The sequence below is a fragment of the Micrococcus sp. Mcc28 genome, from assembly GCF_024519775.1.
GTDB classification, from domain to species: domain Bacteria; phylum Actinomycetota; class Actinomycetes; order Actinomycetales; family Micrococcaceae; genus Micrococcus; species Micrococcus luteus.
Window position 1 is genome coordinate 1 of sequence record NZ_JALJRH010000007.1, and the last position, 55,660, is coordinate 55,660.

56 protein-coding genes, 4 tRNA genes and 1 pseudogene (1 of these 61 cut by a window edge) are annotated in these 55,660 nt (G+C 72.3%); 45 read left to right on the plus strand and 16 right to left on the minus strand.

Annotation, left to right across the window (positions count from 1 at the left end; genetic code table 11):
• Together NR073_RS04925 and NR073_RS04930 are read left to right on the plus strand one after the other, a co-directional pair.
• A pseudogene (locus NR073_RS04925) lies at positions 1-760 on the plus strand (pyridine nucleotide-disulfide oxidoreductase); the annotation flags it as partial.
• A gap of 41 nt (positions 761-801) precedes the next feature.
• Entirely contained in the window at positions 802-2,097 is a 1,296-nt protein-coding gene (locus tag NR073_RS04930; RefSeq protein ID WP_044659541.1) for an MFS transporter, read from the plus strand.
• 187 nt (positions 2,098-2,284) lie between these two features.
• Here NR073_RS04930 and NR073_RS04935 read toward each other — a convergent pair whose 3' ends face one another.
• Together NR073_RS04935 and NR073_RS04940 are read right to left on the minus strand one after the other, a co-directional pair.
• Positions 2,285-2,788, minus strand: a complete 504-nt coding sequence (locus tag NR073_RS04935) for a hypothetical protein (RefSeq protein WP_036317679.1) — start codon at positions 2,786-2,788, stop codon at positions 2,285-2,287.
• Positions 2,789-2,828: 40 nt separating this feature from the next.
• Positions 2,829-3,317, minus strand: coding sequence for a YajQ family cyclic di-GMP-binding protein (locus NR073_RS04940; RefSeq protein WP_002856881.1), 489 nt, complete (start codon positions 3,315-3,317; stop codon positions 2,829-2,831).
• Between the two features lie 209 nt (positions 3,318-3,526).
• Between NR073_RS04940 and NR073_RS04945 the strand changes: the two genes are divergently transcribed.
• Positions 3,527-3,608, plus strand: a tRNA-Tyr gene (locus NR073_RS04945).
• A gap of 220 nt (positions 3,609-3,828) precedes the next feature.
• Positions 3,829-5,583 (plus strand): AMP-binding protein, encoded by a 1,755-nt coding sequence (locus NR073_RS04950; protein WP_044659542.1) that lies wholly within the window; start codon positions 3,829-3,831, stop codon positions 5,581-5,583.
• Between the two features lie 15 nt (positions 5,584-5,598).
• On the opposite strand, the gene NR073_RS04955 is transcribed toward NR073_RS04950, so the two are convergent.
• Positions 5,599-6,063, minus strand: coding sequence for a hypothetical protein (locus tag NR073_RS04955; RefSeq protein ID WP_041103583.1), 465 nt, complete (start codon positions 6,061-6,063; stop codon positions 5,599-5,601).
• 205 nt (positions 6,064-6,268) lie between these two features.
• Positions 6,269-7,297: a DNA-3-methyladenine glycosylase gene (locus tag NR073_RS04960; RefSeq protein ID WP_044659543.1), complete on the minus strand. Its 1,029-nt coding sequence runs from the start codon at positions 7,295-7,297 to the stop codon at positions 6,269-6,271.
• 162 nt (positions 7,298-7,459) lie between these two features.
• Between NR073_RS04960 and NR073_RS04965 the strand changes: the two genes are divergently transcribed.
• From NR073_RS04965 to NR073_RS04975, 3 genes are all read left to right on the plus strand, one after another.
• Positions 7,460-9,025, plus strand: a complete 1,566-nt coding sequence (locus tag NR073_RS04965) for a pyridoxal-phosphate dependent enzyme (protein ID WP_036317690.1) — start codon at positions 7,460-7,462, stop codon at positions 9,023-9,025.
• A 61-nt stretch (positions 9,026-9,086) separates the two neighbouring features.
• Positions 9,087-10,346, plus strand: coding sequence for a cystathionine gamma-synthase (locus tag NR073_RS04970; protein WP_082067610.1), 1,260 nt, complete (start codon positions 9,087-9,089; stop codon positions 10,344-10,346).
• A 66-nt stretch (positions 10,347-10,412) separates the two neighbouring features.
• Positions 10,413-11,621, plus strand: a complete 1,209-nt coding sequence (locus tag NR073_RS04975) for an amidohydrolase (RefSeq protein WP_044659544.1) — start codon at positions 10,413-10,415, stop codon at positions 11,619-11,621.
• A gap of 40 nt (positions 11,622-11,661) precedes the next feature.
• On the opposite strand, the gene NR073_RS04980 is transcribed toward NR073_RS04975, so the two are convergent.
• Positions 11,662-12,291, minus strand: a complete 630-nt coding sequence (locus NR073_RS04980) for a hypothetical protein (RefSeq protein ID WP_044659545.1) — start codon at positions 12,289-12,291, stop codon at positions 11,662-11,664.
• A gap of 309 nt (positions 12,292-12,600) precedes the next feature.
• On the opposite strand from NR073_RS04980, the gene NR073_RS04985 reads away from it, so the two are divergent.
• From NR073_RS04985 to NR073_RS05015, 7 genes are all read left to right on the plus strand, one after another.
• Positions 12,601-14,718, plus strand: a complete 2,118-nt coding sequence (locus NR073_RS04985; RefSeq protein WP_044659546.1) for a DEAD/DEAH box helicase — start codon at positions 12,601-12,603, stop codon at positions 14,716-14,718.
• 87 nt (positions 14,719-14,805) lie between these two features.
• Positions 14,806-14,877: transfer RNA gene (locus NR073_RS04990), tRNA-Thr, on the plus strand.
• Positions 14,878-14,937: 60 nt separating this feature from the next.
• Positions 14,938-15,011: transfer RNA gene (locus tag NR073_RS04995), tRNA-Met, on the plus strand.
• Between the two features lie 89 nt (positions 15,012-15,100).
• Entirely contained in the window at positions 15,101-15,394 is a 294-nt protein-coding gene (locus NR073_RS05000; protein ID WP_041103577.1) for a hypothetical protein, read from the plus strand.
• Between the two features lie 40 nt (positions 15,395-15,434).
• A complete protein-coding gene (locus NR073_RS05005) occupies positions 15,435-15,884 on the plus strand; it encodes a MaoC family dehydratase N-terminal domain-containing protein (RefSeq protein WP_002854745.1) in 450 nt (149 codons plus the stop codon).
• On the plus strand, positions 15,884-16,375 hold the full coding sequence (locus NR073_RS05010) for a MaoC/PaaZ C-terminal domain-containing protein (protein WP_044659547.1): 492 nt from the start codon (positions 15,884-15,886) through the stop codon (positions 16,373-16,375). The genes NR073_RS05005 and NR073_RS05010 overlap by 1 nt, the downstream gene beginning before the upstream one ends.
• Entirely contained in the window at positions 16,372-17,571 is a 1,200-nt protein-coding gene (locus NR073_RS05015) for a UDP-N-acetylmuramate dehydrogenase (protein ID WP_044659548.1), read from the plus strand. Before NR073_RS05010 ends, NR073_RS05015 begins: the two co-directional genes overlap by 4 nt.
• Positions 17,572-17,775: 204 nt before the next feature.
• On the opposite strand, the gene asd is transcribed toward NR073_RS05015, so the two are convergent.
• The 7 genes from asd to mshD all read right to left on the minus strand — a co-directional run bounded on the left by asd (position 17,776) and on the right by mshD (position 23,221).
• Entirely contained in the window at positions 17,776-18,948 is a 1,173-nt protein-coding gene (gene asd / locus NR073_RS05020) for an aspartate-semialdehyde dehydrogenase (RefSeq protein ID WP_044659549.1), read from the minus strand.
• A gap of 10 nt (positions 18,949-18,958) precedes the next feature.
• Entirely contained in the window at positions 18,959-19,189 is a 231-nt protein-coding gene (locus NR073_RS05025) for an NF038396 family protein (RefSeq protein WP_044659550.1), read from the minus strand.
• A gap of 1 nt (position 19,190) precedes the next feature.
• Positions 19,191-19,751: a dihydrofolate reductase gene (locus NR073_RS05030; RefSeq protein ID WP_044659551.1), complete on the minus strand. Its 561-nt coding sequence runs from the start codon at positions 19,749-19,751 to the stop codon at positions 19,191-19,193.
• Between the two features lie 22 nt (positions 19,752-19,773).
• Positions 19,774-20,604: a thymidylate synthase gene (locus NR073_RS05035; protein WP_002854751.1), complete on the minus strand. Its 831-nt coding sequence runs from the start codon at positions 20,602-20,604 to the stop codon at positions 19,774-19,776.
• An 82-nt stretch (positions 20,605-20,686) separates the two neighbouring features.
• A complete protein-coding gene (locus NR073_RS05040; protein WP_041103569.1) occupies positions 20,687-21,043 on the minus strand; it encodes a GNAT family N-acetyltransferase in 357 nt (118 codons plus the stop codon).
• 75 nt (positions 21,044-21,118) lie between these two features.
• On the minus strand, positions 21,119-22,129 hold the full coding sequence (locus NR073_RS05045) for an NUDIX hydrolase (RefSeq protein WP_041103568.1): 1,011 nt from the start codon (positions 22,127-22,129) through the stop codon (positions 21,119-21,121).
• A gap of 138 nt (positions 22,130-22,267) precedes the next feature.
• On the minus strand, positions 22,268-23,221 hold the full coding sequence (gene mshD, locus NR073_RS05050; RefSeq protein ID WP_041103567.1) for a mycothiol synthase: 954 nt from the start codon (positions 23,219-23,221) through the stop codon (positions 22,268-22,270).
• A 101-nt stretch (positions 23,222-23,322) separates the two neighbouring features.
• Here mshD and NR073_RS05055 point away from each other — a divergent pair, with 101 nt between their 5' ends.
• From NR073_RS05055 to NR073_RS05065, 3 genes are all read left to right on the plus strand, one after another.
• Positions 23,323-24,129 carry a hypothetical protein gene (locus NR073_RS05055; protein ID WP_230594474.1) on the plus strand — a complete coding sequence of 269 codons (807 nt, stop codon included), beginning with the start codon at positions 23,323-23,325 and terminating at the stop codon, positions 24,127-24,129.
• Positions 24,130-24,316: 187 nt separating this feature from the next.
• On the plus strand, positions 24,317-24,985 hold the full coding sequence (locus tag NR073_RS05060; RefSeq protein ID WP_036337900.1) for an FABP family protein: 669 nt from the start codon (positions 24,317-24,319) through the stop codon (positions 24,983-24,985).
• Positions 24,982-26,178, plus strand: coding sequence for a folate-binding protein YgfZ (locus NR073_RS05065; RefSeq protein ID WP_041103565.1), 1,197 nt, complete (start codon positions 24,982-24,984; stop codon positions 26,176-26,178). Before NR073_RS05060 ends, NR073_RS05065 begins: the two co-directional genes overlap by 4 nt.
• 13 nt (positions 26,179-26,191) lie before the next feature.
• Here the strand turns inward: NR073_RS05065 and NR073_RS05070 are convergent, their stop codons facing one another.
• From NR073_RS05070 to NR073_RS05080, 3 genes are all read right to left on the minus strand, one after another.
• Positions 26,192-26,944 carry a hypothetical protein gene (locus NR073_RS05070; protein WP_041103564.1) on the minus strand — a complete coding sequence of 251 codons (753 nt, stop codon included), beginning with the start codon at positions 26,942-26,944 and terminating at the stop codon, positions 26,192-26,194.
• Positions 26,941-27,972: a 6-phosphofructokinase gene (locus NR073_RS05075; protein ID WP_036317733.1), complete on the minus strand. Its 1,032-nt coding sequence runs from the start codon at positions 27,970-27,972 to the stop codon at positions 26,941-26,943. Before NR073_RS05075 ends, NR073_RS05070 begins: the two co-directional genes overlap by 4 nt.
• 89 nt (positions 27,973-28,061) lie before the next feature.
• Positions 28,062-29,126, minus strand: coding sequence for a PspC domain-containing protein (locus NR073_RS05080; protein WP_041103563.1), 1,065 nt, complete (start codon positions 29,124-29,126; stop codon positions 28,062-28,064).
• Positions 29,127-29,222: 96 nt separating this feature from the next.
• Between NR073_RS05080 and NR073_RS05085 the strand changes: the two genes are divergently transcribed.
• Both NR073_RS05085 and NR073_RS05090 read left to right on the plus strand, forming a co-directional pair.
• Positions 29,223-30,482 (plus strand): ATP-binding protein, encoded by a 1,260-nt coding sequence (locus NR073_RS05085; RefSeq protein ID WP_036317738.1) that lies wholly within the window; start codon positions 29,223-29,225, stop codon positions 30,480-30,482.
• A complete protein-coding gene (locus NR073_RS05090) occupies positions 30,479-31,177 on the plus strand; it encodes a response regulator transcription factor (protein WP_041103562.1) in 699 nt (232 codons plus the stop codon). The genes NR073_RS05085 and NR073_RS05090 overlap by 4 nt, the downstream gene beginning before the upstream one ends.
• 47 nt (positions 31,178-31,224) lie before the next feature.
• Here the strand turns inward: NR073_RS05090 and NR073_RS05095 are convergent, their stop codons facing one another.
• Positions 31,225-32,433, minus strand: a complete 1,209-nt coding sequence (locus NR073_RS05095) for a pyridoxal phosphate-dependent aminotransferase (protein ID WP_041103561.1) — start codon at positions 32,431-32,433, stop codon at positions 31,225-31,227.
• Between the two features lie 173 nt (positions 32,434-32,606).
• Between NR073_RS05095 and NR073_RS05100 the strand changes: the two genes are divergently transcribed.
• The 26 genes from NR073_RS05100 to rpsQ form a co-directional block, all read left to right on the plus strand.
• Positions 32,607-32,679, plus strand: a tRNA-Trp gene (locus tag NR073_RS05100).
• A gap of 80 nt (positions 32,680-32,759) precedes the next feature.
• On the plus strand, positions 32,760-33,011 hold the full coding sequence (gene secE, locus NR073_RS05105) for a preprotein translocase subunit SecE (RefSeq protein ID WP_036317743.1): 252 nt from the start codon (positions 32,760-32,762) through the stop codon (positions 33,009-33,011).
• 104 nt (positions 33,012-33,115) lie between these two features.
• On the plus strand, positions 33,116-34,000 hold the full coding sequence (gene nusG / locus NR073_RS05110; RefSeq protein WP_036317744.1) for a transcription termination/antitermination protein NusG: 885 nt from the start codon (positions 33,116-33,118) through the stop codon (positions 33,998-34,000).
• 132 nt (positions 34,001-34,132) lie between these two features.
• The gene (gene rplK, locus NR073_RS05115) at positions 34,133-34,564 is read left to right on the plus strand and encodes a 50S ribosomal protein L11 (RefSeq protein WP_010080374.1); all 432 of its coding nucleotides are present in this window, start codon (positions 34,133-34,135) and stop codon (positions 34,562-34,564) included.
• 77 nt (positions 34,565-34,641) lie between these two features.
• Positions 34,642-35,349, plus strand: a complete 708-nt coding sequence (rplA, locus tag NR073_RS05120) for a 50S ribosomal protein L1 (RefSeq protein WP_036317746.1) — start codon at positions 34,642-34,644, stop codon at positions 35,347-35,349.
• Positions 35,350-35,693: 344 nt separating this feature from the next.
• Positions 35,694-36,215, plus strand: a complete 522-nt coding sequence (gene rplJ, locus NR073_RS05125; protein WP_002854782.1) for a 50S ribosomal protein L10 — start codon at positions 35,694-35,696, stop codon at positions 36,213-36,215.
• A gap of 69 nt (positions 36,216-36,284) precedes the next feature.
• On the plus strand, positions 36,285-36,674 hold the full coding sequence (rplL, locus tag NR073_RS05130; protein WP_256748655.1) for a 50S ribosomal protein L7/L12: 390 nt from the start codon (positions 36,285-36,287) through the stop codon (positions 36,672-36,674).
• Between the two features lie 285 nt (positions 36,675-36,959).
• On the plus strand, positions 36,960-40,466 hold the full coding sequence (gene rpoB, locus NR073_RS05135) for a DNA-directed RNA polymerase subunit beta (protein ID WP_036337930.1): 3,507 nt from the start codon (positions 36,960-36,962) through the stop codon (positions 40,464-40,466).
• 83 nt (positions 40,467-40,549) lie between these two features.
• The gene (locus NR073_RS05140) at positions 40,550-44,446 is read left to right on the plus strand and encodes a DNA-directed RNA polymerase subunit beta' (protein WP_036317751.1); all 3,897 of its coding nucleotides are present in this window, start codon (positions 40,550-40,552) and stop codon (positions 44,444-44,446) included.
• A 310-nt stretch (positions 44,447-44,756) separates the two neighbouring features.
• Positions 44,757-45,131 (plus strand): 30S ribosomal protein S12, encoded by a 375-nt coding sequence (gene rpsL, locus NR073_RS05145; RefSeq protein WP_002854787.1) that lies wholly within the window; start codon positions 44,757-44,759, stop codon positions 45,129-45,131.
• The gene (gene rpsG / locus NR073_RS05150) at positions 45,131-45,601 is read left to right on the plus strand and encodes a 30S ribosomal protein S7 (protein ID WP_010080379.1); all 471 of its coding nucleotides are present in this window, start codon (positions 45,131-45,133) and stop codon (positions 45,599-45,601) included. Before rpsL ends, rpsG begins: the two co-directional genes overlap by 1 nt.
• Before the next feature lie 117 nt (positions 45,602-45,718).
• Positions 45,719-47,833 carry an elongation factor G gene (gene fusA / locus NR073_RS05155; protein WP_036381535.1) on the plus strand — a complete coding sequence of 705 codons (2,115 nt, stop codon included), beginning with the start codon at positions 45,719-45,721 and terminating at the stop codon, positions 47,831-47,833.
• Between the two features lie 281 nt (positions 47,834-48,114).
• Entirely contained in the window at positions 48,115-49,305 is a 1,191-nt protein-coding gene (gene tuf, locus NR073_RS05160) for an elongation factor Tu (RefSeq protein WP_036317754.1), read from the plus strand.
• Positions 49,306-49,433: 128 nt separating this feature from the next.
• Positions 49,434-49,574, plus strand: coding sequence for a hypothetical protein (locus NR073_RS05165; protein WP_186313101.1), 141 nt, complete (start codon positions 49,434-49,436; stop codon positions 49,572-49,574).
• Positions 49,571-50,038, plus strand: coding sequence for a DUF3817 domain-containing protein (locus NR073_RS05170; protein WP_256748656.1), 468 nt, complete (start codon positions 49,571-49,573; stop codon positions 50,036-50,038). The genes NR073_RS05165 and NR073_RS05170 overlap by 4 nt, the downstream gene beginning before the upstream one ends.
• Positions 50,039-50,364: 326 nt before the next feature.
• Entirely contained in the window at positions 50,365-50,673 is a 309-nt protein-coding gene (gene rpsJ / locus NR073_RS05175) for a 30S ribosomal protein S10 (RefSeq protein ID WP_002857463.1), read from the plus strand.
• 20 nt (positions 50,674-50,693) lie between these two features.
• Positions 50,694-51,344 (plus strand): 50S ribosomal protein L3, encoded by a 651-nt coding sequence (gene rplC / locus NR073_RS05180; protein ID WP_036337944.1) that lies wholly within the window; start codon positions 50,694-50,696, stop codon positions 51,342-51,344.
• Positions 51,345-51,348: 4 nt separating this feature from the next.
• Positions 51,349-51,984: a 50S ribosomal protein L4 gene (rplD, locus tag NR073_RS05185; protein ID WP_036337947.1), complete on the plus strand. Its 636-nt coding sequence runs from the start codon at positions 51,349-51,351 to the stop codon at positions 51,982-51,984.
• Positions 51,981-52,286, plus strand: a complete 306-nt coding sequence (gene rplW, locus NR073_RS05190) for a 50S ribosomal protein L23 (RefSeq protein ID WP_002857471.1) — start codon at positions 51,981-51,983, stop codon at positions 52,284-52,286. The genes rplD and rplW overlap by 4 nt, the downstream gene beginning before the upstream one ends.
• Positions 52,287-52,323: 37 nt before the next feature.
• Positions 52,324-53,163 carry a 50S ribosomal protein L2 gene (gene rplB / locus NR073_RS05195; RefSeq protein WP_010080386.1) on the plus strand — a complete coding sequence of 280 codons (840 nt, stop codon included), beginning with the start codon at positions 52,324-52,326 and terminating at the stop codon, positions 53,161-53,163.
• 15 nt (positions 53,164-53,178) lie between these two features.
• Positions 53,179-53,460: a 30S ribosomal protein S19 gene (gene rpsS, locus NR073_RS05200; RefSeq protein WP_002857475.1), complete on the plus strand. Its 282-nt coding sequence runs from the start codon at positions 53,179-53,181 to the stop codon at positions 53,458-53,460.
• Between the two features lie 51 nt (positions 53,461-53,511).
• The gene (gene rplV / locus NR073_RS05205; protein WP_002857477.1) at positions 53,512-53,877 is read left to right on the plus strand and encodes a 50S ribosomal protein L22; all 366 of its coding nucleotides are present in this window, start codon (positions 53,512-53,514) and stop codon (positions 53,875-53,877) included.
• Between the two features lie 2 nt (positions 53,878-53,879).
• Complete coding sequence (rpsC, locus tag NR073_RS05210; protein ID WP_002857479.1) at positions 53,880-54,698, plus strand: 30S ribosomal protein S3; 819 nt, start codon at positions 53,880-53,882, stop codon at positions 54,696-54,698.
• Positions 54,698-55,114 carry a 50S ribosomal protein L16 gene (gene rplP, locus NR073_RS05215; protein ID WP_002857481.1) on the plus strand — a complete coding sequence of 139 codons (417 nt, stop codon included), beginning with the start codon at positions 54,698-54,700 and terminating at the stop codon, positions 55,112-55,114. Before rpsC ends, rplP begins: the two co-directional genes overlap by 1 nt.
• A gap of 4 nt (positions 55,115-55,118) precedes the next feature.
• A complete protein-coding gene (gene rpmC / locus NR073_RS05220) occupies positions 55,119-55,388 on the plus strand; it encodes a 50S ribosomal protein L29 (protein WP_002857484.1) in 270 nt (89 codons plus the stop codon).
• Positions 55,385-55,660, plus strand: the 5' portion of a protein-coding gene (gene rpsQ / locus NR073_RS05225; protein ID WP_002857485.1) for a 30S ribosomal protein S17. It continues 6 nt past the right edge of the window; only the first 276 of its 282 coding nucleotides appear in the window; it begins with the start codon at positions 55,385-55,387; its stop codon lies off the right edge, out of view. The genes rpmC and rpsQ overlap by 4 nt, the downstream gene beginning before the upstream one ends.

The window sequence follows — 55,660 nt, forward strand, 5'->3', positions numbered from 1 at the left end:
GGATGTGGACATCGTGTTGTACGAGGAGGACTTCGACTTCGATGAGGCCTCGGAGAAGGCGATCGAGGAGAACAACCAGGTCCGCACCATGGTGGGGACGCTGACGAACTGGCTCATGGAGCAGGAGGACCGTCAGCAGAGCGCCTCGCGTCGGCTGCACCTGCATTTCCTCCAGGCCCCCGAGGAGTTCCTGGACGAGGACGGCGACGGCCGGGTGGACGGCCTGCGGATGCGCCGAATGGAGCTGGACGGTTCCGGTGGGGTCCGCCCGACGGACGAGACCGTGGACTACCCGGTGCAGGCGATCTACCGGGCGGTGGGCTACTTCGGTTCGCCCGTGGAGGGGGTGGAGTTCGATGAGGTGCGCGGGGTGATCCCGAACGCGCAGGGCCGGGTGCTCGACGCGGACGGTGCCCCCGTGCCGGGCCTGTACGCCTCGGGGTGGATCAAGCGGGGCCCGGTGGGCCTGATCGGGCACACCAAGGGTGACTCCCTGGAGACGATCAAGCATCTGATCGAGGACGAGCCGGGGCTGTGGACGGCCCAGGAGCCCTCCGAGGAGTCGGTGATCGAGCTGCTCGAGTCCCGTGAGGTGCCGTACACCACGTGGGCCGGCTGGCATGCTCTGGATGACCACGAGAAGTCCTTGGGTGCGCAGGCGACGGAGGCCGGTCCGGTGGCGCGGGAGCGGGTGAAGGTCGTGGACCGGGAGGAGATGACCCGCATCTCCCGCGACGGGGCCTCCGTCCCGACCGCCTGATCCGGGGCGGGCCCTGGCCGCCCCGGCGCTAGGCTTCCGGGGTGGCCCGCCTCCTCGTCGACATCACCCCGCTGCGGGTCTCACCCGCCTACCGGCGGCTGTGGCTCGGCAACACGCTCGCGTACGTGGGCACGCAGCTCACGCTCGTGGCGGTGTCCCTCGAGGTGTTCGCCCTGACCGGCTCCTCGTTCGCGGTGGGCCTGCTCGGCCTCGCCGCGCTCGTGCCGCTCGTGGTCGCGGGCCTGTACGGCGGCGCGATCGCGGACCGGCACGACCGCCGCCGCGTCGCACTGACCTCGTCGGCCGTCATGTGGCTGACCACGGTCGGCATCGCCGCGCAGGCCTGGGCCGGGCTCGAGTCGGTGCCGGTGCTGTACGCCCTCGTGGCCCTGCACTCCGGCGCGTCCGGCATCAACCAGCCCACCCGCGGCGCGATCATCCCCGCGCTCGTGGGCCTGCCGCTCGTGCCGGCGGCGAACGCGCTGAACATGATGACGTTCTCCGTGGCCCTGATGGTCGGCCCCGTGCTGGGCGGCGTGCTCGTGGCGGCGGTCGGCTACGCGTGGACCTACTCGATCGACGTCGTCACCTTCCTCGCCGCCCTGTACGCCGTGTGGCGGCTGCCGTCCCTGCCGCCGCAGCGGGGCGAGGCCGCGGCCGCCTCGGGGACGCGCGGGGGCCTGGCCTCGGTGGTCGAGGGCCTGCGCTTCCTCGGCTCGCGACCGAACCTGCGGATGACCTTCCTCGCGGACATCGTGGCCATGACGACGGCGTTCCCGCGCGCCCTGCTGCCCGCCATCGGCGCCGTGGTGCTCGGCGGCGGTGAGGCCGCCGTCGGCGTGCTGCTGGCCGCGATGGCGGCGGGCGCGTTCCTCGCGGGGCTGTTCTCCGCGCCGTTCACACGCCTGCATGCGCAGGGCTGGGGCGTGTACGTCTCGATCCTCGTGTGGGGCGCGGCGGTGGCCGCGTTCGGCGGCGTGGTGTGGTGGGCGCAGTCCCTGCCCGACGGCGATCCCCGCCTCACGCTCGCGTTCGCCCTCGCCGCGCTGTGCATGGCGGTGGGCGGGGCCGCGGATTCGCTCTCCGGCGTCTTCCGCGGCTCGATCCTGCAGTCCGCGACCCCGGACCACCTGCGCGGCCGGCTGCAGGGCGTGTTCGTCGTCGTGGTGGCGGGCGGGCCGCGCCTGGGCGAGCTGCTCACCGGCGGCGCCTCCGTGGGCCTGGGGGAGGGGCCGACCCTGCTGGCCGGCGGTGTGCTGTGCATGCTCGGCGTGACCGCGCTGATGCGGTGGGAGCCCGGCTTCCTGCGCTACGACGCGCGGAACCCCACACCCTGAGCGGGCGCGGGGTTCCGTGGCGGGAGGCTGCGAGCCCGCGACCGCCGAGGAGCGCCGAGCCAGACGTTTCTGCCCGTGAGCCAGATGATTCTGCTGCAGATCGGGCCGCGAAACCGCCGAAACGTCTGGCTCGCGGCAGCCTGAGCCGCCGTCCACGGGAGCCACCACGACGACGGCGGCCGGCGGGTCAGCGGTCGCGGTCGGCCTGGAGCGTGGCCGGCACCGCGCCGCCCAGGCGCGTCCAGTGGCGGACGAGGTCCTCGTCCGGGGCCGCCTGGAGCGTCTCGCGGGCCGCCTCCTCCGCCTTCTTGATGCGGCGCTCCAGATCCTGGTCCGCGCCCTCGTAGGCGGCCGCGTGCCGGTGGGAGCGCAGCGATCCGACGTCCTCCGTGCGACGCTCCACCACCGCGAGCTGCTCGGCGATCGCGTCCTGGTTGGCGCGCTGGGCCTTCAGGTTCGCGGGGGCGAGCACCTGGGCCACGAACCCGTGGTCGAGGAGGAGGCCGCGCGGGGCGGCGATGCCGTGACGCAGCGCGAGGTCCACATGGTCCTCGAAGGTCAGGAGCATGGCGGCCTTGGTGAACTTCAGGTCGTCGACCGGGCGGCCGTCCACGCGGGCCCGGGCCCGCGCCCGGCCGATCGTGGTGTCGGCGGACCACACGGCCCCGCGAGGGTCGATCAGGTACAGCATGGGGACTCCTGGTGGGCTCGGAGGGGAGACGGCGTGCGGATCAGCGGAAGTTCACGAACTGCAGGTCCGCGTCCTCGAAGTCCTTGAGCATCGCGATGACCGACTGCAGGTCGTCGCGGGACTTGGAGGACACGCGCAGCTCGTCCCCCTGGATCTGGGCCTTGACGGACTTGGGGCCCTCGTCGCGGATCAGCTTGGTGATCTTCTTCGCGGTGGGCTGGTCGATGCCCTCCTTCATGGTCGCCTCGATGCGGTACTCCTTGCCGGAGGCGAACGGGGCGCCGGCGTCGAGGGACTTGAGGGAGATGCCGCGCTTGACGAGCTTGGACTCGAACACGTCCTTGACGGCCTTGACGCGCTCCTCGGAGGAGGCCTTCATGAGGATCTTCTCGCCGGAGAAGTCGATCTCGGCGCCGACGCCCTTGAAGTCGTAGCGCTGGGCGATCTCCTTCTGCGCCTGGTTCAGGGCGTTGGACACCTCCTGGCTGTCCACCTTGCTGACGACGTCGAACGTGGAATCGCTGGCCACGGGTGCTCTCCTTCAGGGTCTGCGGACGGGGCGCGCCCGTCGTCGACGGCCACTGCGGGGCCGCGCGGAGCGCTCTGCGGGCCAGCCTACCGGGGACGACGGACGCGGTCCCGGGCCGATTGGCGGCGTGGCGCGGAGATGCTGTACAGTGGACTCTCGCCCGACCGGTGCGGTCGTCCTCGAGACGTCCGGCAGCCGCCGGGTGGCACGGCAGATTTCCCGAGCGGCCAAAGGGGGCTGACTGTAAATCAGCTGGCACTGCCTTCACTGGTTCGAATCCAGTATCTGCCACCGGAACGAAGACCCCGGGACCGTACGGTCCCGGGGTCTTCTGCCGTCCGGGGCCGTGGCACACCCCGCGTCCCCGCCCCGGGAGGTGGCGGCCTCCCGCCAGGCGACGTAGCCTGCCTGTGGTCCGTGTCACACCCGATGCCCTCCGCGGTCCGGCGGCGGCACGGCCGTGCATCGTGACGCCGTGCGGCGTCGCCCGACCGTCCGCGAGGAGCGCCCGATGACCGAGTCCACCGCCCCCGAGTCCTTCACCCAGGGACCGACCGACGTCGAGCTGCTCGAGCAGACCCTGGCCCAGAACCTCGACGACACCGCCCGCCGGTTCGCCGACCGCGCCGCCCTCCTGGAGTGTGGACCGGACGGGGACCCTGCCACCGGACGCACCTGGACCTACGGGCAGCTGCGGGAGGAGTCCGTGACGGTGGCCAAGGCGCTCATGGCTGCGGGCTACGAGGCGGGGGACCGGATCGGGATGTGGAGCCCCAACGTCGCCGAGTGGGTCTCGCTGCTCTACGGCGCGGCACGCGCCGGCGTCATCCTCGTGAACCTCAACCCGGCGTACCGCGCCCACGAGCTGACGTACGTGGTCGAGCAGTGCGACATGCGCGGGCTGGTGGTGGCCTGCGCGGACGCACGCATGGACCCGCCCGCCACCGCGCGGGCCGTGGCCCGTGAGTCGGCGCCGCACCTGCGGCAGCTGATCATGCTGCCGGCCGGGAGCGGCGAGGACGCCTACGCCCACGTGCAGGACGGTGACGTGGCCGGCCGGCACGCCGCCGATCCCGTGGCCGAGGGCACGTGGGCCGCCTTCCTGGCCGGGGCCGCGCGGGTCTCGGACGAGGACCTGGCCGCGCGCGAGGCCGCCACCCGGCCGGCGGACCCCGTGAACCTGCAGTACACCTCGGGCACCACCGGCTTCCCCAAGGGCGTCACGCTGACGCATCGCAACGTGCTGAACAACGGCTTCCACATCGGCGAGCTGCTGGGCTACACGGAGGAGGACACCGTGGTGATCCCGGTGCCGTTCTTCCACTGCTTCGGCATGGTGATCGGCGTGATCGCCACCGTCTCCCATGGCTCGCTCGCCGTCATCCCGGCGCGCAGCTTCGAGCCGGTCTCGGCGCTGCGGGCCGTCGCCGCCACCGGCGCGACGAGCCTGTACGGCGTGCCGGCGATGTTCATCGCCATGCTCGCCCGGCCCGAGGCGGACGAGCTGGACCTGACGACGCTGCGCACCGGCGTGATGGCCGGCTCCACGTGCCCCGTCGAGGTGATGAAGAAGGTCATCGACCGGTTCCACATGTCCGAGGTCGCCATCTGCTACGGCATGACGGAGACCGCGCCCGTGTCCACCATGACCCGCCGCGACGACTCCCTGGAGGTGCGCACCCAGACCGTCGGCCGCACCATGCCCCACGTGGAGACGAAGATCGTGGACCCCGCCACCGGTGAGGTCGTCCCGCGCGGGGCCACGGGCGAGCTGTGCACCCGCGGCTACTCCGTGATGCTCGGCTACTGGGACGCCCCCGAGAAGACCGCCGAGGTGCTGGACGCCGACGGCTGGATGCACTCCGGCGACCTCGCCTCCATGGACGAGGACGGCTCCGTGCGCATCGAGGGCCGCATCAAGGACCTCGTGATCCGCGGCGGCGAGAACATCTCCCCGCGCGAGGTGGAGGAGTTCCTCTACACCCACCCGGACATCCAGGACGTCCAGGTGGTGGGCGTGCCGGACGAGAAGTACGGCGAGCAGCTCATGGCCTGCGTGATCATGAAGGACGGCGTCGAGCCGCTCACCGTGGACGCCGTCCGCGAGTTCGCCACGGGCCGGATCGCGCACTTCAAGATCCCGGCCTACGTCCGCGTGCTCGACGCCTTCCCCATGACCGTCTCCGGCAAGGTCCGCAAGGTCGAGCTGCGCGAAGAGGGCGCGAAGGTCGTCCAGGCCCAGGCCCACGCCCAGGGTGCGGGCTGACGACGACCGTCACCCTCAGGCGGCGGGCAGCGGGAACACGTCCCAGATGGTGCAGACCGCCTCGGGGGCGGCGCCCAGGATCGTGGCACGGTACGTGGTCGACCACGCCCGCGGGTCGGCGTCGCGCAGGCGCCACGTGCCGTCCGCGAGCACCGCGTCCACGAACGCGGAGGTGTCGGCGGGGCTGCCGTCCTCGTGGACCAGGGGGCCGCGACGCAGGGCTTCACCCAGGTCGCCCGCTCGGCCGACGGCGTAGAGCGCGGTCTCGTCCGTGTCCAGCACGAGGCCGCAGTCCTCCTCGAAGGCGGTGATCCAGGCCATCGCGTGCCGCATGGCCTCGTCCGGGTCGGGGTGGCGGGTCACGATGAGCACGGAGCCGCGCTCGCCCGGACGCAGGGAGCCGGGCGTGCCGGGGCCGTGCGGGTCGGGTTCGCGCGGGGCGGCGGCGGTGTGCGGGCGGGGCTCGAAGGCGGTGGTCATGGCGGTCTCCTCCCGGGTGGGGACTCATCAGGGTCCCGGCGGCGCCGCACCGGTCGGAGCGGCATCGCCCACGCTAGGAACCCGGGGCGGGCGGCCGGCCGGACCCGGCCGGGGCTGGGGAGGACACGCCGGGAGCAGCGGCCTGTGCAGGAGCGGAGGGGTCGCGCGGACGCGCCGGCACGGCCTCGGCCGGCCCGGCGTCGCGTCAGTGGGCGCGGTGGTCGGCCGGGGCGAGCTTGGGCCCGAACGCCTGCTTGCGCTCTCCGGAGAGCCCGATCATCCGCACCACCCGCTGCCGGTGCCCGGCCCATGGCGCGAGCAGGCGGAGCATCCCGGCGTCGTCGGTCCGGCGTCCCGTGAGGACCTGCCCCACGTACTGCGCCAGGTGGTAGTCGCCCACGGAGACGAGGTCCGCCGCCCCGTGGCTGCGCTGCAGCGCCTCGGCCGTGGTCCACGGCCCGATCCCGGGCACCGACTCCAGGCGCCGGGCCAGCGCGGCCACCCCGGCCGTGTCCCCGGGGGCGACCGCGTCGCCGAGCCGGTCGATGCTCGCGGCCCGCCGGGCGACCTCCAGCATGGTCCGCGACTGGGAGGGCTGCACCCAGGCCCGCGCATGCCAGTCCCACGAGGGGATCCGCAGGACGGCGGCCGGGGTCGGCGGCGGCAGCATCCCCGGCGGCACCGGGCCGGGGGCGGGCCCGTCGTCGTCGATCCGGGCGGCCAGCCGCACGAGGGTGCGCCAGCCGTGCCGCGCCTGGTCGTGGGTGACCTTCTGCTCGAGCACGGCGGTGAGCAGCTGCCGGGACAGCGCGCCCGCCGCCGGCAGCCGCAGCCCGGCCCGCATCCGCCGCGCCTCGCGCACGTGCGGCGGCAGCGCGGGCGCGCCGGAGTCCGGCCGCAGCAGGGCGTCGAAGGCGTCCCAGCCGTCGTCGTGCAGGCCGAGCAGGCGTTCCACGCCGGCGACGGCGGCGCTCGCGCCCGCGCCCCACGCGCGGGCCGTCACCGCGGTGCCGCCCCCTGCGGCCTCCCGGACGCCGGAGACCAGCAACGACGTCGGCCGGCCCGGGCCGCCCGACGCCACGTCCGGGGCGGGGGAGCGCAGAGTGAGCCAGACGCCCTGCGGTGTGGCGCGGACCGTGGGGTCGGCCGCACCGCGCTGCAGGGGGCGCAGGGTGAGCGCGACGTCCACGGGGACGGGCACGCGCACGCGGCGCTCGGCGTCCGGGGCGGTCATGCCCGCACCGTACACCCGGGCCCGGACAGGACGACGTCGGCCGTGACGGCGCGCACGCCGGGCGTTGCCCCGCGTGTCCGGAGCCCTCCTTCGGCGTCCGGCCCCTGGCGTAGCGTGGGGTGCGTGAGTGAAAAGACCCCCGCGCCCACCCCTGCGCAGCCCATGCAGTACGCCGAGAACGTCCTCGAGCTGATCGGGCACACCCCGCTCGTGAAGCTGCACTCCGTGACGGAGGGCATCGAGGCCACCGTCCTGGTGAAGGTCGAGTACCTGAACCCCGGCGGCTCCGTGAAGGACCGCATCGCGCTGAAGATGATCGAGGAGGCCGAGCGCGAGGGCCTGCTCGGCCCGGGCGGCACCGTCGTGGAGCCCACCTCGGGCAACACGGGCGTGGGGCTGGCCCTGGTCTCGCAGCTCAAGGGCTACCGCACCGTGTTCGTCACCCCGGACAAGGTGGGTCAGGAGAAGCGGGACGTGCTCAGCGCGTACGGCGCCGAGCTCGTCGTCACGCCCACCGCCGTGGACCCGACGTCCGAGGAGTCCTACTACGGGGTCGCCGACCGCCTCGTGCGGGAGATCCCCGGGGCCTATCAGCCCAACCAGTTCTTCAACCCCGCCGCCCCGGCCTCCCACTACGAGACCACCGGCCCCGAGATCTGGGAGGACACGGCCGGCCGCGTCACCCACGTCGTGATGGGCGCCGGCACGGGCGGCACCATCACGGGCACCGGCCGCTACCTCAAGGAGGTCTCGGCGGACCGCCCGTCCGGTCCGGTCCGCGTGATCGGCGCGGACCCCAGCGGCTCGGTGTACTCCGGCGGCGCCGGCCGGCCCTACTTCGTCGAGGGTGTCGGCGAGGACATGTGGGTGGACAACTACGACCCCGCGGTCCCGGACGAGGTCATCGCCGTCGAGGACGCCGAGGCCCTGGCCATGACCCGCCGCCTCGCCGCCGAGGAGGGCCTGCTCGTGGGCGGCTCCTCCGGTCTGGCCGTCGTCGCCGGCCTGCGCGCCGCCCGCGAGCTCGGCCCGGAGGACGTCATGGTGATCGTGCTGCCCGACTCGGGCCGCGGCTACCTCGCCAAGATCTTCAACGACCCGTGGATGGACGAGCGCGGCTTCGACTACGACGTCCGCGAGACCGTGCTGCCGGCGTGGGCGCGCGGGCGCACCCGCTCGGCGGTCCCGCAGATGGACGACGACGGCGCCACGGGGGCCGCCGGCGGGGCCGGCACGCCCGTCGAGGTGCTCGAGCACGCCGACGCCGAGCCGGCGACCCGCGCGGGCGCCCCCGCCGAGGCCGACCGCTGGTCCGCGACGGCGGGGGAGCTGCTGACCGAGAAGGCCGACCTGTTCCCGGGCTCCGTGCCCACCCTCGTCACCGCGGCCCCGACCACCTCGGTGGCGGACGCCGTGGCGACCATGAACCGGTACGGCGTCGACGCCCTGCCCGTGATCCTCGAGCCCCGGCACGACCTGCGGATCGGCGAGGTCCGCGGCACCGTCTCCTCCGCCGCGCTCGCGGACGCCCTCGCTGAGGGGCGGGCCACCGCGCAGACCCCCGTGGCCGACGTCATGGGCCCCGTGCTGCCCTGCCTGGGGGCGCGCACCCCGCTGCGCGCCGTGGCCCGGCGCCTCGCCCAGGACCCCGTGCTGCTGGTGCTCGAGGCCGGCCGCGTCCAGGGCGTCGTCACCCTGCACGACGTCCTCGCCCACGTCACCGCCTGAGGCCGGCCGCACCGGCCGCGCCCGCCCCACCCGACCCGATCTCTCCGAGGAGGCTCCCGAGATGACCGAGCAGAACGTCCACGAGGACCCGCACGCCACCACCCCCGACACCGGCGCCGAAGACGCCGCCGCCCACCCCCAGGGGGGAGGCTTCGGCACGCGCGCCGTGCACGCGGGCCAGCACCTGGACGAGGTGTTCGGCGCCGTCGTCCCGCCGATCCACCTCTCGAGCACCTACGCGCCCACGGCCGTCGGCGAGCTGCGGCGCGGCTACGACTACGGCCGCGGCACCAACCCCACCCGGGACGCGCTGCAGGAGCAGCTGGCCGCGCTCGAGGCCGGCGTCGACGAGTCCGGCGCCCCCCGGGCCACCGGCCTCACGTTCGCCTCCGGCCTGGCCGCGGAGACCGCGCTGATCATGGGCGCGGGCCGGCCGGGCATGACGATCGTGCTCGGCAACGACGTGTACGGCGGCTCCTACCGCCTCATCTCCCGCGTGCTCGCCCCGTGGGGCGTGGAGCACGTCGTCGTGGACATGGGGGACGCCGAGCAGGTCGCCGCCGCCGTCGAGCGCGCCGCCGCCACGGGACCGGTCATGGTGTGGCTGGAGACCCCGTCGAACCCGATGATGAAGATCTCCGACGTCGCCGCGGTCGCCGAGGCGGCCCACGCGCACGGCGCCCTGCTCGTGGTGGACAACACCTTCGCGACGCCGTACCTGCAGTCCCCGATCGCCCTCGGCGCGGACGTGGTGGTGCACTCCACCACGAAGTACATCGGCGGCCACTCGGACGTGATCGGCGGGGCGCTCGTGATCCCGGACGCCGCACTCGCCGAACAGGTGAAGTTCCAGCAGTTCGCGGCGGGGGCCGTGAACGGGCCCATGGACGCGTACCTGACCACGCGCGGCCTCAAGACGCTCGGGGTGCGCATGGACCGCCACCAGGCCAACGCCCAGGCCGTCGCCGAGTGGCTCACCGGCCGCGCCGAGGTCTCCCAGGTGCTCTACCCGGGGCTGCCGGACCACCCCGGCCATGACCTCGCGCAGCGCCAGATGCGCGGTTTCGGCGGCATGGTCTCGCTGCGCCTGTCCGGCGGCGCCGCGGCGGCCCGCCGCGTGGCCGAGTCGACCCGCCTGTTCCAGCTCGCCGAGTCCCTGGGCGGCATCGAGTCGCTGATGAACTACCCGGCGGAGATGACCCACGCCTCCGTGGCCGGCACCGAGCTGGCCGTGCCGGACGACCTGCTGCGCCTGTCGGTGGGCATCGAGGACGCCGAGGACCTCGTGGCGGACCTGGAGCGGGCTCTGGGCAGCCTCTGACCCGCCGACGTCCGCCAGAGGTCTAGCGCACGGGTGGGGAGCACCCGGCGGCGTAGTGTGACGGGCATGACCCTCACCGCCTTCGTCAACGCCCATGTCGTCCCCATCGCCGCCGAGCCGTTCGACGGCACCCTGCTCGTCGAGGACGGCCGCATCACCGCGCTCGGCCCCGACGTCGAGGCGCCCGACGGCGCCGAGGTGGTGGACTGCGAGGGGCGCTGGCTGCTGCCCGGCTTCGTGGACGCCCACGTCCACCTCGGCATGCACGCCGAGGGCGAGGTCGGTGCGACCGCGGACGTCAACGAGATGACGGACCCGGTGATGGCCGGGGTGCGGGCGATCGACGCCGTCGACCCGAACGAGCCGGGCTGGAAGGACGCCCTGGCCGGCGGGGTGACCACCGTGAACGTGAACCCCGGCTCGGGCAACCCGATCGGCGGCCAGGCGGTGGCGCTGCACACCCACGGACGCACCGTGGACGAGATGGTGCTGCGCAGTCCCTCGGGCGTGAAGTCCGCCCTCGGCGAGAACCCCAAGAACGTCTACAAGGAGAAGGGCCGCACCCCGTCCACGCGGCTGGGCACCGCCCTCGTGATCCGCGAGGCGTTCCTGCGGGCGCAGGGCTACATGGCCCGCCGCGCGGAGGCCGAGCGCGAGGACAAGCCCTTCACCCGCGACCCCCACCTCGACGCCCTCGCCCTCGTCCTGGAGCGCACGATCCCCTGGCGCCAGCACTGCCACCGCACCGACGACGTCGCCACCGCCCTGCGCCTGGCCGACGAGTTCGGCTACGACCTCGTCCTGGACCACGGCACCGAGGCGCACCCGCTGGCCGACCAGCTCGCGGCCCGCGGCGTGCCGGTGCTGATCGGCCCGCTGTTCACCACCAAGTCCAAGCCGGAGCTGCGGGGCCGCTCGATGCGCAACCCGGGCCGTCTGGCGCGGGCCGGCGTCGAGATCAGCATCATCACCGACCACCCGGTGGTGCCCATCGACTTCCTCGTCTACCAGGCGGCGCTGTCGGTGAAGGAGGGCCTGGACCGGGAGACCGCCCTGCGCGCCATCACCCTGCATCCCGCGCGCGTGCTCGGGCTGGACGACCGCATCGGCTCCCTCGAGGTGGGCAAGGATGCCGACCTGGTGCTCTGGTCCGGCGACCCGCTCGATGTCATGCAGCGGGCCCTGCGCGTGTGGATCGGCGGCCGTCAGGTCATGGAGTACGACCTCGCCACGGCCCGGCCCGTCGTCGCCTCCGCCCGTCCCGTGGAGGACTGAGCGGCGCCGCCGCCCGGCGGCGGGGGCGGGACGCGCGGGCTCAGCGCCGCACGCGCGAGCGCACGGGCGGCAGCCAGACGAGCGCGGCGCCCAGGAGCATCACGACGGCGAGGATGATCAGCAGGCCGTTGGCCCGCAGGAACGCGGGGGCGGCCAGCAGGACGGCGATGAACGTCAGGGTCCCGATCGCCGAACGACGGCGGCGCAGCAGACCGATCCAGCCCCACAGGGACGCCGCGGCCAGCAGGGCGACGGCGGTGCCCATCGTGAACTGCCCCGTCGCGCCGCCCAGCACGCCCACCGACTCCATGCCGGTGAGCGGATCGATGACGGGCTCGCCGCTGTCCTGTGCGCGGGCCCCGTTCCAGAGGAACGCGCCCGCGATGCCGACCAGCACCACGGTGACCGCGAGCCAGTAGAGGCGCGCGACCTTCAGGAGCGGGTGGACGAGGCCGGCATCGGACTCGGCCGCGTCCCGCGCGACCAGGTCGCGCTCGCGGTCCGCGCGGCGCCGTTCCAGGCGCTCCTCGTCCTCGGCGGTGAGGCGGGCGCGCTCGGCGCGCAGCCGTGCGTCGTCGGCCCGCTGATTCTCCCGGAAGGACTGGGCGGCACGGCCGGCGGCCCGGCCGAGCCCGCGGGCGAGGGGGCGGTCTTCGCTGTTCTGGGGCACCTGCCGAGCCTATCGCCCCGGCCGGTGCGCGGCCGGGGTGTCCGAGGGCACAGCCCGGCCCGGGATCCGGTGGCGTAGACTGGGCGGACCGGATCCGGTCTCTCCCCCTGTGATGAATGAGCGTGGACGCGTGTGCCACGCCGGACTGCAGATGTCTGTGCAGATGTGTGTGCGGGTCACGAACGTCGTGGCCCTCGGGGGCTGCCGGGTGGACGGAATCATCTGACCCAGCTGGCCCCTGCGCCCCACGACGTCGACCCGCGACCGACGTCCTCCGGCGTGCGCCCGCGCATCCCCACAGGAGGACCCATGTCCGACATCCTCGATCCCCAGACCACCGCCGAGGTCGCCCCCGAGCTCGCCGAGGCGGAGCAGGAGGCCACCGGGACCGTCCCGCAGGTCGACGCCGCCGAGCCCGCCGCCCCCGAGGCCCCGGCCGGGCCCGCCGGCCCCACCTTCCTGGACCTCGGCCTGGACGCCCGCGTGCTGGCCGCCGTCGAGGACCTGGGCTACACCCGCCCCTCGCCGATCCAGGAGGCGACCATCCCGCTGCTGCTGGACGGCCGCGACGTCGTGGGCCTGGCCCAGACCGGCACCGGCAAGACCGGCGCGTTCGCGCTGCCGGCCCTGTCCCGCCTCGCCGAGACCACGGACGTGACCGGGCGCGCGGACACCCCGCAGGTGCTCGCGCTCGCCCCGACCCGCGAGCTCGCCCTCCAGGTGGCCGACGCCTTCGACAGCTACGCCAAGCACCTCGACGACGTCTCCGTGCTCGCCGTCTACGGTGGCTCCCCGTACGGCCCGCAGCTGGCCGGACTGCGCCGGGGCGCGCAGGTCGTCGTCGGCACGCCGGGCCGCGTGATCGACCATCTCGAGCGCGGCTCGCTGGACCTCTCCGACCTGCAGACCCTCGTGCTGGACGAGGCGGACGAGATGCTGCGCATGGGCTTCGCGGAGGAGGTGGACCGCATCCTCGCCTCCACCCCGGACACGAAGCAGACCGCCCTGTTCTCCGCCACCATGCCCCCGGCCATCCGCCGCATCTCCGCCCAGTACCTGAACGCCCCGGAGGAGGTGGCCGTCGCCCGTCAGTCGACGACGTCCGCCACCATCCGCCAGCGCTACCTCCAGGTGGGCCACCAGTGGAAGTTCGAGGCCCTGAGCCGGATCCTCGAGACCGAGGAGCACGACGGCGTCATCGCCTTCGTGCGCACCCGTGCCGGCACCGAGGAGCTCGCCCAGAAGCTCACGCGCGCCGGGTTCAAGGCCGTGGCCATCTCCGGCGACATCGCCCAGAAGCAGCGCGAGAAGACCGTCGAGGACCTGAAGGCCGGCCGCGTGGACATCCTCGTGGCCACCGACGTCGCCGCCCGCGGCCTGGACGTCGAGCGCATCTCGCACGTGGTCAACTACGACATCCCGCAGGACGCCGAGTCCTACGTGCACCGCATCGGCCGCACCGGCCGCGCCGGCCGACAGGGCGACGCCGTGCTCTTCATGACCCCGCGTGAGCGCTTCCTGCTCAAGCAGATCGAGCGGACCACCCGCCAGCAGGTCGAGGAGATGGCCGTGCCCTCCGTCGCCGACGTCAACGCGGCCCGCAAGCGCCGCTTCGCCGACGGCATCACCCGCACCCTCGAGCGCGCCTCGGAGGAGGAGCTGGCGGTGTTCGGTGAGATCGTCGCCGCGTACGTCGACGAGCACGAGGCCGAGCCGGCGCGCGTGGCCGCCGCACTGGGCATGATGGCCCAGGGCGGCCGCCCGCTGCTGGCCCGCGAGCAGGAGATCCCGTTCGGCGGCGCCCGCGGCCGCAAGGACCGCGACGGCGGCCGCGAGGGTGGGCGCGACGGCGGCCGTGAGCGCGGCACGAGTGACGGCCGCGGCTCGCGTGGCCCGGCCCGGGAGCCCGCGGCCGGCAACGCGACGTACTGGATCGCCGTCGGCCACCAGGACCGCGTGCGGCCGGGCAACATCGTGGGCGCGCTGGCGAACGAGGTGGGCCTGCCCGCCTCCGCCATCGGCGCGATCGACCTGCGCGGCAACCACTCGCTCGTCGAGCTGCCGGCGGACCTGACCTCGGCCCAGCTCGAGGCCGCGGCCAACGCGGAGATCAACGGCCGTCGCCTCGGCCTGCGCAAGGACACCGGTCGCCCGACCCGCGCCGAGCGCGACGGCGAGGACCGCGGCGGCTTCCGCAAGGACCGCGGCGAGCGCGGCGAGCGCGGCGGCTTCCGCGGGGACCGCGACGGCGGCCAGCGCGGCGGGTACCGCAAGGACCGGGACGACCGCGGCTCCCGCGAGGATCGTGGCGGCTTCCGCAAGGACCGGGACGACCGCAGCTTCCGTGGCGACCGCAGGGGACGCCCCGGCGGCCGCAAGCCCCGCTGGGGCGCCCAGGAGCGCTCGGATCGGGGCGCCCGCCGCTGATTCCGCCGGGGTGCCGACCCCGCCGGAGGCCGTGACCGGGGCCGATTTTGCATCGGCCCCGGGGCCCTGGTAGAGTCTCACCTCGTTGCCCCGATAGCTCAGTGGTAGAGCGCCATCTTGGTAAGATGGAGGTCCCGGGATCGATTCCCGGTCGGGGCTCTGACATGAGAGCCCGCCCTCGCGGCGTGAAAACCGTGAGTGCGGGCGTTCTCGTGTCGTGGCGGCGTAGCTCAGCTGGTTAGAGCGCACGACTCATAATCGTGAGGTCGGGGGATCGAGTCCCCCCGCCGCTACGGAATCGGACGGACCCGGTCACCTCCTCGGAGGGGCCGGGTCCTTTCGCGTTCCGGGGCCCGTCCGTCGCCCCGGTAGCCTGGCGGGCATGTCCACGCGTCGCCCCGCCCACCAGCCCACCCGCGGCACCGCCGCGCCCCGCGGCTTCGTCTCCCCGTGGGAGCACGGCTCCCGGCTGTACCGGACCCTCGTGCTGACCGGCTCCGCGCTGTTCCTCGTGGGCATCGTGCTGGCGGTCGTCGGCGGCACCACCGGACGCCTCGCCGTCTCCGGGACCGCCCTGGGCGTGCTCGGCGCGGGCGTCGCCGTTCACCTGTCCGCTCAGCTCGTGCGCTTCCGCCAGGCCGCCCGCCGGCAGGGGGAGCGGCGCCCCGGCCGTTAGGCTGGACGGCAGTCGAGAACCGTCCCGCAGGAGGCCCGAGTTGAGCGTGAACCCCGACGTCGCCGGGCGGAGCTATCCGCCCGCGCCCCCCTTCCAGGTCGGTCGTGAGGCGGTCCGCGGCTTCGCCGAGGCCGTGCAGGCCCAGCATCCCGCGCACCACGACGTCGCGGCCGCCCGGGCCCTGGGACACGCCGACCTGGTCGCCCCCCCGACCTTCGCCGTCGTCATCGCCCAGCGCGCCGAGGCCGCCGTCGTCGCCGATCCCGAGCTGGGCATCGACTTCTCGCGCGTGGTCCACGCGGACGAGCGCTTCGTCCACCACCGCCCGCTGGTGGCCGGGGACGAGGTCGTGGCGACCGTGCGGGTCGAGGCCGTGAAGTCCCTCGGCGGCAACCGCATGGTCACCACCGTCACAGAGATCGCGGATCTGGACGGCGCACCCGTCTCCACCGTCACGTCCACCCTGCTGGTCCGGGGAGAGGAGTCCTGATGAGCACCGCCCCCCGCCTGTCCGACCTCGCCCGGGGCGAGGTGGTCGGCACGCGCACCGTCACGTTCACCCGCGCTGACCTCGTCGCCTACGCGGGTGCCTCCGGCGACCGCAACCCGATCCACTGGTCCCCGACGTTCGCCGAGCACGTCGGCCTGCCCGGCGTCATCGCCCACGGGATGCTCACCATGGGCGCGGCCGTGCAGCTCGTCTCGGACTGGGCGGGCGACCCGGGCGCCGTCGTCGACTACCAGACCCGCTTCACCGGCATGGTGCCCGTCGCGGACACCACGGTCCGCACGGACGACGACGGCGCGCCCGTCCCCGGTGCCACGCTCGAGGTCGTCGGCACGGTCGGCGCCGTGGACGAGGCTGCCGGGACGGTGCGGATCGACCTGAACGTCACCAACCCGGACGCGGCGAAGCCGCGCGTGCTGACCAAGGCGCAGGCCGTGGTGCGCCTGGCCGACCCCGCGGGGGAGAGCGCGTGAGCGAGCGGCTGGCGGACCACACCACCACCCGCGTCGGCGGGCCCGCGCGCGCGTGGGTCACCGCGCGCACCGAGGCTGAGGCGATCGAGGCCGTGCGCGCCGCCGACGCGGCGGGCGAGCCCCTGTTCGTCCTCGGCGGCGGTTCCAACACCCTCATGGCGGACTCCGGCTTCCCCGGCACCGTCGTGCGGCTGGCCTTCGAGGGCATCGGGGTGCTGGACGGGCCGGTGCCCGGCGAGGGTGAGGCGCCGCCCGTCGGCGACGGGGCCCGGCTCGCGGACCACGAGGGGGAGGCCGTCGTCGTGCGGGTCGCGGCGGGCCATCCGTGGGACGACGCCGTCGCATGGACCGTGGCGCACGGGCTCGGCGGGATCGAGGCGCTCTCGGGCATCCCGGGCTCGGCCGGCGCGACGCCCGTGCAGAACGTCGGCGCGTACGGCGCGGACGTCTCGCAGGTGCTCGTCGCCCTGCGCGCGTGGGACCGGGAGGCGGGCGACGTCGTCGAGCTGACGCCCGCGGACCTGCGCTTCGGCTACCGCGACTCCGTGATCAAGCGCTCCATGCTGGAGACCGGCGCGCCGAGTCCCCGGTGGATCGTGCTCTCGATCGACCTGCGGCTGCGTCGCGCCTCCTCCGACGCCGAGCCGACGGCGCCGGTCCGCTACGGGCAGCTGGCGGCCGCGCTCGACGTCGAGGAGGGCGCCCATGCCCCGCTCGCGGTGGTCCGCCGCGAGGTGCTGGCCCTGCGCGCCGCCAAGGGGATGGTGTCCGATCCGGCGGACCCGGACACGTGGTCCACGGGCAGCTACTTCACAAACCCGATCGTGCCCGCGTCCGTGCGGGCCTCCCTGCCCGACGGCGCCCCGGCGTTCGCCGCCGGCCAGGCCGAGGACGGGACGCCGCTCGTGAAGCTCTCGGCGGCCTGGCTGATCGATCGCGCGGGCTTCGCGAAGGGCTTCGGGCTGCCCGAGGTCGCCCCCCGCGAGGGCGGGCCGGACGGCCGCGGAGCCGACGGCACCGGCCTGGCCGGGGGCCGCGCGTCGGTGTCCACGAAGCACACCCTCGCCATGACCAACCGCGGCGACGCGACCACCGAGGACGTCCTGACGGTCGCGCGCACCGTGCGCGACGGCGTGCGCGAACGCTTCGGCGTCGAGCTGCACCCCGAGCCGATGATCATCGGCACCAGCCTCTGACCCCTCACTTTCGTTCGGGAAACGGCGCCCTCAGGAGTGCTTTCGTTCGGGAAACGGCGCCCCTTGGCGGGGCGGGCGCCGTTTCCCGAACGACAACGACCGAACACCCGCCGTTTCCCGAACGAAAACGGGGGCCGGGGGCGGGGGGCCGGGTACGGGGGCCGGGGCTGGGCCGGGTGCGCGCCGCCGCGCCGGCGTCGCGGCTCAGAGGTTGCCGGTGGCGATCATCAGCATGCGGCGCACGGGCTCGGCCGCACCCCACAGCAGCTGGTCGCCGACGGTGAACGCCGACAGGTACTCGGGACCCATGTTGAGCTTGCGCAGCCGGCCGACGGGGATCTGCAGGGTGCCGGTCGCGGCGATCGGGGTCAGGTCGGTGACCGTGGCCTCCTTGGTGTTCGGCACCACCTGCACCCACTCGTTGTCCGCGGCGATGATCTGCTCGACCTCGTCCAGCGGCACGTCCCGGGTGAGCTTGAGGGTGAGGGCCTGCGAGTGGGAGCGCATGGCGCCGATCCGCACGCACAGCGAGTCGAACGGGATCCGGTCCGCCCCGGTCAGTCCGAGCACCTTGTTGGTCTCGTCGTAGGCCTTGCGCTCCTCGCGGGAGACGCCGTCGCCCAGGTCGGAGTCGATCCAGGGGATCAGCGAGCCGCCCAGCGGCACGCCGAACTGCGTCGAGTCCAGGCCGTCGCGCTGCAGCTCGATCACCTTGCGGTCGATCTCGAGGATCGCCGACGCCGGATCGGCCAGCTCGGCCCGCACCGCGCCGCCCAGCTCGGCGTACTGGATGAGCAGCTCGCGCATGTGCCGGGCACCGCCGCCGGAGGCCGCCTGGTAGGTCATGGCGGTGCCCCACTCGACCAGGCCCGCCTTGAACAGGCCACCGAGGCCCATGAGCATGCAGGAGACGGTGCAGTTGCCGCCGATGAAGTCCTTCGTCCCGTTCGCCAGGGCGGCGTCGATCACGCCGCGGTTCACGGGGTCCAGTGCGATCACGGAGGTGTCCGCCATGCGCAGGGTGGAGGCGGCGTCGATCCAGATGCCGTCCCAGCCGGCGGCGCGCAGCTTCGGGTACACGGCCTGCGTGTAGTCCCCGCCCTGCGCGGTGAGGATCACGGGCAGGGCCTTGAGCGCGTCCACGTCGTACGCGTCCTGGAGCACGCCCGGGTCACCGGCCATGCCCTCGAGCACGGGCGCGGGACCGCCGGCGTTGGACGTGGAGAAGAAGACGGGATGGATACGGGCGAAGTCGCCCTCCTCGGCCATGCGCTGCAGGAGGACGGACCCCACCATGCCGCGCCAGCCGACCAGGCCCACGGTGGGCACGGCGGCCGCGTCGGGGGCGTTCACAGATGCGGGGGCAGCGGAAGTCATGCCCTCCAGGCTAGCGGCCCTGCTGCGCGCGCTTCCGCTTGTTCCACGCGATGAAACCGCCCACGGCGAACACCTGGGTCAGCACGAGCAGGAACACCAGCCCGGCGATGGTCTTGCCCTGCAGCACGAGGATCAGCCCGAACACGGCGCACACGAACGCCAGCACGGGCAGGACGACGAGCGCGAGGAACGAGACCGCCTGCGGGGAGAGCAGACGCTGGTCGGAGTCGGTCGGGGCCATGTCAGTCGCGTTCCCATCGTTCGAAGCGGTGGCGCGGGCCGGAGGCGGAGTCCAGCCACGCGTCGGGGGCGGGCTCGACGGCGGTGCGCCGCCAGCGGGCGTCGAGCAGCGGGGCGTGCGTGTCGCCGTCGACGTCGGCGTCGATCACGGTCACCTCGGCGCGCGAGGCCACGTCGAGGGCCTGCTCGTAGAGCGTCGCCCCGCCGATCACCCACACGGTGTCACAGCCGTCGGCCTCGGCCGCGGCGGCCAGGGCCGCCCCGAAGTCCGGCACGACGACGGCGCCCGCGGCCCGCAGCTCCGCGCCGGCCTCCTCGGTGGCCGTCAGGGTGCGGGAGACCACGATGTTCGTGCGCCCGGGCAGCGGGCGGAAGCGCGCCGGGAACGACTCCCACGTGCGCCGGCCCATGATCACGGGGTGGCCGTGCGTGTGGGCCCGGAAGTGCGCGAGGTCCTCCGGGACGTGCCACGGCATGGTGCCGTCGCGACCGATGACGCGCTCGGGGGTCTGGGCCCAGATCATGGCGATCACGGGCTCGGTGGGACGGGTGGCCCGGCTCATGGGGTCGCTGCGCATCCTCGGCTCAGACGGCGATCGGCGCCGTGATGGTGGGGTGGTGACGGTAGTCGAGGACCTCGAAGTCCTCGTAGTCGTAGTCGAAGATCGACGCGGGGGTGCGCCGCAGCCGCAGCCGCGGGTACGGGTACGGCTCGCGGGAGAGCTGCTCGCGCACCTGCTCCTCGTGGTTCGCGTAGATGTGCACGTCCCCGCCGGTCCACACGAACTCGCCGGGAGTCAGCCCGGTCTGCTGCGCGACCATCACCGTGAGCAGCGCGTACGAGGCGATGTTGAACGGCACGCCGAGGAACAGGTCCGCCGAGCGCTGGTAGAGCTGGCATGAGAGCCGCCCGGGGGCGCCGTCCTGACCGGGGGAGACGTAGAACTGGAACAGCGCGTGGCACGGCGGCAACGCCATCTCGTCCACCTCGGCGGGGTTCCACGCGGTGACGATGTGCCGGCGCGAGTCGGGGTTCGTCCGGATCTGCTCCACGACCTTGGCGATCTGGTCGATGTGGCCCCCGTCCGGGGTGGGCCACGAGCGCCACTGCACGCCGTAGACGGGGCCGAGCTCGCCGTCCTCGTCCGCCCACTCGTTCCAGATCCGCACGCCGCGCTCCTGGAGCCACCGCACGTTCGAGTCCCCGCGCAGGAACCACAGCAGCTCGAGCGCGACCGACTTGAAGTGCACGCGCTTGGTCGTGATCAGCGGGAAGGACTCGGCCAGGTCGAAGCGCAGCTGGCGGCCGAACACGCTGCGCGTGCCCGTGCCGGTCCGGTCCGTCTTGACGGCCCCGTGGGCCATCACGTCGGCGAGGAGGTCCTCGTAGGGGGTGGGGATGCTCACCCGGCCCACTCTAGCGATCCGAGCGGACGCGCTGAGCGTCGTCGACGGCCCGGCGGAGGCGGGTACCGGCAGGGCAGGGCCCCGCCCCCGGTCAGCCGTGGAAGACCATGTCCTGGTACTCGGGGTAGCGGCGCAGGTAGTCCTCCACGTAGGAGCACTCGGGCACGATCCGGTCACCCTCCGCGCGCAGCCGGTCCAGGACCATGGTCACGAGGGCGCGGGCATAACCGCGGCGGCCGAACTGCTCGTCGATGATGGTGTGCTGCAGGCGCAGGACCACGGTGTCCTCGCCGTCCGCGCCGCGCACGGTCTCCTGGTCGTAGCCGAGGAACCCGATGAAGGTCCCGTCCTGGCGCAGCTCGAAGCGCTGACGGTCCGGGTCCCGGGTCACCGTGAGGCGCTCGTGGACGATCTTCTCGGGCTGGCTCTGGGCGGCGGTGTTCTCCATGACCCGAGCCTAGGGCCGGGGGCGGGCCCGCTCAACGGTGGCCCGGTCGTGCGGGCCGAGGCCGGCGCGGGCGGCTCAGTCGTCCCAGGGGTCGTAGACCTCGACGGCCACCACGTCGCCGTCGAGGTCGAGCGCGCGGTGCGCCACCAGCACAGCGCCGGGCCGCAGCCACGGATCCTCGGTCGGCAGGGCCCGCAGCACGCGGTCCGCCTGGCCGGCGGCCGCGTCCTCGACCACCTCGAACAGGGTCGGCAGCACCGGCCGGTGCGTGCACACGACCAGCGGCCGGGAGCGGCCCATGAGCTCGGCCATCACCTTGCGGGTCTTCTTGGGCTTCTCCCGGGCCGTGGTCTCCGTGAACGCGCCCTTGGTCTTCAGCGGCAGCCGGCTGGACTTCACGAGCGGGGCCAGCGTCTCCACGCAGCGGCGCCACGGGGAGGAGACCAGCCGCTCCGGCCGCCAGGCCGACACGAGGCCCTCGACGGCGAGCGCCTGCCGCCGGCCCGTCGCCGCCAGCGGGCGCTCCTGCTCGGCGCGGGACCACGAGGAGCGGGGCTTGGCCTTGGCGTGGCGCAGCACCAGCAGCGGCACGGTCCGCAGGCGCCCCCGGGAGGCGGCACGCAGCAGCAGGTCGAGCGGTTCGTGATCCGAGTCGTTCGTCAGCAGCCGCCGGGCCTCGTCCGGCCCGACCCAGCGGACCTCGTCCACCTCGTCGCCGTCGGGGAGGGCGCGCTGGCCGTCGACCTCGGCGGCCCAGTACCAGACCTCCTTGCTCTGACGTGCGCCCCGCTTGCCGGGCACCTCGTACGCCGTCACGCACAGCGGGATGCCCGGCCGCAGCTCGAGGCCGACCTCCTCGCGCAGCTCGCGCACCGCGCACTCCGGCAGGGTCTCACCCGGATCGAGCTTGCCCTTGGGCCACGACCAGTCGTCGTAGCGGGGCCGGTGGATCACCATCACCTCGAGGCCGCCGGGCACGCGGCGCCACGGCAGCATGCCGGCGGCCAGCACCTCGGCGCGGGGGCCTTCCGAGACACGGTCCTCCGTGGACCAGCGGGCGACGCGGTCGGCGTGGGACGAGGGCATGGGGCGGGTTCCTCTCGGGGTGCGGCGGCCGCGACGACTGCTGGGGCAGGGCACGGGGCGTGGCCGACCCCGCGGGGGCCGGCCACACCAGGATACGAGGCCGCCGGGATGTGCCCGGCCGGCCCCCGCCCGAGGGTCTCAGGGGCGGCGGTACTGGGCGTCGGCGGCGAACAGCTCGAAGCCGAGGGACGCGTAGAGCGCGACGGCGGCCGTGTTGTCCGCGTCCACGTACAGGTCCACGACGTCGACTCCCTGTTCCGCCATCCGGTGCAGCCCCGCCAGCGTCAGGGCCCGACCGAGGCCGAGGCCCTGGGCGTCGGGGGAGACGCCCACGGCGTACACCTCCCCGACGCGCGGGCCGTCGGCTCCGGCATCCGGCTCCACCTTCGTCCAGTGGAAGCCGAGCAGCCGCCCGTCCGCCTCGCGGGCGGCGAGCAGGAGGCCGTCGGCGTCGAACCAGTCCTCCGCCATGCGGTCGTCGAGGTCGGCGCGGGTCAGGCTGCCCTGTTCGGGGTGGTCCGCGAAGGCGGCGGCGTTCACGTCCAGCCAGGCCTGCTCGTCCTGGCCGGGGACGAAGCCGCGCAGGGCCACCCCGTCGGCGAGCCGCACCTCCGGCAGGGCGGCGAGCGCCGCGTGCGACAGGCGCATCCGGCGCAGCTCGCGGACGGGCTCGAGGCCGTGCCGCCGGGCGAGCCGGACCGCCCCCGGGAGCATGCCGTGGGCCCAGACGCTCGTGGTCGCCTCCCGCGCCAGGTCCCGGACCGCGGCGGCCGCGGCGTCGGCCAGGACGGTCCCCCGTCCGGTGCGGCGTGCGGTCGGATCGACGACGAGCTCGAGCACGGCCGCCGCGCCCTCCGGCACGAGCACGGCCGCCCCGTCGATCGCCCCGTCCGTGCCCCGGGTGGCCCCCCACCAGAGCTGCCCGCCGCGGGCGAGCAGCACGCGCGTCTGGTCCGAGAGCGGGGGATGGCCGTCCGCCGCCCCGGCACGGTCGGCCAGGTCCAGGACGGCGCTCGCCTCCTCCGGGCGCGGGGTGACGACGCGCGGCATGCCGTCGGCGTCGGAGGTCGTGGGGGTGGGGTGTTCGGCCATGCCGGCCACCCTACGGAAGGAGGACGGTGGCCCGCGAGGTGCGCCCCGCCGTCGCCCGCCCAGGGCCCAGCCGGTGCGCACCTGGCAGGATGGGGCAGGTGATGCGCTTGTCCATGGCCCTGAGTGCGGCCGTCGCCGCCCTCGTCCTGGGCGGTGCCGCGTTGCTGGGCCCGGTCCCCGCCGCCCTCGCCGCCGCCGTCGTGATCCTGGTCATCGCCTGGGGCTGGCCGCGGCAGATGGGGGCGCCCGCGCGCCTCTCGCTCAGCGTCACCCTGGCCGTCGCCGGGGGCATCGCGGTGCTGCTCATGCTGCTGTGGCCGCCGCTCGAGGACGGCCACAGCGGGGCCTGGACGCTCTTCGAGCCGCTCGCCGTCGTCGTCGCCTGGAGCACCATGGCCTCGTTCGTCGTCCAGCTGGTGCGCGGGACCGGCCGGCCGCTGCGCCTCGAGTCCACCGTCGCCACGATGGGCGGGGCGTTCATGGCCGTCGTGACGGCGTGCTGGGTGGCCGTCTCACGCTGGAGCGACACCCCTGCGGTCGCCGGGCTGGTCATCACGCTGGCGGTCACGGTGGCCGCGGTCTCCCTCGTCGGCCTCACCCCGTGGATGCAGGGCCGGCCGGGAGTCCTGGCGCTCGTCGTCATCCCCCTCGGCACGGTGCTCGCCTGGCCCGTCTCGGCGCTGGCCGGCGTGGGCGCCCGGGACCGGCCGGCCGTCACGGCCGCGGCGCTCGCGGTGGCCGTGCTGGTGTCCCTGACCGCCGCCACGGCGCCGTCGTCGCGGCCGCGACCCGAGGACCGGCCGGTGGGCACCACCCTGCGCCCGCGCCGGGCGGGTTACGCCCTCGCGTTGGCGCCCGTGGGCGCGGCCGGCGTGGTGGCGCACGTCATGGTGGGCTTCCTGGCCTGACAGGTCGGGCCCGCTCGGTAGGATGTCCCGCATGGATACCCTTCTTGCGCTCGAGATCTTCTTCCTGGCCCTCGTGGTCCTGGCCGGCCTGGGCATGGCCGCCGTCGCCGCGGTCGTCATCAGCGGCCTCTTCAAGGGCCAGCGCTGAGGACGCGCGGCCCGCTGTCGGGCCGCGCCGTGATCTGCCATGGCGACTGAACTCCCGTACGACCTCACCCCCGAGCTCGCGCCCCTGTCCTGGCTCATCGGCAGCTGGGAGGGCCAGGGCCGCCTCGGCGACGGCTCCGCCGGGACCGAGATCTTCTATCAGCGGGTGGACTTCACCGAGCACGGTCTGCCGTTCGTGGAGTACCGCGCCGAGTCGTGGCTGTGCGAGGCGGACGGCACGCTGCTGCGTCCGCTGACCGTGGAGTCCGGCTTCTGGCAGGTGGACCGGGCGCGGCGCGACGGCGACGTCGGCCCCGGCATGCGCCCGGCGGACATCGTCCCCGCGTTCCGCTCCGCCGAGGACGTCGAGCGGCTGCGCGCCGGTGACGAGGGCTTCGGCCTGACCGCCACCATCACGCATCCGGGCTCGCTGTCCGAGCTGTACTACGGCCGCATCAAGGGCCCGCAGCTGCAGCTGGCCACGGACGCGGTCCTGCGTGGCTCCGCCGCCGGCCCGTACCACCGGGCCACCCGCATGGCCGGTCTCGTGAACGGGCAGCTGTTCTGGCGCTGGGACGTCGCGGACGCCGCGGGCGCCGAGCTCGAGGCGCACGCCTCCGCCATCCTGGACCGCATGCCGAGCGCGGCCGAGGGTCGGCTCGCTCCGGGGGCCGAGCGTCCTCGCGGGGCTCGCGGGGAGCAGTCGTGACGACCTCCCGCAGCCCGCTGCTGGACCTGGCCGTGGCCGAGCCGCAGGGGCCGGCCGGCGGCGCCGTCGAGGGCCGCGGCCCGGACGCCGGCGTCGCCGCGCACTACGGTCGCCCCCTGCCAGAGCAGCGCGCCCTCGCCCGGGGCCGCGCCCTGGTCGACCTCTCCCACCGGGCCGTGCTCTCCGTGTCCGGCCCGGACCGGCTGAGCTGGCTGCACACGCTCGGCACGCAGCACGTCGAGACGCTGCCCCCCGGCACGAGCACCGAGATCCTCTTCCTCGACGTGCAGGGGCGGATCGAGCACGCCGCCCACCTGCTCGAGGACGGTACCGCGGCCTGGCTCGTCACGGACCGCGAGGACGGCCCGGGCCTGGCCGCGTGGCTCACCTCGATGCGCTTCTCCCACGACGTCACGCTGCGGGACCACACCGGGGCGGTCGCCGTCGTGGGCGCCACCGCGCCCGTGCCCGGCTGGGAGGACCGCACCGTGTGGCTGGACCCGTGGCCGCGCGTCGGGGCGGGCGGCTGGGCCTACACGGCCGATCCGGATCCGGCGACCCACCCGGGTGCGGACTGGTCCTGGCGCGAGTACCTCATCACCCGGGCCGACCTCGAGGCCACCGTCCGCGCGCTCGGCACGGGCGTGCTCGCGGGCTGGTCCCTGGCGGGCACGACGGCGGCCGAGGCGCTGCGCATCGAGGCCGGCCGCCCCCGCCGGGCCCTCGACGTGGACGACCGCGCGATCCCGCACGAGCTGGACCTGCTGCGCACCGCCGTGCACCTCGAGAAGGGCTGCTACCGCGGTCAGGAGACCGTGGCGCGCGTGCACAACCTGGGCCGCCCGCCCCGCCGCCTCACCCGCCTGCTCCTGGACGGCTCCGTCCACGCGCTCCCCGAGCACGGTGCCCCCGTGATCCTCCGGCCGGCCGAGGACACGCCCGAGGCCCGCGCCGCCGCCCGTCCGGTGGGGACGGTCACCGCCGCGGCCCAGCACCATGAGGCGGGCGCCGTCGCCCTGGCGCTGCTCAAGCGCACGGTGCCCGTGGACGCCGAGCTGCTGGTCCGCGAGGACGCTCCCGGCGAGGACGGTGCCGCCGAGGGCGGCTGGATCGCCGCGAGCCAGGAGCCGCTCGTGTCCCCGGACGCCGGGCAGGTCGTCGGCCGACCGCGCGGCGTGGGCCGCCTGCGCTGACCGACTCGCCGGCTCAGTCCAGCGCGAGGACGGTCCGCGTGCCCGCCGCCTCCAGCCCGACGGCGATCGCCACGTGGTGCGCGGCTGTGTGGCCCGCCAGCACCTCGGCGAACGGCAGCAGCCCCTCCAGCGCCGCCCGGTCCATCGCCACGGCCACCGCGTAGCGGCCGAGCCCACGACCGCGCAGCCGCGGTGGGGTGAGGGTGCCCAGCGAGGCCAGCACGCCGCCCGTCACGCGATGCCCCGCCGCCGCCACCGCGGCTTCGATCGCCCGTCCCGCGCCGTCGTCGGGAACGAGCGCGACCGAGGACTCCCAGGAGGGGACACCCGCCTCGGCCATGTCGTCTGCGGGGGCCTGCGCGACCACGGCGTGGACGTGGGCGGGGTCGTCGGACACGGCGACGGTGCGCGAGGGGTCGACCGGCGGCGGTTCCTCGGTCGCGTAGAGCGTGAACTCGCCACGCGAGCGCACCGCCTCCCCGGCGGCGGCCCGCACCGCCGTCCGCAGCAGGGCCGACTCCACGCCCAGCGCCTCGGCGGGCACGCCGCGGCAGGCACGCGTGAACCACGCCGGCCCCGCCACGACGGTGGCCCAGGGCAGGGCCAGCACCTCCGCCTCGGCCCCATCCGGCCGGACCACCTCGATGCGGCGCGGCTCGGCGCCCGCCGCCGGGGCGTCGCCGGGCAGCAGCGCGGTGTCGGGCAGGCCGAGCCGACGCGCCAGCCCGAGGGCCAGCACGCCGACGGCGGGGTGGTCGGGTCTCACCGGCCGAACAGGATCTTCGCCTCGTCGTAGCGCGAGACCGGCACCTTCTTGAGGCCCTTGAGGGCGGCGCTCATGGGGATGGAGATGATCTCCGTGCCGTTGGCCGCCACCATCTGTCCCCAGCGGCGCTGCGCGACGAGGTCGACGGCGCCCATGCCGAAGCGCGTGGAGAGCACGCGGTCCGTGGCGGTGGGGGCGCCGCCGCGCTGGATGTGGCCCAGGATGGTGCTGCGCGTCTCGATGCCCGTCATCTCCTCGATCTCGCGGGTCACCCACTCGCCGATGCCGCCCAGACGCGGCCGGCCGGACGCCTCGACGCCGGCCTCGGCCAGCGGGTCGTCGTGGCCCTCGGGGACGAAGCCCTCCGCCACCACGACCAGCGGGGAGCGACCGCGGTCGTGGACCTGCTGCACCCACTCGGCGACCTGGGACATCGGGGTGCGGACCTCGGGGATGAGGATCGCGTGGGCGCCGGCGGCCATGCCCGAGTGCAGGGCGATCCAGCCGACGTGGCGGCCCATGACCTCGGCGACCATGCAGCGGTGGTGGGACTCGCCCGTGGTGCGCAGCCGGTCCATGGCGTCCGTGGCGATCTGCACGGCCGTGTCGAAGCCGAACGTGTAGTCGGTGCCCTGCAGGTCGTTGTCGATCGTCTTGGGCACGCCCACGATCGGCAGCCCGTCCGCGGCCAGGCGGTTCGCGCCGGCCAGGGTGCCCTCGCCGCCGATGGCGATGACGGCGTCGATGTCCAGCTCGCGCAGGTTGCGGAGCATGTTCTCCGGGCCGCCGCCCTCCGCGTTGTAGGGGTGCGTGCGGGAGGTGCCGAGGATGGTGCCGCCGGTGCGGGCCAGGCCGCGCACGCGGGAGCGGGGCAGGTCCTCGACGTCCTTCTCGATCAGGCCGGACCACCCGTTGCGGATGCCCACCATCTCCATGTCGTACGACTTGATGCCGTGCAGGACGGCGGAGCGGATGACGGCGTTGAGGCCGGGGCAGTCGCCTCCGGAGGTGAGCATTCCGACGCGCATGGGGGTCCTCTCGGGCGTTCTCGTGGGGGTCGGCACCACCCTAGGCGTGCCCGCCGCGTCGCGTCAGGGGACGGGCGACGGGCGGCGGGTCAGCCGAGGGCCACGAGGACGGCGACCTGGAGGGCCGTCGCACCCACGAGGATGCCGCTCGCCGGGCCGAGGGTGCCGGGACGACGGCCGCTGAGCAGAGCGCCCAGCAGGACGGGGGCGATCACCGCGAGCGCGGCGACGAGCATGGGCACCGCCAGCAGCGTGGGGGTCGGACCGACGCCGAGCAGCAGGCTGATCCCGAGGGCGGCGAGCGCGGCGAGGACGGCCCCGGCGTAGGTGGCGGCCTGCGCGATCGGCCCGAGGCGCGGCTTCGCGGCCGTGGCTGCGGACCCCGAGCCGGTCGGGGCGGTGGCCGCCCGGGGGGCCTCCTCGGCCAGGCGCGTCGCGGCTCGCCGCTCGCGGGAGTGGACGTGGTCGCGCCAGGTGCCGGTCGCGGGGTCGATCCACTCGGGGCGGAAGCCGTGCGGGTCGGTGACCTCGGCCGCCCGCTCGCGCGGACCTCCGCCGACGTACCAGGCCGGGCGCGGCACGGCGTGGGCGGGCTGGTCGGCGTCGGGGACCCGGCCCGGGGCCACGCGGGCCTGCGCCCGGCCGTCCCAGCGGGTCACGAGCCACCAGACGAGCACGGCCAGCGCGCCCAGGCCCAGGAGGGAGCCGGGGCCGCCCACGGCCGGGGCGATGAGGGTGAACCCGGCGCCGAGCAGCAGGTTGAGGGCGCCGATCGCCCCGATCACGCCGATGGCCACGGTGGCGTCCTGCCACTCCCTGCGGCGCAGGCGGCCGAACTGCACGCGTCCGTCGGCGTCGGGGAGCACGGCCCAGGCGGCCGCGTAGGCCAGCAGGCCCAGGCCCGCGGAGACCATGCACACGGCGACGAACACGCCGCGGGCGAGCAGCGGGTCGATGCGGTAGCGCTCGGCCACCCCGCCGAGCACCCCGCCGACCCACGAGGCCGGCGAGCGGCGCACGCCCCAGCTCAGGACGGCGCGGCGCAGCCAGCCCGGCAGGGCGTCCAGTCCGTCGGGGCCGGTCTCGCCCGAGGCGGCTCCGTCGGGGGCGACGTGGGGGCCGGGGCCGGTGAACGGGTCGTGTGTGCTCGTCATGTCTCCATCCTCGTCCGCCTGCGGCCCCCGCCCATCCGGGAACTCCCGGAATCCTCCCCGGATGTGCCGCCCCGTCCGACACGGCAGGATGGGGGCATGCCCACCCCGTCCGCGCCCGCGCCGGCCCCGCGTCCGCCGTTGATGCGGCACGGGGCCGACCGTCCGGTGTCCGGCGTCGCCGCGGGGCTCGCCCGGCACCTCGGGATGCCCGCCGGCCGCGTCCGCGCGGCCCTGGCGCTGCTGAGCCTGCTGGGCGGCGCGGGCCTGGCCCTGTACGTGTGGCTCTGGCTGCTCATGCCGGAGGAGGGTCCGGACGGCGCCCCCGCCGCCGACGCCCCCACCCTGCGTGGTCGCGCCCCCGAGGTGCTCGAGCGGGTGCGCGAGGGCGGCTGGCCGGTGCTGCTGGCCGCCGTGGTGCTCGGCGTGGGCGTGCTGACCGTCGCGGACGGCCTCGGCCTCACCGTCGACTGGGCGCTCGTGGGCCCGGTGGCCGTCCTCGTGATCGGCCTCGGCCTGGCCTGGATGCAGCTCGACCTGGCGGGCGGGCCCCGGGCCGGGCGGAGCGGACGACTGGTCCGCCTCGTGCTCGGCACGGCCCTCGTGCTGCTGGCGGTGCTGGCCATCGTCCTGGGCGCCGTGAGCTCGGGCGAGCTGTGGCGGGCTCTGCTGGCCGCCGTCGCGATGCTCGCCGGCGCGGCGCTGGTGGCCATGCCCTACGCCCTGGCCTGGCTGCGCCGACGCGACGCGGAGCGGACCGCGTTCGCGGTGCAGGCCCAGCGCGCCGAGATCGCGGCGCACCTGCACGACTCGGTGCTGCAGTCCCTCGCCCTCATCCAGCGGCGCGCCCAGGACGCGGACGTGGTGGCCCGGGTGGCCCGCGCCCAGGAGCGTGAGCTGCGTCAGTTCCTCGCCCTGGACTCCCGCGGCGGCCCGCACTCCCTGGCGGAGGCGCTCGACCAGCACGCCGCCGCCGTCGAGGACGCCCACGGGGCCCGGGTGGAGGTCGTGGCCGTGGGGCGGGCCGCGGGGGCGTGGCTCGAGCCGCTCGCGGCCGCGGCGCGCGAGGCCATGCAGAACGCGGCCCGGCACGCCGGCGACGCGCAGGTCTTCGCGGAGGCCGGTGAGGACGACCGCGGCCGCACCGTCGCGGAGGTGTTCGTCCGGGACCGCGGCCCCGGCTTCGACCTGCCCACGGTCCCGGCCGACCGGCTCGGCGTGCGGGAGTCGATCCTCGGCCGCATGGAGCGTGCCGGCGGGACCGCCCGCATCCGGTCCGGCCCGGGCGGCACCGAGGTCCACCTGACGCTGGCCGAGCCCGAGGGTGCGCGAGCGCGCACCGGACAGGAGCACCCATGACCGACCCCGCCCCGCGCACGGCCGTCATCGTGGACGACCACGCGATCTTCCGCTCCGGCCTGCGCGCCGACCTGGACCCGGACCGACTGGCCATCGTCGGCGAGGCCGGGGACGTGGACGAGGCCGTCCGCACCGTGCTGGACCTGGCGCCGGATGTGGTGCTGCTGGACGTGCACCTGCCCGGCGGGGCCGGCGGCGGGGGAGCGGAGGTGGCCGAGCGCGTCCTCGCGCGCCGACCCGCGCAGCGGTTCCTGGCCCTGTCCGTCTCGGATGCGGCCGAGGACGTCGTCGCCGTGATCCGTGCGGGGGCCCGCGGCTACATCACCAAGACGGCCTCCGGCGCGGAGGTGGCGGACGCGGCGGTCCGCGTGGCCGACGGCGACGCGGTGTTCTCGCCCCGGCTGGCCGGGTTCGTCCTCGACGCCTTCCGCGGCACGGCGCCCGCGCCCCCGCTCGTCCCCGCCGCGGCGGCGAGCGGGGCTGCGGCCCCCGACGAGGACCTCGACCGGCTCTCGGCACGGGAGCGGGAGGTCATGCGGCTGATTGCCCGCGGCTACACCTACCGGGAGGCCGGGGCGGAGCTGTTCATCTCGGACCGCACGGTCGAGACCCACGTGTCCTCCGTGCTGCGCAAGCTCCAGCTCTCCAACCGCCACGAGCTGACCCGCTGGGCCGCGCGCCGCGGATACGCCTGAGCCCCGCGGCACGCGGCGTCGCGGGGCTCAGGGGCGGGGTGTGCGGCTCAGGCGCTGAGCAGGGCGCGGATGCGCTCGACGCCCTCGGCGAGGTCCGCATCGCCCAGCGCGTAGGACAGTCGCAGGTAGCCGGACGGGCCGAACGCCTCGCCGGGGACCACGGCGACCTCCGCCTCGTCGAGGATGAAGGCGGCCAGCTCGGCCGACGTCGTGGGGGTGACGCCGCCGCGGTAGGTCTTCCCGAGCGCCTCCCGCACGTCCACGTACGCGTAGAACGCACCCTGCGGGGTGGGACAGTGGAAGCCCGGCACGGCGTCCATGGCTTCGACCATGGCCCGGCGCCGGCGGTCGAACGCCGTCTTCATCTCCGCCACGGCGTCCAACGGGCCGGCGATGGCGGCCAGCGCGGCCCGCTGCGACACGTTGGCCACGTTCGAGGTGGCGTGGGACTGCAGGTTCGTGGCGGCCTTGACCACGTCCAGCGGGCCGGCCATCCACCCGACGCGCCAGCCCGTCATGGCGTAGGTCTTGGCGACGCCGTTGAGGATCACGGACTGCTCCGCCAGCTCGGGCACGGCGCGGACGATCGAGGTGAACGGCATGCCGTCGTAGGTCAGGTGCTCGTAGATCTCGTCGGTGACCACCCACAGCCCCCGCTCCCGTGCCCACCGGCCGATCGCCGCCGTCTCCTCGGGGGAGTACACGGCGCCGGTGGGGTTGGAGGGGGAGACGAACAGGAGCACCTTGGTGCGGTCCGTGACGGCCTCGTCGAGCTGGTCCACGGTGACCTTGTAGCCCTGCTCGGGGCCGGCGAACACCTCGACCGGCACGCCGCCGGCCAGGCGGATCGCCTCCGGGTAGGTGGTCCAGTAGGGGGCGGGGACGAGCACCTCGTCCTGCGGGTCCAGCAGGGCGGCGAAGGCGTTGTACACGGCCTGCTTCCCGCCGTTGGTCACGAGCACCTGGGCGGCCTCGAGGGACACGCCGGAGTCGCGCAGCGTCTTGGCCGCGATCGCCTCGCGCAGCTCGGGCAGGCCGGCGGCGGGGGAGTAGCGGTGGTTCTTCGGGTCCCGGGCCGCGGCGACGGCGGCCTCCACGATGTAGTCCGGGGTGGGGAAGTCGGGCTCGCCGGCGCCGAAGCCGATCACCGGGCGCCCGGCGGCCTTGAGCTCCTTGGCGCGGGCGTCGACGGCGAGGGTGGCGGAGGGCGCGATGGCGGACAGACGGGCGGAGACGCGGCGGGCGGGCGCGGCCATGAGGACCTTCTTCGAGCTCGACGGGGAGGGCGGGGCGGAGCGGGGCTCCGTCCTGCCAGGGTACTGACTGCCCGGGGCCCGTTCGACTCCCGCCGCCCGATGGCGTATCCTGGATCTCCGGTACCGCGTTCGCGGTCGATCCCGCGAGGGTTCGGTCGGCTCCGTCGGTTCGAAGGGTAGTGGCGCAATTGGTAGCGCAGCGGTCTCCAAAACCGCAGGTTGCAGGTTCGAGTCCTGTCTGCCCTGCTCGATGCCGGGCCTCGTGCTCGGCATCGGACGTGTAGAAAGCGATTCGGCGATCCGACGAGTGAGGCCACGTGACTGAGATGGCGGCGAACGGCGGGGGGCCCGCCCCCACGCCGAGCAGGCAGCGTCGCGGGCTGTTCGCGCGGATCGCGCTGTTCCTGCGCCAGGTGGTGGACGAGCTCCGCAAGGTCGTCACCCCCACGAGCGAGGAGCTGCTGCGCACGACCGGAGTGGTGCTCGCCTTCGTGGCGTTCATGATCCTGCTGGTCATGGGGCTGGACTGGGTGTTCGGCACCGTGGCGGGTCTCCTGTTCGGCGCCGGCGGCCTCTGAGCCCGGCGCGGACGGTCCCGACGTCGCAGGACGCGTCCCCCGCACGCCCGTGAGGGCCCTCCCCGACGGCAGGGCCCGCCGTCCGTCAGCAGAAAGCAGGAACCGTGTCCGAGCAGGAACTGGATCGTCAGCCCGCCGAGGAGTCCGTCCCGATGTCGGAGGACGCCGTGGCCGAGGAGACCGCCGAGACCGCGCAGGACGCCGGCACGCCCGTCGAGGACGCCCTGGACGAGGTCGCCGGCAGCGGTGACGAGACCGCCGAGGCCACCGTGCAGGAGGCCGACCTGGCCGTCGCCGAGGGCGAGGACGCACCGACCCCCGTCGAGGAGCAGTCCGACGACGAGCCCGCCGTGGACCCCGCCGAGGAGCTGCGCACCCGCCTGCGCCGCCAGCCCGGCGACTGGTACGTCGTCCACACCTACGCCGGCTACGAGAAGCGCGTGAAGACGAACCTCGAGGCCCGCATCCTGACCCAGGACATGGAGGACTCGATCTACGAGATCGAGGTCCCCATGGAGGAGGTCGTGGAGATCAAGAACACCACGCGCAAGATCGTCTCGCGCGTGCGCATCCCGGGCTACGTGCTCGTCCGCATGGACCTCGACGACGCCTCGTGGGGCGTCGTACGGCACACCCCGGGCGTCACGGGCTTCGTGGGCAACGACGCCCACCACCCGCAGCCGCTCAGCCTGGACGAGGTGTACGACATGCTCGCCCCGTCCGTGATCCAGGAGGCCGCCCGCGCCGCCGAGAAGGCCGGCCTGGCCGTCCCCGCCGCGGCCGAGTCCGGCGCGCCCGCCGCCCCCGCGATCCACGTGGACTTCGAGGTCGGCGAGTCGGTCACCGTCAACGACGGCCCGTTCGAGACCCTCCCGGCCACGATCTCCGAGATCAAGCCGGAGGCCCAGCAGCTCGTGGTGCTCGTCTCGATCTTCGAGCGCGAGACCCCCGTGACGCTGTCCTTCAACCAGGTGACCAAGGCCATCTGAGGACACCCGACGCTTCCGCACCGGGCCGGCCGCCTGCCGGCCCGGACGCGGCACCGGCCGCCGCGCCACGGCGGCCACCGCCCCCGGTGCGCTCCTGCGCCGAGGGTCCCCCAGTGAGAGAAGGATCCACTCATGGCTCCCAAGAAGAAGGTCACCGGTCTGATCAAGCTTCAGATCCAGGCCGGCGCCGCCAACCCGGCCCCGCCCATCGGCCCCGCCCTGGGCCAGCACGGCGTGAACATCATGGAGTTCTGCAAGGCGTACAACGCCGCCACCGAGTCGCAGCGCGGCAACGTGGTCCCGGTCGAGATCACCGTGTACGAGGACCGCTCGTTCACCTTCGTGACCAAGACCCCGCCGGCCGCCGAGCTCATCAAGAAGGCCGCCGGCGTCGCCAAGGGCTCCGCCACCCCGCACACGGCCAAGGTCGGCACGCTGACCCAGGCCCAGTGCGAGGAGATCGCCCAGACCAAGATGGAGGACCTGAACGCCAACGACGTCCAGGCCGCCGCCAAGATCATCGCGGGCACCGCCCGCTCGATGGGCATCACCGTCGAGGGCTGACGCCCACCCCCACCCCCTTCCAGTGGCAGGGCCGAGCGCGGCCCGCAGACCACGACTGCACAAGGAGAAGAACGCAGATGGCACAGCGCAGCAAGGCATACAAGGCGGCCAAGGCCGCGATCGGCGAGGATCTGTACTCGCCGGTGGAGGCGATCCGCCTCGCCAAGGAGACCAACCCCTCCAAGACCGACGCCACCGTGGAGGTGGCCCTCCGCCTCTCGGTCGACCCCCGCAAGGCCGACCAGATGGTCCGCGGCTCCGTGAGCCTGCCCCACGGCACCGGCAAGACCGCCCGCGTCGTCGTGTTCGCCACCGGTGACCGCGCCGAGGCCGCCCGCGCCGCCGGCGCGGACGTCGTGGGCGACGACGACCTGATCGCCCGGATCTCCGAGGGCTGGGTGGACTTCGACGCCGCCGTGGCCTCCCCGGAGCTCATGGGCAAGGTCGGCCGTCTGGGCAAGGTGCTCGGCCCCCGCAACCTGATGCCGAACCCCAAGACCGGCACCGTGACCCCGGACGTGGCCAAGGCCGTGGCCGACATCAAGGGCGGCAAGATCGACTTCCGCGTCGACAAGCACTCCAACCTGCACTTCATCATCGGCAAGACCTCCTTCGAGGCCAAGGCCCTGGTGGAGAACTACGCCGCAGCCCTCGAGGAGGTCCTGCGTCTGAAGCCGTCCTCCTCCAAGGGTCGCTACATCTCCAAGGCCACCGTGGCCACCACCTTCGGCCCGGGCGTGCCCATGGACCCGAACGTGACCTCGGTGGACTCCTCCGAGCTCTGAGCCACGCGGCCCCGGTGATCGGGGCCCACGACGTCGGCCGGTCGTCCCCGCAGCGGGGACGACCGGCCGGCGTCGTCCCGGGTCGATTTTGCGGGCCCGCCCCGGACGTGTACGCTGGTGCCTACCGAAGACCGCCGGTCGTGGTGCCCTGCCTCCGGGCAGAGCCCACCGAAGGATCTCCCTGACGGAGACGGCCCGCGCAGGTGAACGTGAGCCACGCTCGCATCCGCACGTCGACCCTCCGGGTCCGGCCGCGTCGATGCTCCTGCTGCGCCCCGTGCATCTGCACGGGGCGCTTTCTCGTCTCGGGGTGGCGGTTCCCACGCATCATCGAGAGGAGTGCCATGGCGACGTCCGCGAAGGAGTCGGCGGTGGCTGAGCTCACGGACCTGTTCCGTGAGTCCAGCGCCGCTGTTCTGACGGAATACCGTGGCCTGACGGTGACGGAGCTCAAGCAGCTGCGCGACTCCATCCGTCAGGACGCGACCTACGCCGTGGCGAAGAACACGCTGGCCGAGATCGCGGCCAAGGACGCCGGTCTGGAGGGCCTCGAGGCTCACCTGTCCGGTCCCACCGCGATCGCGTTCGTGACCGGGGACCCGGTCAACGTCGCGAAGGCCCTGCGTGACTTTGCCAAGGATCACGAGAAGCTCGTGCTCAAGGGCGGCTACATGGATGGCCAGCCCCTGGACGAGGCCGGCATCAAGAAGCTCGCGGACCTCGAGTCCCGCGAGGTGCTGCTGGCCAAGTTCGCCGGCGCGATGAAGGGCAGCATGTCCAAGGCTGCCGCCCTGTTCCAGGCGCCGCTGTCCAAGACCGTCCGCACGGTCGAGGCGCTGCGCGCCGCGCAGGGCGAGGCTGCCTGAGCAGTCCGCCCCGGGCTGCACGGCCCACCACTTCACACGTAGTCAAGACGTACCCGTAAAGGAGCCATCATGGCCAAGCTGACCACCGAAGAGCTGCTCGCCGCGTTCGAGGAGCTGACCCTCATCGAGCTGTCCGAGTTCATCAAGGCGTTCGAGGAGAAGTTCGACGTCACCGCCGCCGCCCCCGTGGCCGTGGCCGCCGCCGGCGGTGCCGCCGGCGGTGCCGAGGCCGCCGCCGCCGAGGAGAAGGACGAGTTCGACGTCGTCCTCGAGGCCGCCGGCGACAAGAAGATCGGCGTCATCAAGGAGGTGCGCGCCCTCACCTCCCTCGGCCTGAAGGAGGCCAAGGACCTGGTGGACGGCGCCCCCAAGCCCGTCCTCGAGGGCGTCAACAAGGAGGCCGCCGAGAAGGCCAAGGAGCAGCTCGAGGGCGCCGGCGCCACCGTCACCCTCAAGTGATGATCGCGGCCTGAGCCGCATCACGCTTCCTCACGAGTCCCCCGGACCCGCACTGCGGACCGGGGGCCTCGTGGCGTTCCAGGTCACGCATCCGCGACTGGACAGGGGCGACGGGCGGGGATAGGATGGATCTTTGCATCTCCCCTGTTCCGTGCTGCCCACAGGACCCCGCGTCCCGCCGTGGCTCGCACGGTTCCGCACGGCCTTCATATAGCGGTGGGCCGGCGCCGCCGTCTCGCGGCAGGGGAGCGAACGGAACCCAGAAGGCCTGTGGAAGGATCCTACGTGGTCGCCTCGAGCACCTCCAACGAAACCGCTACCGTCTCCCCGCGATCCGGCGCCTCCGCCGGACGCGTCTCCTTCGCCAAGATCTCCGAGCCGCTGGACGTGCCGGACCTGCTGGCGCTGCAGACCGAGTCGTTCGACCGCCTGATCGGCAATGAGCGGTGGGCCACGCGCGTCGACGCCGCCCTGGCCGCCGACGACCACTCCGTGCCCGTCACCTCGGGACTGACGGACATCTTCGAGGAGATCTCCCCGATCGAGGACTTCCAGGGCACCATGTCCCTGTCCTTCGCCGAGCCGGAGTTCGCCGACGCGAAGATGACGGAGGAGGAGTGCAAGGATCGCGACGCGACCTTCTCCGCCCCGCTGTACGTCAAGGCCGAGTTCATGAACAACACGACCGGCGAGATCAAGCAGCAGACCGTCTTCATGGGCGACTTCCCGCTGATGACCCGCAACGGCACGTTCATCATCAACGGCACCGAGCGCGTCGTCGTCTCCCAGCTGGTCCGCTCCCCGGGCGCCTACTTCGAGCGCACTCCGGACAAGACCTCCGACAAGGAGATCTTCTCGGCGAAGATCATCCCCTCGCGCGGCGCCTGGTTCGAGCTCGAGGTGGACAAGCGCGACCAGGTCGGCGTCCGCCTCGACCGCAAGCGCAAGCAGCCCGTGACGGTGCTGCTCAAGGCCATGGGCTGGACCGAGTCCCGCATCCTGGAGGAGTTCGGGCACTACGACTCCATTCGCGCCACCCTCGAGAAGGACGGCACCGCGGACCAGGACGAGGCCCTGCTCGACATCTACCGCAAGCTGCGCCCGGGCGAGCCGGCCGCCGTCGACGCCGCGCAGGCGCTGCTGAACAACCTGTACTTCACCCCGAAGCGCTACGACCTCGCCAAGGTGGGCCGCTACAAGCTCAACCGCAAGCTCGGCGTGGACGTGCACCTCGGCGACCCCAACGCGTCCGTGCTCACCGAGGACGACATCGTCCAGATGGTGCACTTCATCGCCGCGCTGCACGCCGGCGAGACCGCCATCAAGGGCACGCGCGACGGCGAGCCGGTGGACGTGCGCGTGGAGATCGACGACATCGACCACTTCGGCAACCGTCGCATCCGCGCGGTGGGCGAGCTGATCGAGAACCAGATCCGCACCGGCCTGTCCCGCATGGAGCGCGTCGTGCGTGAGCGCATGACCACCCAGGACGTCGAGGCGATCACCCCGCAGACCCTGATCAACATCCGCCCCGTGGTGGCGGCGATCAAGGAGTTCTTCGGCACCTCGCAGCTGTCCCAGTTCATGGACCAGAACAACCCGCTGGCCGGCCTGACGCACAAGCGCCGCCTGTCCGCGCTCGGCCCGGGTGGACTGTCCCGCGACCGTGCCGGCATGGAGGTCCGTGACGTCCACCCGTCGCACTACGGCCGCATGTGCCCCATCGAGACCCCGGAAGGCCCGAACATCGGCCTCATCGGTTCGCTGGCGACCTTCGGCCGGATCAACTCCTTCGGCTTCATCGAGACCCCGTACCGCCGCGTGGTCGACGGCCGGGTCACGGACACCGTGGACTACCTGACCGCCGACGACGAGCTGGCCTTCCAGATCGCCCAGGCGAACGCCCCGGTGGACGAGGACGGCCGGTTCGAGGAGGAGCTCGTGCTCTGCCGCCAGCGCGGCGGCGACGGCGAGCCCGTGCTCTCGACCGTGGACGAGATCGACTACATGGACGTGTCCCCGCGCCAGATGGTGTCGGCGGCCACCGCCCTCATCCCGTTCCTCGAGCACGACGACGCCAACCGCGCGCTCATGGGCGCGAACATGCAGCGTCAGGCCGTGCCGCTGCTCCGCTCCGAGGCCCCCTACGTGGGCACCGGCATGGAGAAGTACGTGGCCGTGGACGCGGGCGACTCCGTGACGGCCACCCAGGGCGGCGTCGTGACCGAGGTGGCCGCGGACCTGGTGACCGTCATGAACGACGACGGCACCACCACGCACTACCCGATCATGAAGTTCGCCCGCTCGAACCAGGGCAACGCCTACAACCAGCGGGTGCGCGTGTCCGAGGGCGAGCGGGTGGAGCCGCTGAGCATCATCGCCGACGGTCCCGCCACGGACAACGGCGAGCTCGCGCTCGGCAAGAACCTCCTCGTCGCGTTCATGCCCTGGGAGGGCCTGAACTACGAGGACGCGATCATCCTGTCCCAGCGCATGGTCTCGGAGGACGTCCTCACCTCGATCCACATCGAGGAGCACGAGGTCGACGCCCGCGACACCAAGCTGGGCGCCGAGGAGATCACGCGCGACATCCCCAACGTGTCCGAGGAGGTGCTCTCGCAGCTCGACGAGCGCGGCATCATCCACATCGGCGCCGAGGTGGAGGCCGGCGACATCCTGGTCGGCCGCGTGACCCCGAAGGGCGAGACCGAGCTGACCCCGGAGGAGCGCCTGCTGCGCGCGATCTTCGGCGAGAAGTCCCGCGAGGTCCGCGACACGTCCCTGAAGGTGCCGCACGGCGAGTCCGGCACCGTCATCGGCGTGCGCATCTTCGACCGCGACGAGGACGACGACCTGCCCCCGGGCGTGAACCAGCTGGTGCGCGTCTACGTGGCGCAGAAGCGCAAGATCACCGACGGCGACAAGATGGCCGGCCGCCACGGCAACAAGGGCGTCATCTCGAAGATCCTGCCGCTCGAGGACATGCCGTTCCTGGCGGACGGCACCCCGGTGGACATCGTGCTGAACCCGCTCGGCGTCCCCGGCCGCATGAACCTCGGCCAGGTCATGGAGCTGCACCTGGGCTGGGCCGCCTCGCGCGGCTGGGACATCCAGGGCGAGCCGGAGTGGATCAAGGACCTGCCGAACTTCCCGCGGCAGTCCGGTCCGGTCAACGTGGCCACCCCGGTGTTCGACGGCGCCGAGGCGTACGAGATCACGGGCCTGCTCGGCCACGTGAACGTGACCCGCGACGGCGACCGTCTCATGAGCGACAGCGGCAAGGCGCAGCTGTTCGACGGCCGCACCGGCGAGCCGTTCCCGGACCCGGTGTCCGTGGGCTACATGTACATGCTCAAGCTGCACCACCTGGTGGACGACAAGATCCACGCCCGTTCCACGGGCCCGTACTCGATGATCACGCAGCAGCCGCTGGGCGGTAAGGCCCAGTTCGGCGGCCAGCGCTTCGGCGAGATGGAGGTGTGGGCGCTCGAGGCGTACGGCGCGGCGTTCACCCTCCAGGAGCTGCTGACCATCAAGTCGGACGACATCCACGGCCGCGTGAAGGTCTACGAGGCCATCGTCAAGGGCGAGAACATCCCGGAGCCGGGTGTTCCCGAGTCCTTCAAGGTGCTCATCAAGGAGATGCAGTCCCTCTGCCTGAACGTGGAGGTCCTCTCCGCCGACGGCCAGGCCATCGAGATGCGTGACGCGGAGGACGAGGTCTACCGCGCCGCCGAGGAGCTGGGCATCGACCTCTCCCACGCCGAGCCGAGCTCGGTGGAGGAAGTCTGAGCCGGGCCCGATCCCGCATCCACAAGACGTCACCTGAGAACCACTGAACCAAGGGAGTTCACCGGAGCATGAGCGTGAACAGCATGTCCACTGACAACTCTTTCGGCCTGATGCGCATCGGCCTGGCCACGGCGGAGGACATCCGCCGCTGGTCCTACGGCGAGGTCAAGAAGCCGGAGACCATCAACTACCGCACCCTGAAGCCGGAGAAGGACGGACTCTTCTGCGAGAAGATCTTCGGCCCCACCCGTGACTGGGAGTGCGCGTGCGGCAAGTACAAGCGCGTGCGCTTCAAGGGCATCATCTGCGAGCGCTGCGGCGTCGAGGTGACCCGCTCGAAGGTGCGCCGCGACCGCATGGGCCACATCGAGCTGGCCGCGCCGGTCACCCACATCTGGTACTTCAAGGGCGTGCCCTCGCGCCTGGGCTACCTGCTGGACCTGGCGCCGAAGGACCTCGAGAAGGTCATCTACTTCGCGGCGTACATGATCACCTCGGTGGACGAGGAGGCCCGGCACCGCGACCTGGCCAACCTCCAGGCCGAGTACGACCAGGAGACCCGTGTCCTGGCCGACCAGCGTGACTCCGACATCGCCGCGGTGGCCGCCGACCTCGAGAAGGACCTGGCCAAGCTGGAGTCCGAGGGCGCCAAGGCCGCCGAGAAGAAGAAGGCCCGCGACGCCGCGGACAAGACCATGGCGCAGATCCGCAAGCGCGCGGACGCGGACCTGGACCGCAAGGAGCAGGTCTGGGACCGCTTCAAGAACCTCAAGGTCGCCGACCTCGAGGGCGACGAGGGTCTGTACCGCGCCATGCGGGACAAGTACGGCCAGTACTTCGAGGGCTCGATGGGCGCGGAGGCGATCCAGCGTCGCCTGCAGACCTTCGACCTCGAGGCCGAGTCCGAGATGCTGCGTGAGACCATCAAGACGGGCAAGGGCCAGCGCAAGACCCGCGCCCTGAAGCGCCTGAAGGTCGTCAACGCGTTCCTGACCACGGACAACTCGCCCGAGGGCATGGTCCTGGACGCCGTCCCGGTGATCCCGCCGGAGCTGCGTCCGATGGTGCAGCTGGACGGCGGCCGCTTCGCGACCTCCGACCTCAACGACCTGTACCGTCGCGTGATCAACCGCAACAACCGCCTGAAGCGGCTGCTCGACCTCGGCGCGCCCGAGATCATCGTCAACAACGAGAAGCGCATGCTGCAGGAGGCCGTGGACTCGCTGTTCGACAACGGCCGCCGCGGCCGGCCGGTGACCGGCCCGGGCAACCGCCCGCTCAAGTCGCTCTCCGACATGCTCAAGGGCAAGCAGGGCCGGTTCCGTCAGAACCTGCTCGGCAAGCGCGTGGACTACTCGGGCCGCTCGGTCATCGTGGTGGGTCCCCAGCTCAAGCTGCACCAGTGCGGCCTGCCCAAGCAGATGGCGCTGGAGCTGTTCAAGCCGTTCGTGATGAAGCGTCTCGTGGACCTGAACCACGCGCAGAACATCAAGTCCGCCAAGCGCATGGTGGAGCGCTTCCGTCCGCAGGTCTGGGACGTGCTCGAGGAGGTCATCACCGAGCACCCGGTCCTGCTGAACCGCGCCCCCACCCTGCACCGTCTGGGCATCCAGGCCTTCGAGCCGCAGCTCGTGGAAGGCAAGGCCCTGCAGCTGCACCCGCTGGTCTGCTCCGCGTTCAACGCGGACTTCGACGGCGACCAGATGGCGGTCCACCTGCCCCTGTCGCCGGAGGCCCAGGCCGAGGCGCGCCTGCTCATGCTCTCGAGCCACAACATCCTGAAGCCCTCGGACGGCCGCGCGGTCGCCGTGCCGGCCCAGGACATGATCATCGGCCTGAACCACCTCACCACGGTGCGTCCGGACGAGGTCGGCGCGGGCAACCTGTACGCGACCGTCGGCGAGGCCATCATGGCGTTCGACGGCGGCGACCTGCACCTGAACGCGCCCGCACGGATCGGCGTCGAGGGCTTCGTGCCGTCGGCGGACGTGCCGGCCCCCGAGGGCTGGTCCGAGGGCGAGATCGCCCTCATCGAGACCACCCTGGGCAAGGTGCTGTTCAACGAGCTGCTGCCGGACGACTACCCGTGGCTGGACAAGCAGGCGACCAAGGGCACCCTCGGTCAGCTGGTCAACGACCTGGCCGAGCGCTACCCGATGGTCGTCACCGCGCAGACGCTGGACAACCTCAAGGACGCCGGCTTCCACTGGGGCACCTGGTCGGGTGTGACCGTGGCGATCTCGGACATCACCTCCGACTTCGACAAGGCCGCCATCATGGAGGGCTACGAGGAGCAGGCCCAGCGCGTGCAGCAGCAGTACGACAAGGGCCTGATCGCGGACGACGAGCGTCGCTCCGAGCTGATCGACATCTGGAACAAGGCCACCGACGAGGTCGCCGCGGCCATGAAGGACGGCCTGCCGGAGCTCAACACCATCAACCGCATGGTGTCCTCCGGTGCGCGAGGCAACTGGCTCCAGGTGCGCCAGATCGCGGGCATCCGCGGCCTCGTGGCCAACCCGAAGGGTGAGATCATCCCGCGTCCGATCAAGTCCTCGTACCGCGAGGGCCTGTCCGTGCTCGAGTACTTCTCCGCCACCCACGGCGCCCGCAAGGGCCTCGCGGACACCGCGCTGAAGACCGCGAACTCGGGCTACCTGACCCGTCGTCTCGTCGATGTGTCCCAGGACGTCATCGTCCGCGAGGACGACTGCGGCACCGAGCGCGGCCTGTCCGTCACGATCGCCGCCCCGAACGCCGACGGCGAGCTGGTGGCCCACGAGCAGGTCGAGAACTCGGCCTTCGCCCGCACGCTGGCCCAGGACGTCACGGGCGAGGACGGCACGGTGCTGGCCTCGGCCGGTGCGGACGTGGGCGACGTGCTGATCGGCGAGCTGGTGGCCGCCGGCGTCACGGAGATCAAGGTCCGCTCGGTCCTGACCTGCGAGTCCGCCGTGGGCACCTGCGCGAAGTGCTACGGCCGCTCCATGGCCACCGGCCAGCTGGTGGACATCGGCGAGGCCGTCGGCATCATCGCGGCCCAGTCGATCGGTGAGCCGGGCACCCAGCTCACCATGCGCACGTTCCACACCGGCGGTGTGGCCTCGGCCGACGACATCACGCAGGGTCTGCCCCGCATCCAGGAGCTCTTCGAGGCCCGCACCCCGAAGGGCGTGGCCCCGATCTCCGAGGTCGCCGGCCGCGTGACCATCGAGGACACCGAGGCGTCCGTGCGCCTGCTGCTCACCCCGGACGACGGCTCCGAGGAGATCGCCTACCCGGTGCTGCGCCGTGCGCGCATCCTCGTGGCCGACGGCGAGCACGTGCCGGTGGGCACGCAGCTCGTGGCCGGCGCCGTGGACCCGAAGCAGGTTCTGCGCGTGCTCGGCCCGCGGGCCGCGCAGCGGTTCCTCGTGGACGAGGTGCAGAACGTGTACCAGTCCCAGGGCGTGGGCATCCACGACAAGCACGTGGAGGTCATCGTCCGGCAGATGCTGCGTCGCATCACCGTCATCGAGTCCGGTGACACCGACCTGCTGCCGGGCGAGCTCACGGACCGGGCGCGCTTCGTGGCCGCCAACCGCGCCGCCGTCGCTGAGGGCCGCCAGCCGGCCTCCGGCCGCGACGAGCTGATGGGCATCACGAAGGCCTCGCTGGCCACGGACTCGTGGCTGTCGGCCGCGTCCTTCCAGGAGACGACCCGCGTCCTGACGCAGGCGGCCATGGAGGGCAAGTCCGACCCGCTGCTGGGCCTGAAGGAGAACGTGATCATCGGCAAGCTGATCCCGGCCGGCACGGGCCTGGACCGCTACACGAAGACCGTCGTGGAGCCGACGGAGGAGGCGAAGGCCAACCTGTTCGCCTCGCCGGCCGGCTTCGCGGACTTCGACTACCCGGGCCTGGACCAGTCGCTCGGCGAGAACGACTTCCACGCCGTCTCGTTGGACGACTACGACCGCGGGGGCGACTTCCGCGCCTGATCCCCGTCCCCCAGGGGGCCCGCCGTTCCGCCGCTCACGCGGGGGAGCGGCGGGCCCCTTGGCGTGCGGGGCCGGCTCGTCGACGGCGCCGGGGCGTGCTATGCTGTCAAGGATTGTTTTTCGTGTGGCAAATTGGACGCTGTCCGGGTCGCGGGGTCATTGCGCGGCAGATGCCACACTTTTGCACGCCTGCGGACGTCTGCTCGTTGCGAGCCCCCACAGGGAGAGGCAGAGCAGAGGAACGAGCAGCCGGCGCCCCGGGCGCCGGTCGATCACGTCAGCGATCACCGAAACACAGGAAGGCTGAAGAGTGCCTACGATTCAGCAGCTGGTCCGCAAGGGCCGCTCACCCAAGGTCGTCAATACGAAGGCCCCTGCCCTGCAGGGGAACCCCATGCGTCGTGGCGTGTGCACCCGTGTGTACACCACCACGCCCAAGAAGCCGAACTCGGCGCTGCGCAAGGTCGCCCGTGTGCGCCTGAACGGCGGCATCGAGGTCACCGCCTACATCCCCGGCGAGGGCCACAACCTGCAGGAGCATTCGATCGTGCTCGTCCGCGGCGGTCGTGTGAAGGACCTGCCCGGCGTGCGCTACAAGATCGTGCGCGGCGCCCTCGACACCCAGGGCGTGAAGAACCGCGGCCAGGCCCGCTCCCGCTACGGCGCCAAGAAGGAGAAGAAGTAATGCCTCGTAAGGGTCCTGCGCCGAAGCGCCCCCTCGTCGTCGATCCCGTCTACGGCTCCCCGCTGGTCACGCAGCTGATCAACAAGGTGCTCGTCGACGGCAAGAAGTCCACCGCCGAGCGCATCGTGTACGGCGCGCTCGAGGGCGCCCGTGCCAAGAACGGCGCCGATCCCGTGGCCACCCTCAAGAAGGCCATGGACAACATCAAGCCGGCCCTCGAGGTGCGCTCCCGCCGCGTCGGCGGCGCCACCTACCAGGTGCCCGTCGAGGTCAAGCCGGGCCGCTCCACGGCCCTGGCCCTGCGCTGGCTGGTCGGCTTCTCCAAGGCCCGCCGTGAGAAGACCATGACCGAGCGCCTGATGAACGAGATCCTGGACGCCTCGAACGGCCTGGGCGGCGCCGTGAAGCGTCGCGAGGACACCCACAAGATGGCCGAGGCCAACAAGGCCTTCGCCCACTACCGCTGGTGATCCGTGTGGCCCGGGGCGCGCGATCCGCGCCTCGGGCCGCAGGTGCGTCCTCTCGGACGGGCCACCCACCGCATCCACCTCACGAGCCCCCCATTCCACCCGACCAAGGGAGACACCGTGGCACAGGACGTGCTGACCGACCTGCACAAGGTCCGCAACATCGGCATCATGGCCCACATCGATGCCGGCAAGACCACCACCACCGAGCGCATCCTGTTCTACACGGGTGTCAACCACAAGCTGGGCGAGACCCACGACGGCGGCGCGACGACGGACTGGATGGAGCAGGAGAAGGAGCGCGGCATCACCATCACCTCCGCCGCGGTGACCTGCTTCTGGAACGACCACCAGATCAACATCATCGACACCCCCGGCCACGTGGACTTCACGGTCGAGGTGGAGCGCTCGCTGCGCGTGCTCGACGGCGCCGTCGCCGTGTTCGACGGCAAGGAGGGCGTGGAGCCCCAGTCGGAGACCGTGTGGCGCCAGGCGGACAAGTACAACGTCCCGCGCATCTGCTTCGTCAACAAGATGGACAAGCTGGGTGCGGACTTCTACTTCACCGTCGACACCATCGTGAAGCGCCTCGGCGCGCGTCCGCTCGTGATGCAGCTGCCGATCGGCGCCGAGAACGACTTCGTGGGCGTCGTCGACCTGCTCTCCATGAAGGCCTTCGTGTGGCCGGGCGACGCCAAGGGCGACGTCACCATGGGCGCCTCCTATGAGACTCGCGAGATCCCCGCCGAGCTCCAGGAGAAGGCCGAGGAGTACCGCAACGAGCTCGTCGAGGCCGTCGCCGAGACCTCCGAGGAGCTCATGGAGAAGTACCTCGAGGGCGAGGAGCTCACCGTCGAGGAGATCCAGGCCGGCGTGCGCCAGCTGACCGTGAACGCCGAGGCCTACCCGGTGTTCTGCGGCTCCGCGTTCAAGAACCGTGGCGTGCAGCCGATGCTGGACGCCGTGGTCGCCTACCTGCCGAACCCGCTGGACGCCGGCTCCGTCAAGGGCCACGCCGTGAACGACGAGGAGGAGGTGCTGGAGCGCGAGGCGTCGAAGGAGGCCCCGTTCTCGGCGCTCGCCTTCAAGATCGCCACGCACCCCTTCTTCGGCACGCTGACCTTCATCCGCGTGTACTCCGGCCGCCTGGAGTCCGGTGCGCAGATCCTCAACGCCACCAAGGGCAAGAAGGAGCGCATCGGCAAGCTGTTCCAGATGCACGCCAACAAGGAGAACCCGGTGGACGAGGTGGTCGCCGGCCACATCTACGCCGTGATCGGCCTCAAGGACACCACCACGGGCGACACCCTGTGCGATCCCGCGAACCCGATCATCCTCGAGTCGATGACCTTCCCGGAGCCCGTGATCTCCGTGGCCATCGAGCCGAAGACCAAGGGTGACCAGGAGAAGCTCTCCACCGCCATCCAGAAGCTCGTCGCCGAGGACCCCACGTTCCGCGTGAACCTCAACGAGGAGACCGGCCAGACCGAGATCGGCGGCATGGGCGAGCTCCACCTGGACGTGTTCGTGGACCGTATGAAGCGCGAGTTCAAGGTCGAGGCCAACGTGGGCAAGCCCCAGGTCGCGTACCGCGAGACCATCAAGCGCAAGGTCGACAAGGTCGACTACACGCACAAGAAGCAGACCGGCGGCTCCGGCCAGTTCGCCAAGGTGCAGCTGTCCTTCGAGCCCCTGGACACCGCCGAGGGCGAGGTCTACGAGTTCGAGAACGCCGTCACCGGCGGTCGCGTGCCCCGCGAGTACATCCCCTCGGTGGACGCGGGCATCCAGGACGCCATGCAGTTCGGCGTGCTGGCCGGCTACCCGATGGTCGGCGTGAAGGCCACCCTGCTCGACGGCGCGTACCACGACGTCGACTCCTCGGAGATGGCGTTCAAGATCGCCGGCTCCCAGGCCTTCAAGGAGGGTGTCCGCAAGGCCAACCCGATCATCCTCGAGCCGCTGATGGCCGTGGAGGTCCGCACCCCCGAGGAGTTCATGGGCGACGTCATCGGCGACCTGAACTCCCGCCGCGGCCAGATCCAGTCCATGGAGGACGCCACCGGCGTGAAGGTGGTCAACGCCCTCGTGCCGCTGTCGGAGATGTTCGGCTACATCGGCGACCTGCGCTCCAAGACGCAGGGCCGCGCGGTGTACTCGATGACCTTCCACTCCTACGCCGAGGTCCCCAAGGCCGTGGCGGACGAGATCATCCAGAAGTCCCAGGGCGAGTGACCGCAGGTCACCTGCTCTGAACGACCTGCCCCGGGTCGGCCGCCGCAGCCGCGGCCGGCCCGGGGCGACCGGACCGCCCTCCCCGGCGCGGCGGTCCGCGATCAGGACGGGTCAGGTCCGGTCCGCTTCCGGCGGTCCCGACGGCCTGGAACCGGACTGGCCCTCGTGAGGCCGGGATTTCCCCAACCCCGCACCATCCGAGTAGACTCAGTCAAGTTGTCAGCACGTCGCAGGCGGCTGAGCAGTCTTCTTGACGATGAACCAGTTCTTAGGAGGAACTAGTGGCAAAGGCAAAGTTCGAGCGGACGAAGCCGCACGTCAACATCGGCACCATCGGCCACGTTGACCACGGCAAGACCACGCTGACCGCCGCCATCTCGAAGGTCCTGTACGACAAGTACCCGGACCTGAACGAGGCCCGTGACTTCGCGACGATCGACTCCGCCCCCGAGGAGCGTCAGCGCGGCATCACCATCAACATCTCCCACGTGGAGTACCAGACCGAGAAGCGTCACTACGCCCACGTGGACGCCCCCGGTCACGCCGACTACATCAAGAACATGATCACCGGCGCCGCTCAGATGGACGGCGCGATCCTCGTGGTCGCCGCCACCGACGGCCCGATGGCCCAGACCCGTGAGCACGTGCTCCTGGCCCGCCAGGTCGGCGTGCCGGCCCTGCTCGTGGCCCTGAACAAGTCGGACATGGTCGAGGACGAGGAGCTCCTCGAGCTCGTCGAGATGGAGGTCCGCGAGCTGCTGTCCTCCCAGGACTTCGACGGCGACGAGGCCCCGGTCATCCGCACCTCCGGTCTGAAGGCCCTCGAGGGCGACCCCCAGTGGGTCAAGTCCGTCGAGGACCTCATGGAGGCCGTGGACGAGTTCATCCCGGACCCGGTCCGCGACAAGGACAAGCCGTTCCTGATGCCGATCGAGGACGTCTTCACCATCACCGGTCGTGGCACCGTGGTGACCGGTCGCGCCGAGCGCGGCACCCTGAAGATCAACTCCGAGGTCGAGATCGTCGGCATCCGCGACGTGCAGAAGACCACCGTCACCGGCATCGAGATGTTCCACAAGCAGCTCGACGAGGCCTGGGCCGGCGAGAACTGCGGTCTGCTGCTGCGCGGCCTGAAGCGCGACGACGTGGAGCGCGGCCAGGTTGTGGTGGAGCCGGGCTCCATCACCCCGCACACCAACTTCGAGGCGAACGTCTACATCCTGTCCAAGGACGAGGGTGGCCGTCACAACCCGTTCTACTCGAACTACCGCCCGCAGTTCTACTTCCGCACCACCGACGTCACCGGCGTCATCACGCTGCCCGAGGGCACCGAGATGGTCATGCCCGGCGACACCACCGAGATGTCGGTCGAGCTCATCCAGCCGATCGCCATGGAGGAGGGCCTCGGCTTTGCCATCCGCGAGGGTGGCCGCACCGTGGGCTCCGGCCGCGTCACCAAGATCACCAAGTGATCTGACGCATCCCGTCTCGTGGCTCCGTTGAGCCGCTGACGCGCGACGCCCCCGTCTCCGGGTCCCCCGGAGGCGGGGGCGTCGCCGTGTCCGACGACGGCGCGGCGGCGGCGGCTAGGCTGGGGAGCATGCCTGAACTGCTCATCCTCATCGTGGTGCTCGCCGTGGCCGTCGTGGCCGTGCGCTGGGCGCTGCGGACCTTCCGTCCCGAGATCGACCGTGCCCGGCGCATCCAGCGCGCGAACCGCGGCGGGGAGCTGGAGCGATGAGCCTGCCCGGCCCGCGCCGCCTCTTCGCCGTCACGGCGATGGCCGAGATGTTCACCTGGGCCGGTCTGCTGATCGCCATGGGCCTCAAGTACGGCGGAGTCACGGAGCGGGTGGTGCCGATCGCCGGCGGCGTCCACGGCTTCGTGTTCCTCTGCTACCTCGTGGTGACGGTCGCCGTGTGGATCGACGGGCGGTGGCCCGTGGCCCGCGGACTCCTCGGCCTCGGTTCGACGATCGTCCCGTTCATGACGGTCCCGTTCGAGCGGGCCCAGCGGCGGCGCGGCGAGCCGGCGTCGCGGTGGCAGGTCGTGGACCGCGCGCCGGGGCAGCGGGGGCCCCTCGAACGGCTTCTCGTCGTGGTGCTGCGCCATCCGGTGGTCAGCGCGCTCCTGGCGGTCGCCGTGGTCGCCGTCGTCTTCACGCTGCTGCTCAACGCCGGCCCGCCCACCGAGTGGGGCCGCTGAGCCCCGGGGGCCGCCGGGCCCGGCCCGCCGATTGGCGGACCTGGCCCGGTTCTGTCTATACTGATTCGGTTGCTCAAGCGCCATTGCGCTGTCGTCGTGTGTCTCGCGGCGGCAGCTCGGCCCAGATGTGACGTCACCACCCCGATCCGCCGCAGGCGTGTGCCCTCCCAGGAATGCGACACGCCCGACCGCGTGGACCGGAGTCCGGCGGCGGCGAGGAACCCGGTCCGACCGGATTCGCCCCGCGCGGGTGGAGGACAAGAAGGCGGACCCGATCCGCCGCACAGGGACAGGAACAGCACACCCGACGAGAGAGGCGTGACGCCATGGCGGGACAGAAGATCCGCATCCGGCTGAAGTCGTACGACCACGAGGTCATCGACGTCTCGGCCCGCAAGATCGTTGACACGGTCACGCGCGCAGGCGCGACGGTGGTCGGCCCCGTGCCGCTGCCGACGGAGAAGAACGTGTACTGCGTTATCCGTTCTCCCCACAAGTACAAGGACAGCCGCGAGCATTTCGAGATGCGCACCCACAAGCGGCTCATCGACATCATCGACCCGACCCCGAAGGCCGTCGACTCGCTCATGCGACTGGACCTGCCCGCGGACGTCAACATCGAGATCAAGCTCTGAGAGGGAGGTGCTGAGAGACTATGACCAACACCCAGAACATCAAGGGCCTGCTGGGCACGAAGCTCGGCATGACCCAGGTCTGGGATGAGGATAACAAGCTCATCCCCGTGACCGTGGTCAAGGCAGACCCGAACGTCGTCACCCAGCTGCGCTCCGAGGAGACCGACGGCTACACCGCCGTGCAGATCGCCTACGGCCAGATCGATCCCCGCCGCGTGACCAAGCCCCTGGCCGGTCACTTCGAGAAGGCCGGCGTGACCCCGCGTCGCCACCTCGTCGAGCTGCGCACCGCCGACGCCGCCGAGTACTCGCTCGGCCAGGACGTGACCGTGGAGGTCTTCGAGGCCGGCCAGAAGGTCGACGTCGTGGGCACCACCAAGGGCAAGGGTTTCGCCGGCGCCATGAAGCGCCACGGCTTCGCCGGTGTGGGCGCCTCGCACGGTGCGCACAAGAACCACCGCAAGCCCGGCTCCGTGGGCGGCGCGTCCACCCCCGGCCGCGTGTTCAAGGGCCAGCGCATGCCCGGTCGCATGGGCGCCGAGCGCCAGACCACCATGAACCTGACCCTCCACGGCATCGACGTGGAGAACAACCTCCTGCTGATCAAGGGCGCGGTGCCCGGCTCCAAGGGCCAGGTCGTGCTCGTCCGCAGCGCCGTGAAGGGAGCCTGAGACCATGGCTGAGAACTCCGTGAAGACCATCCAGGTCGATCTGCCCGCCGAGCTCTTCGACGTGCAGTCCAACGTGCCGCTCATGCACCAGGTCGTCGTCGCCCAGCTCGCCGCCGCCCGCCAGGGCACGCACAAGACGAAGCGCCGCGGCGAGGTGTCCGGTGCCGGTCGCAAGCCGTTCAAGCAGAAGGGCACCGGCCGCGCCCGTCAGGGCTCCATCCGGGCCCCGCACATGACCGGCGGTGGCATCGTCCACGGCCCCACCCCGCGCGACTACTCGCAGCGGACCCCCAAGAAGATGAAGGCCGCCGCCCTGCGCGGTGCCCTGTCGGACCGCGCCCGCAACGGCCGCGTCCACGTCATCGAGGCCCTCGTGTCCGGGACCACCCCGTCCACCAAGGCCGCCAAGGCGGGCCTCGCGTCCCTGAACACCGGCCGCAAGAACGTGCTGCTGGTGATCGACCGGGCCGACGACGTCGCCGCCCTGTCCGCCCGCAACCTGCCTGCGGTCCACACCCTGTACGCCGACCAGCTGAACACCTACGACGTGCTCGTCTCCGACGACGTCGTGTTCACCCAGGCGGCCTACGAGGCGTACGTGGCCCAGGCTTCCGGCGCCAAGAAGGAGGATGCCCAGTGAGCGGCTCCATCAACAAGGATCCCCGCGACGTGATCATCGCTCCCGTCGTGTCGGAGAAGAGCTACGGTCTGATCGACGAGGGCAAGTACACCTTCCTGGTCGACCCCCGCTCCAACAAGTCCGAGATCAAGCAGGCGGTGGAGCGCATCTTCAACGTCGACGTGGCCTCGGTCAACACCCTGAACCGTTCCGGCAAGCGCCGTCGCACCCGCTTCGGGTGGGGCCAGCGCAAGTCCACCAAGCGTGCCATCGTCACGCTCAAGGACGGGACCATCGACATCTTCGGAGGTCCGCTCGCCTGATCGGCGTGCGGAGACCACTTAATCGAGGAACTGACACATGGCTATCCGTAAGTACAAGCCGACCACCCCGGGCCTGCGCGGCTCGTCCGTGGCCGACTTCGCAGAGATCACCCGGTCCACGCCGGAGAAGTCCCTTCTCCGTCCGCTGCACAAGACCGGCGGCCGCAACAACACCGGCCGCATCACCACTCGTCACAAGGGCGGCGGCCACAAGCGCCAGTACCGCCTGGTCGACTTCCGTCGCCACGACAAGGACGGCGTGCCCGCCACCGTCGCGCACATCGAGTACGACCCGAACCGCACCGCCCGCATCGCGCTGCTGCACTACGCGGACGGCGCCAAGCGCTACATCCTGGCCCCGGCCAAGCTGAAGCAGGGCGACGTGGTCGAGGCCGGCCCGAACGCCGACATCAAGCCCGGCAACAACCTCCCGATGCGCAACATCCCCGTGGGCACCACCATCCACGCGGTGGAGCTGCGCCCCGGCGGCGGCGCCAAGATGGCCCGCTCCGCCGGCGCCTCCGTGCAGCTGGTCGCCCGCGAGGGCAAGTACGCCCAGCTGCGCCTGCCCTCCGGGGAGATCCGCAACGTCGACGTGCGCTGCCGCGCCACGATCGGCGAGGTCGGCAACGCCGAGCAGTCGAACATCAACTGGGGCAAGGCCGGCCGCATGCGCTGGAAGGGCGTCCGCCCGACCGTCCGCGGTGTCGTCATGAACCCGGTCGACCACCCGCACGGCGGTGGCGAGGGCAAGACCTCCGGCGGTCGTCACCCCGTCAACCGGAACGGCAAGCCCGAGGGCCGCACGCGTCGTCCGAACAAGGAAAGCGACAAGCTCATCGTGCGTCGCCGTCGTACCGGCAAGAACAAGCGATAAGGGAGCAGGGAAGACATGCCTCGCAGCCTGAAGAAGGGCCCCTTCGTCGATCAGCACCTCTACCTGAAGGTTCTGGCCGAGAACGAGAAGGGCAGCAAGAACGTCATCAAGACCTGGTCCCGCCGGTCGATGATCATCCCGGACATGCTGGGTCACACCATCGCGGTCCACGACGGACGCAAGCACGTCCCGGTGTTCGTCACCGAGTCCATGGTGGGTCACAAGCTGGGCGAGTTCGCCCCGACCCGGACCTACCGCGGCCACGTGAAGGACGACAAGAAGGGCAAGCGTCGCTGAGCCTGAGGGCACAGCATGCTTGACCTTCTCGAGAATCGAAAGAGAGAAGCAATGGAAGCCAAGGCAATTGCGCGCCACCTGCGCGTGACGCCGATGAAGGCCCGGCGCGTCGTCGACCTGGTCCGTGGCAAGCAGGCCACCGAAGCACTGGCCATCCTGAAGTTCGCCCAGCAGGGTGCTTCGGAGCCGGTGTACAAGCTGGTGACCTCCGCGGTGGCGAACGCCCGTGTCAAGGCGGACCGCGAGGGCCAGGCCTTCGACGAGGACGCCCTCTACATCACCGAGGCCTTCGTGGACGAGGGCCCGACCATGAAGCGGTTCCAGCCCCGTGCTCAGGGCCGCGCGTACCGCATCAACAAGCGCACGAGCCACGTGACCGTGGTCGTGGCGTCCAAGGACGAGAAGGGTGGGAACTGACAATGGGACAGAAGATCAACCCCAACGGGTTCCGCCTCGGCATCACCACCGACCACGTCTCGCACTGGTTCGCGGACTCCCACAAGGAGGGCCAGCGCTACGCTGACTTCCTCAAGGAGGACGTCAAGATCCGCGAGCTGATGACCACCGGCATGGAGCGCGCCGGCATCTCCAAGGTGGAGATCGAGCGCACCCGTGACCGCGTGCGCGTGGACATCCACACCGCGCGTCCGGGCATCGTGATCGGCCGCCGCGGCGCCGAGGCCGACCGCATCCGCGGTGAGCTCGAGAAGCTCACCGGCAAGCAGATCCAGCTGAACATCCTCGAGGTCAAGAACCCCGAGACCGATGCCCAGCTGGTGGCGCAGGGTGTGGCCGAGCAGCTCGCCTCCCGCGTGGCGTTCCGCCGTGCGATGAAGAAGGCGATCCAGTCCGCCATGCGCGCCGGCGCGCAGGGCATCCGCATCCAGTGCTCCGGCCGCCTCGGCGGCGCCGAGATGAGCCGCTCGGAGTTCTACCGCGAGGGTCGCGTGCCGCTGCACACCCTCCGCGCGAACATCGACTTCGGCAAGTTCGAGGCCAAGACCACCTTCGGCCGCATCGGCGTGAAGGTCTGGATCTACAAGGGCGACCTGACCGCCAAGGAGCTCGCGGCCAAGGAGGCCGCGCAGCCCTCCGGCCGTGGCCGTGGCGGCGAGCGCCGTGGCGGCGGCGAGCGTCGTCGTCGCAACGATCGCGCCGAGCGTGCTCCCCGCCAGGAGAACGCCGGCGCCGGCGCCGAGACCCCGGCCGCCGCTCCCGCTGAAGGAGGCAACGCCTGATGCTGATCCCCCGTCGCGTCAAGCACCGCAAGCAGCACCACCCCAAGCGTTCCGGCGCCGCCAAGGGCGGCACCACCGTGACGTTCGGCGAGTGGGGCATCCAGGCGCTCACGCCGGCCTATGTGACCAACCGTCAGATCGAGGCCGCCCGTATCGCCATGACCCGCTACATCAAGCGTGGCGGCAAGGTCTGGATCAACATCTACCCGGACCGTCCGATCACCAAGAAGCCCGCCGAGACCCGCATGGGCTCCGGCAAGGGCTCGCCGGAGTGGTGGGTCGCCAACGTCAAGCCCGGACGCGTGCTCTTCGAGCTGTCGGGTGTCACGGAGGACGTCGCCCGTGAGGCGCTCCGCCTGGCCATCCACAAGCTGCCGCTGAAGGCCCGTATCATCCGTCGAGAGGGTGGTGAGTGATCCCATGGCGATCGGCACCAAGGATCTGAACGTCGAGTCCCTGGACGGGATGGACAACGCCCGCCTGCTGGAGGCCCTGAAGTCCTCCAAGGAGGAGCTGTTCAACCTGCGCTTCCAGGCCGCCACCGGCCAGCTGGACAACGCCAGTCGGCTGAAGTCCGTCAAGCGTGACATCGCGCGCATCTACACGATCCTGCGCGAGCGCGAGCTGGGCATCCGCGGCGATGTCGCCGCCGAGGCGCAGGCCGAGAAGAACGAGGAGGCTGCCAAGTGACCGAGCAGACCCCGGCCGTCTCCGAGGAGCGCGGCTACCGCAAGGCCCTCCGTGGCATCGTCGTGTCCGACAAGATGGACAAGACCATCGTCGTCGAGGTCCAGGACCGCAAGAAGCACTCGCTCTACGGCAAGGTGATGAAGACCTCGAAGCGCGTGAAGGCGCACGACGAGGACAACACCGCCGGCGTGGGCGACCGCGTCCGCATCGCCGAGACCCGCCCGCTGTCCGCCTCCAAGCGGTGGCGCCTGGTGGAGGTCGTCGAGCGCGCC

Excerpts from the sequence above, each read along its gene's own strand:
- NR073_RS04935 (WP_036317679.1), bottom strand. The coding sequence starts at position 2,788 with ATGCTGTACCTGATCGACCCTCGCGGGGCCGTGTGGTCCGCCGACACC.
- NR073_RS04950 (WP_044659542.1), top strand. The coding sequence starts at position 3,829 with ATGACCGAGTCCACCGCCCCCGAGTCCTTCACCCAGGGACCGACCGAC.
- NR073_RS04955 (WP_041103583.1), bottom strand. The coding sequence starts at position 6,063 with ATGACCACCGCCTTCGAGCCCCGCCCGCACACCGCCGCCGCCCCGCGC.
- NR073_RS04960 (WP_044659543.1), bottom strand. The coding sequence starts at position 7,297 with ATGACCGCCCCGGACGCCGAGCGCCGCGTGCGCGTGCCCGTCCCCGTG.
- NR073_RS04965 (WP_036317690.1), top strand. The coding sequence starts at position 7,460 with ATGCAGTACGCCGAGAACGTCCTCGAGCTGATCGGGCACACCCCGCTC.
- NR073_RS04970 (WP_082067610.1), top strand. The coding sequence starts at position 9,087 with ATGACCGAGCAGAACGTCCACGAGGACCCGCACGCCACCACCCCCGAC.
- NR073_RS04975 (WP_044659544.1), top strand. The coding sequence starts at position 10,413 with ATGACCCTCACCGCCTTCGTCAACGCCCATGTCGTCCCCATCGCCGCC.
- NR073_RS04985 (WP_044659546.1), top strand. The coding sequence starts at position 12,601 with ATGTCCGACATCCTCGATCCCCAGACCACCGCCGAGGTCGCCCCCGAG.
- NR073_RS05000 (WP_041103577.1), top strand. The coding sequence starts at position 15,101 with ATGTCCACGCGTCGCCCCGCCCACCAGCCCACCCGCGGCACCGCCGCG.
- NR073_RS05010 (WP_044659547.1), top strand. The coding sequence starts at position 15,884 with ATGAGCACCGCCCCCCGCCTGTCCGACCTCGCCCGGGGCGAGGTGGTC.
- asd (WP_044659549.1), bottom strand. The coding sequence starts at position 18,948 with ATGACTTCCGCTGCCCCCGCATCTGTGAACGCCCCCGACGCGGCCGCC.
- NR073_RS05025 (WP_044659550.1), bottom strand. The coding sequence starts at position 19,189 with ATGGCCCCGACCGACTCCGACCAGCGTCTGCTCTCCCCGCAGGCGGTC.
- NR073_RS05030 (WP_044659551.1), bottom strand. The coding sequence starts at position 19,751 with ATGAGCCGGGCCACCCGTCCCACCGAGCCCGTGATCGCCATGATCTGG.
- NR073_RS05040 (WP_041103569.1), bottom strand. The coding sequence starts at position 21,043 with ATGGAGAACACCGCCGCCCAGAGCCAGCCCGAGAAGATCGTCCACGAG.
- NR073_RS05045 (WP_041103568.1), bottom strand. The coding sequence starts at position 22,129 with ATGCCCTCGTCCCACGCCGACCGCGTCGCCCGCTGGTCCACGGAGGAC.
- mshD (WP_041103567.1), bottom strand. The coding sequence starts at position 23,221 with ATGGCCGAACACCCCACCCCCACGACCTCCGACGCCGACGGCATGCCG.
- NR073_RS05055 (WP_230594474.1), top strand. The coding sequence starts at position 23,323 with ATGCGCTTGTCCATGGCCCTGAGTGCGGCCGTCGCCGCCCTCGTCCTG.
- NR073_RS05060 (WP_036337900.1), top strand. The coding sequence starts at position 24,317 with ATGGCGACTGAACTCCCGTACGACCTCACCCCCGAGCTCGCGCCCCTG.
- NR073_RS05075 (WP_036317733.1), bottom strand. The coding sequence starts at position 27,972 with ATGCGCGTCGGAATGCTCACCTCCGGAGGCGACTGCCCCGGCCTCAAC.
- NR073_RS05080 (WP_041103563.1), bottom strand. The coding sequence starts at position 29,126 with ATGACGAGCACACACGACCCGTTCACCGGCCCCGGCCCCCACGTCGCC.
- NR073_RS05085 (WP_036317738.1), top strand. The coding sequence starts at position 29,223 with ATGCCCACCCCGTCCGCGCCCGCGCCGGCCCCGCGTCCGCCGTTGATG.
- NR073_RS05090 (WP_041103562.1), top strand. The coding sequence starts at position 30,479 with ATGACCGACCCCGCCCCGCGCACGGCCGTCATCGTGGACGACCACGCG.
- NR073_RS05095 (WP_041103561.1), bottom strand. The coding sequence starts at position 32,433 with ATGGCCGCGCCCGCCCGCCGCGTCTCCGCCCGTCTGTCCGCCATCGCG.
- secE (WP_036317743.1), top strand. The coding sequence starts at position 32,760 with ATGGCGGCGAACGGCGGGGGGCCCGCCCCCACGCCGAGCAGGCAGCGT.
- rplK (WP_010080374.1), top strand. The coding sequence starts at position 34,133 with ATGGCTCCCAAGAAGAAGGTCACCGGTCTGATCAAGCTTCAGATCCAG.
- rplA (WP_036317746.1), top strand. The coding sequence starts at position 34,642 with ATGGCACAGCGCAGCAAGGCATACAAGGCGGCCAAGGCCGCGATCGGC.
- rplJ (WP_002854782.1), top strand. The coding sequence starts at position 35,694 with ATGGCGACGTCCGCGAAGGAGTCGGCGGTGGCTGAGCTCACGGACCTG.
- rplL (WP_256748655.1), top strand. The coding sequence starts at position 36,285 with ATGGCCAAGCTGACCACCGAAGAGCTGCTCGCCGCGTTCGAGGAGCTG.
- NR073_RS05140 (WP_036317751.1), top strand. The coding sequence starts at position 40,550 with ATGTCCACTGACAACTCTTTCGGCCTGATGCGCATCGGCCTGGCCACG.
- rpsG (WP_010080379.1), top strand. The coding sequence starts at position 45,131 with ATGCCTCGTAAGGGTCCTGCGCCGAAGCGCCCCCTCGTCGTCGATCCC.
- NR073_RS05165 (WP_186313101.1), top strand. The coding sequence starts at position 49,434 with ATGCCTGAACTGCTCATCCTCATCGTGGTGCTCGCCGTGGCCGTCGTG.
- NR073_RS05170 (WP_256748656.1), top strand. The coding sequence starts at position 49,571 with ATGAGCCTGCCCGGCCCGCGCCGCCTCTTCGCCGTCACGGCGATGGCC.
- rpsJ (WP_002857463.1), top strand. The coding sequence starts at position 50,365 with ATGGCGGGACAGAAGATCCGCATCCGGCTGAAGTCGTACGACCACGAG.
- rplC (WP_036337944.1), top strand. The coding sequence starts at position 50,694 with ATGACCAACACCCAGAACATCAAGGGCCTGCTGGGCACGAAGCTCGGC.
- rplD (WP_036337947.1), top strand. The coding sequence starts at position 51,349 with ATGGCTGAGAACTCCGTGAAGACCATCCAGGTCGATCTGCCCGCCGAG.
- rplB (WP_010080386.1), top strand. The coding sequence starts at position 52,324 with ATGGCTATCCGTAAGTACAAGCCGACCACCCCGGGCCTGCGCGGCTCG.
- rpsS (WP_002857475.1), top strand. The coding sequence starts at position 53,179 with ATGCCTCGCAGCCTGAAGAAGGGCCCCTTCGTCGATCAGCACCTCTAC.
- rplV (WP_002857477.1), top strand. The coding sequence starts at position 53,512 with ATGGAAGCCAAGGCAATTGCGCGCCACCTGCGCGTGACGCCGATGAAG.
- rpsC (WP_002857479.1), top strand. The coding sequence starts at position 53,880 with ATGGGACAGAAGATCAACCCCAACGGGTTCCGCCTCGGCATCACCACC.
- rplP (WP_002857481.1), top strand. The coding sequence starts at position 54,698 with ATGCTGATCCCCCGTCGCGTCAAGCACCGCAAGCAGCACCACCCCAAG.
- rpmC (WP_002857484.1), top strand. The coding sequence starts at position 55,119 with ATGGCGATCGGCACCAAGGATCTGAACGTCGAGTCCCTGGACGGGATG.